Annotated in this window: 38 protein-coding genes, 21 pseudogenes and 1 other annotated feature (1 of these 60 only partly in view); of the genes and pseudogenes, 29 read left to right on the forward strand and 30 right to left on the reverse strand. The window is 39.8% G+C overall.

From position 1 onward, the window contains the following. Positions 1-631: 631 nt before the first annotated feature. The 6 genes and pseudogenes from I6L24_RS15580 to I6L24_RS16840 form a co-directional block, all read right to left on the reverse strand. The gene (locus I6L24_RS15580) at positions 632-5,680 is read right to left on the reverse strand and encodes a tyrosine-type recombinase/integrase (protein WP_005100797.1); all 5,049 of its coding nucleotides are present in this window, start codon (positions 5,678-5,680) and stop codon (positions 632-634) included. Beyond that, the gene (locus tag I6L24_RS15585) at positions 5,677-6,348 is read right to left on the reverse strand and encodes a hypothetical protein (RefSeq protein WP_034439774.1); all 672 of its coding nucleotides are present in this window, start codon (positions 6,346-6,348) and stop codon (positions 5,677-5,679) included. Before I6L24_RS15585 ends, I6L24_RS15580 begins: the two co-directional genes overlap by 4 nt. 146 nt (positions 6,349-6,494) lie before the next feature. Next, positions 6,495-6,827 (reverse strand): annotated as a pseudogene (locus I6L24_RS15590) (IS66 family transposase); the annotation flags it as partial. Between the two features lie 74 nt (positions 6,828-6,901). After that, on the reverse strand, positions 6,902-7,078 hold the full coding sequence (tnpB, locus tag I6L24_RS15595; protein ID WP_157799964.1) for an IS66 family insertion sequence element accessory protein TnpB: 177 nt from the start codon (positions 7,076-7,078) through the stop codon (positions 6,902-6,904). An 8-nt stretch (positions 7,079-7,086) separates the two neighbouring features. Further along, complete coding sequence (locus I6L24_RS15600; protein ID WP_004647769.1) at positions 7,087-7,239, reverse strand: IS66 family insertion sequence element accessory protein TnpB; 153 nt, start codon at positions 7,237-7,239, stop codon at positions 7,087-7,089. Further along, positions 7,236-7,620, reverse strand: a pseudogene (locus tag I6L24_RS16840) (transposase). Before I6L24_RS16840 ends, I6L24_RS15600 begins: the two are co-directional and overlap by 4 nt. 64 nt (positions 7,621-7,684) lie before the next feature. On the opposite strand from I6L24_RS16840, the pseudogene I6L24_RS15610 reads away from it, so the two are divergent. Further along, a pseudogene (locus I6L24_RS15610) lies at positions 7,685-8,450 on the forward strand (IS5-like element ISAba31 family transposase). Between the two features lie 301 nt (positions 8,451-8,751). On the opposite strand, the gene I6L24_RS15615 reads toward I6L24_RS15610, so the two are convergent. Then, positions 8,752-9,924: a replication initiation protein gene (locus I6L24_RS15615; protein WP_004281973.1), complete on the reverse strand. Its 1,173-nt coding sequence runs from the start codon at positions 9,922-9,924 to the stop codon at positions 8,752-8,754. An 857-nt stretch (positions 9,925-10,781) separates the two neighbouring features. Between I6L24_RS15615 and I6L24_RS15620 the strand changes: the two genes are divergently transcribed. Together I6L24_RS15620 and I6L24_RS15625 are read left to right on the forward strand one after the other, a co-directional pair. Then, positions 10,782-11,555 (forward strand): ParA family protein, encoded by a 774-nt coding sequence (locus I6L24_RS15620; protein ID WP_004281972.1) that lies wholly within the window; start codon positions 10,782-10,784, stop codon positions 11,553-11,555. A 13-nt stretch (positions 11,556-11,568) separates the two neighbouring features. Next, on the forward strand, positions 11,569-12,480 hold the full coding sequence (locus I6L24_RS15625; RefSeq protein ID WP_004281971.1) for a ParB/RepB/Spo0J family partition protein: 912 nt from the start codon (positions 11,569-11,571) through the stop codon (positions 12,478-12,480). A 49-nt stretch (positions 12,481-12,529) separates the two neighbouring features. Here I6L24_RS15625 and I6L24_RS15630 read toward each other — a convergent pair. Then, a pseudogene (locus I6L24_RS15630) lies at positions 12,530-13,244 on the reverse strand (IS5 family transposase). Between the two features lie 892 nt (positions 13,245-14,136). Between I6L24_RS15630 and I6L24_RS15635 the strand changes: the two are divergent. After that, positions 14,137-14,826, forward strand: a complete 690-nt coding sequence (locus tag I6L24_RS15635; protein WP_004281969.1) for a GntR family transcriptional regulator — start codon at positions 14,137-14,139, stop codon at positions 14,824-14,826. Positions 14,827-15,051: 225 nt separating this feature from the next. On the opposite strand, the gene I6L24_RS15640 is transcribed toward I6L24_RS15635, so the two are convergent. Next, the gene (locus I6L24_RS15640) at positions 15,052-15,264 is read right to left on the reverse strand and encodes a hypothetical protein (protein WP_004281968.1); all 213 of its coding nucleotides are present in this window, start codon (positions 15,262-15,264) and stop codon (positions 15,052-15,054) included. Between I6L24_RS15640 and I6L24_RS16845 the strand changes: the two are divergent. Further along, positions 15,235-15,820: pseudogene (locus I6L24_RS16845) on the forward strand (IS4 family transposase); the annotation flags it as partial. The gene I6L24_RS15640 and the pseudogene I6L24_RS16845 sit on opposite strands and share 30 nt — an antisense overlap. Before the next feature lie 19 nt (positions 15,821-15,839). Here the strand turns inward: I6L24_RS16845 and I6L24_RS15650 are convergent. Next, positions 15,840-16,013 carry a hypothetical protein gene (locus I6L24_RS15650; protein ID WP_004281965.1) on the reverse strand — a complete coding sequence of 58 codons (174 nt, stop codon included), beginning with the start codon at positions 16,011-16,013 and terminating at the stop codon, positions 15,840-15,842. A 1,448-nt stretch (positions 16,014-17,461) separates the two neighbouring features. On the opposite strand from I6L24_RS15650, the gene I6L24_RS15655 reads away from it, so the two are divergent. The 5 genes and pseudogenes from I6L24_RS15655 (at position 17,462) to pnuC (ending at position 22,772) form a co-directional block, all read left to right on the forward strand. Further along, positions 17,462-18,667, forward strand: a complete 1,206-nt coding sequence (locus I6L24_RS15655; protein WP_004281964.1) for a phosphotransferase enzyme family protein — start codon at positions 17,462-17,464, stop codon at positions 18,665-18,667. 40 nt (positions 18,668-18,707) lie between these two features. Next, positions 18,708-20,324: pseudogene (locus tag I6L24_RS15660) on the forward strand (TonB-dependent siderophore receptor); the annotation flags it as partial. Positions 20,325-20,409: 85 nt separating this feature from the next. Continuing rightward, positions 20,410-21,542 (forward strand): IS3 family transposase gene (locus I6L24_RS15665; RefSeq protein WP_223235881.1). Its coding sequence is split into 2 segments (ribosomal slippage): positions 20,410-20,662 and positions 20,662-21,542, totalling 1,134 coding nucleotides; the frame shifts between segments, so codons are not numbered across the junction. A 62-nt stretch (positions 21,543-21,604) separates the two neighbouring features. After that, positions 21,605-22,174: pseudogene (locus I6L24_RS15670) on the forward strand (TonB-dependent receptor domain-containing protein); the annotation flags it as partial. Between the two features lie 28 nt (positions 22,175-22,202). Continuing rightward, a complete protein-coding gene (gene pnuC / locus I6L24_RS15675; RefSeq protein WP_004281962.1) occupies positions 22,203-22,772 on the forward strand; it encodes a nicotinamide riboside transporter PnuC in 570 nt (189 codons plus the stop codon). Positions 22,773-22,949: 177 nt separating this feature from the next. Here pnuC and exaC read toward each other — a convergent pair whose 3' ends face one another. Next, the gene (gene exaC / locus I6L24_RS15680) at positions 22,950-24,461 is read right to left on the reverse strand and encodes an acetaldehyde dehydrogenase ExaC (RefSeq protein WP_004281961.1); all 1,512 of its coding nucleotides are present in this window, start codon (positions 24,459-24,461) and stop codon (positions 22,950-22,952) included. Positions 24,462-24,662: 201 nt separating this feature from the next. Between exaC and I6L24_RS15685 the strand changes: the two genes are divergently transcribed. After that, positions 24,663-25,844 carry a helix-turn-helix domain-containing protein gene (locus tag I6L24_RS15685; RefSeq protein ID WP_004647792.1) on the forward strand — a complete coding sequence of 394 codons (1,182 nt, stop codon included), beginning with the start codon at positions 24,663-24,665 and terminating at the stop codon, positions 25,842-25,844. Between the two features lie 513 nt (positions 25,845-26,357). On the opposite strand, the gene mdh is transcribed toward I6L24_RS15685, so the two are convergent. From mdh to I6L24_RS15725, 8 genes and pseudogenes are all read right to left on the reverse strand, one after another. After that, positions 26,358-27,530 (reverse strand): iron-dependent methanol dehydrogenase, encoded by a 1,173-nt coding sequence (gene mdh, locus I6L24_RS15690; protein ID WP_004647793.1) that lies wholly within the window; start codon positions 27,528-27,530, stop codon positions 26,358-26,360. 255 nt (positions 27,531-27,785) lie between these two features. Next, on the reverse strand, positions 27,786-28,058 hold the full coding sequence (locus I6L24_RS15695) for a hypothetical protein (protein WP_216986638.1): 273 nt from the start codon (positions 28,056-28,058) through the stop codon (positions 27,786-27,788). Then, entirely contained in the window at positions 28,055-29,614 is a 1,560-nt protein-coding gene (locus I6L24_RS15700; RefSeq protein WP_216986639.1) for a PepSY-associated TM helix domain-containing protein, read from the reverse strand. Before I6L24_RS15700 ends, I6L24_RS15695 begins: the two co-directional genes overlap by 4 nt. A 3-nt stretch (positions 29,615-29,617) precedes the next feature. Next, complete coding sequence (locus I6L24_RS15705) at positions 29,618-29,899, reverse strand: hypothetical protein (protein ID WP_004647796.1); 282 nt, start codon at positions 29,897-29,899, stop codon at positions 29,618-29,620. Positions 29,900-29,941: 42 nt separating this feature from the next. Next, positions 29,942-30,553, reverse strand: a complete 612-nt coding sequence (locus I6L24_RS15710; protein ID WP_004647798.1) for a DUF4198 domain-containing protein — start codon at positions 30,551-30,553, stop codon at positions 29,942-29,944. A 71-nt stretch (positions 30,554-30,624) separates the two neighbouring features. Beyond that, positions 30,625-32,781 (reverse strand): TonB-dependent siderophore receptor, encoded by a 2,157-nt coding sequence (locus I6L24_RS15715; protein ID WP_216986640.1) that lies wholly within the window; start codon positions 32,779-32,781, stop codon positions 30,625-30,627. A 306-nt stretch (positions 32,782-33,087) separates the two neighbouring features. Next, positions 33,088-33,498: pseudogene (locus tag I6L24_RS15720) on the reverse strand (transposase); the annotation flags it as partial. Beyond that, positions 33,488-34,018, reverse strand: a pseudogene (locus tag I6L24_RS15725) (TolC family protein); the annotation flags it as partial. The pseudogenes I6L24_RS15725 and I6L24_RS15720, both read right to left, overlap by 11 nt. On the opposite strand from I6L24_RS15725, the pseudogene I6L24_RS15730 reads away from it, so the two are divergent. Beyond that, a pseudogene (locus I6L24_RS15730) lies at positions 34,007-34,615 on the forward strand (IS982 family transposase); the annotation flags it as partial. The pseudogenes I6L24_RS15725 and I6L24_RS15730 overlap by 12 nt on opposite strands. A gap of 148 nt (positions 34,616-34,763) precedes the next feature. After that, positions 34,764-35,324: pseudogene (bioB, locus tag I6L24_RS15735) on the forward strand (biotin synthase BioB); the annotation flags it as partial. Between the two features lie 4 nt (positions 35,325-35,328). On the opposite strand, the gene I6L24_RS15740 reads toward bioB, so the two are convergent. Beyond that, on the reverse strand, positions 35,329-35,823 hold the full coding sequence (locus I6L24_RS15740) for an IS630 family transposase (protein ID WP_004781677.1): 495 nt from the start codon (positions 35,821-35,823) through the stop codon (positions 35,329-35,331). Between the two features lie 47 nt (positions 35,824-35,870). Beyond that, positions 35,871-36,176, reverse strand: coding sequence for an IS630 transposase-related protein (locus I6L24_RS15745; protein WP_000122230.1), 306 nt, complete (start codon positions 36,174-36,176; stop codon positions 35,871-35,873). A 36-nt stretch (positions 36,177-36,212) separates the two neighbouring features. On the opposite strand from I6L24_RS15745, the pseudogene I6L24_RS15750 reads away from it, so the two are divergent. The 6 genes and pseudogenes from I6L24_RS15750 to bioD form a co-directional block, all read left to right on the forward strand. Beyond that, a pseudogene (locus I6L24_RS15750) lies at positions 36,213-36,641 on the forward strand (biotin synthase BioB); the annotation flags it as partial. Between the two features lie 66 nt (positions 36,642-36,707). After that, positions 36,708-37,418, forward strand: coding sequence for an alpha/beta hydrolase family protein (locus I6L24_RS15755; RefSeq protein ID WP_004647803.1), 711 nt, complete (start codon positions 36,708-36,710; stop codon positions 37,416-37,418). A gap of 88 nt (positions 37,419-37,506) precedes the next feature. Beyond that, complete coding sequence (gene bioA, locus I6L24_RS15760; RefSeq protein WP_044112459.1) at positions 37,507-38,787, forward strand: adenosylmethionine--8-amino-7-oxononanoate transaminase; 1,281 nt, start codon at positions 37,507-37,509, stop codon at positions 38,785-38,787. Further along, positions 38,784-39,953 (forward strand): 8-amino-7-oxononanoate synthase, encoded by a 1,170-nt coding sequence (locus tag I6L24_RS15765; RefSeq protein ID WP_216986641.1) that lies wholly within the window; start codon positions 38,784-38,786, stop codon positions 39,951-39,953. The genes bioA and I6L24_RS15765 overlap by 4 nt, the downstream gene beginning before the upstream one ends. After that, complete coding sequence (bioC, locus tag I6L24_RS15770; RefSeq protein ID WP_216986642.1) at positions 39,920-40,705, forward strand: malonyl-ACP O-methyltransferase BioC; 786 nt, start codon at positions 39,920-39,922, stop codon at positions 40,703-40,705. The genes I6L24_RS15765 and bioC overlap by 34 nt, the downstream gene beginning before the upstream one ends. Then, complete coding sequence (gene bioD, locus I6L24_RS15775; protein WP_004733123.1) at positions 40,702-41,367, forward strand: dethiobiotin synthase; 666 nt, start codon at positions 40,702-40,704, stop codon at positions 41,365-41,367. Before bioC ends, bioD begins: the two co-directional genes overlap by 4 nt. 421 nt (positions 41,368-41,788) lie before the next feature. On the opposite strand, the gene I6L24_RS15780 is transcribed toward bioD, so the two are convergent. Continuing rightward, positions 41,789-42,130 (reverse strand): histidine kinase dimerization/phospho-acceptor domain-containing protein, encoded by a 342-nt coding sequence (locus tag I6L24_RS15780; RefSeq protein ID WP_004282152.1) that lies wholly within the window; start codon positions 42,128-42,130, stop codon positions 41,789-41,791. A 189-nt stretch (positions 42,131-42,319) separates the two neighbouring features. Continuing rightward, on the reverse strand, positions 42,320-42,565 hold the full coding sequence (locus I6L24_RS15785; RefSeq protein ID WP_216986643.1) for a hypothetical protein: 246 nt from the start codon (positions 42,563-42,565) through the stop codon (positions 42,320-42,322). A gap of 276 nt (positions 42,566-42,841) precedes the next feature. Between I6L24_RS15785 and I6L24_RS16655 the strand changes: the two genes are divergently transcribed. The 4 genes and pseudogenes from I6L24_RS16655 to lldD all read left to right on the forward strand — a co-directional run bounded on the left by I6L24_RS16655 (position 42,842) and on the right by lldD (position 46,788). Continuing rightward, the gene (locus tag I6L24_RS16655; protein WP_370940781.1) at positions 42,842-42,994 is read left to right on the forward strand and encodes a hypothetical protein; all 153 of its coding nucleotides are present in this window, start codon (positions 42,842-42,844) and stop codon (positions 42,992-42,994) included. Positions 42,995-43,218: 224 nt separating this feature from the next. Further along, positions 43,219-44,878: pseudogene (lldP, locus tag I6L24_RS15790) on the forward strand (L-lactate permease). Positions 44,879-44,895: 17 nt separating this feature from the next. Next, on the forward strand, positions 44,896-45,639 hold the full coding sequence (gene lldR / locus I6L24_RS15795) for a transcriptional regulator LldR (RefSeq protein ID WP_004282146.1): 744 nt from the start codon (positions 44,896-44,898) through the stop codon (positions 45,637-45,639). A gap of 3 nt (positions 45,640-45,642) precedes the next feature. After that, the gene (gene lldD / locus I6L24_RS15800) at positions 45,643-46,788 is read left to right on the forward strand and encodes an FMN-dependent L-lactate dehydrogenase LldD (RefSeq protein ID WP_004282143.1); all 1,146 of its coding nucleotides are present in this window, start codon (positions 45,643-45,645) and stop codon (positions 46,786-46,788) included. Positions 46,789-47,141: 353 nt separating this feature from the next. On the opposite strand, the gene I6L24_RS15805 is transcribed toward lldD, so the two are convergent. The 4 genes and pseudogenes from I6L24_RS15805 to I6L24_RS15820 form a co-directional block, all read right to left on the reverse strand. Continuing rightward, a complete protein-coding gene (locus I6L24_RS15805; RefSeq protein ID WP_216986644.1) occupies positions 47,142-47,378 on the reverse strand; it encodes a VF530 family protein in 237 nt (78 codons plus the stop codon). 115 nt (positions 47,379-47,493) lie between these two features. Then, positions 47,494-47,685: pseudogene (locus tag I6L24_RS15810) on the reverse strand (type II toxin-antitoxin system HipA family toxin); the annotation flags it as partial. A 291-nt stretch (positions 47,686-47,976) separates the two neighbouring features. After that, positions 47,977-48,126 (reverse strand): annotated as a pseudogene (locus tag I6L24_RS15815) (VF530 family DNA-binding protein); the annotation flags it as partial. 41 nt (positions 48,127-48,167) lie between these two features. Further along, positions 48,168-49,386: pseudogene (locus I6L24_RS15820) on the reverse strand (IS3 family transposase). Then, positions 48,995-49,111, reverse strand: a sequence feature (AL1L pseudoknot). Its footprint overlaps the pseudogene before it by 117 nt. A gap of 80 nt (positions 49,387-49,466) precedes the next feature. Here I6L24_RS15820 and I6L24_RS15825 point away from each other — a divergent pair. The 6 genes and pseudogenes from I6L24_RS15825 to I6L24_RS15850 form a co-directional block, all read left to right on the forward strand. Then, a pseudogene (locus I6L24_RS15825) lies at positions 49,467-49,613 on the forward strand (IS256 family transposase); the annotation flags it as partial. Positions 49,614-49,655: 42 nt separating this feature from the next. After that, positions 49,656-52,322, forward strand: coding sequence for an excinuclease ABC subunit UvrA (locus I6L24_RS15830; protein WP_216986654.1), 2,667 nt, complete (start codon positions 49,656-49,658; stop codon positions 52,320-52,322). 165 nt (positions 52,323-52,487) lie between these two features. Next, positions 52,488-53,427, forward strand: a pseudogene (locus I6L24_RS15835) (IS5 family transposase). Positions 53,428-53,864: 437 nt separating this feature from the next. Continuing rightward, a pseudogene (locus I6L24_RS15840) lies at positions 53,865-55,198 on the forward strand (ISNCY family transposase). A gap of 129 nt (positions 55,199-55,327) precedes the next feature. After that, a pseudogene (locus I6L24_RS15845) lies at positions 55,328-55,625 on the forward strand (type II toxin-antitoxin system RelE/ParE family toxin). Position 55,626: 1 nt separating this feature from the next. Next, the gene (locus tag I6L24_RS15850) at positions 55,627-55,917 is read left to right on the forward strand and encodes an addiction module antidote protein (protein ID WP_180039173.1); all 291 of its coding nucleotides are present in this window, start codon (positions 55,627-55,629) and stop codon (positions 55,915-55,917) included. Positions 55,918-56,027: 110 nt separating this feature from the next. On the opposite strand, the gene I6L24_RS15855 is transcribed toward I6L24_RS15850, so the two are convergent. The 3 genes and pseudogenes from I6L24_RS15855 to I6L24_RS15865 all read right to left on the reverse strand — a co-directional run. After that, a complete protein-coding gene (locus I6L24_RS15855; protein WP_004281786.1) occupies positions 56,028-56,342 on the reverse strand; it encodes a putative quinol monooxygenase in 315 nt (104 codons plus the stop codon). Between the two features lie 9 nt (positions 56,343-56,351). Then, a complete protein-coding gene (locus I6L24_RS15860; protein ID WP_005100727.1) occupies positions 56,352-56,945 on the reverse strand; it encodes an NAD(P)H-dependent oxidoreductase in 594 nt (197 codons plus the stop codon). Between the two features lie 148 nt (positions 56,946-57,093). After that, positions 57,094-57,671 (reverse strand): annotated as a pseudogene (locus I6L24_RS15865) (IS5-like element ISAba31 family transposase); it runs 188 nt beyond the window's last position.

The following is a 57,671-nucleotide window of genomic DNA, read 5'->3' on the forward strand; positions in this document are numbered from 1 at the left end:
AAAATGATATTTTTCATATTGTAATCTCGTTGATCAATGTGAAATTTGCCAACATCTTTTCCACGAGATGGTGGCAAACCAAATAGGGGTGGAAATACCGCTCAACGAAACGGCCAGTCATAGACTGCCCTACTTGGCCTGCCATAAAGCATTGCCATGCAGACACAAAAGAGCCACTAAAAGTGACTCTTTAGCACGTTGAGATGCGGGTTTCCACGCCCGATTACAGATTTTGCTGTAATGTAATTATCATATGGGTATCTTTTTCTTTGGTCAAACCGAATTAGAATTTTTTTATTCATTTTTAAATAAAAAAATATAAATCGATAACATATGGATCAAATTGAAAGCAAAGAACAAATCAAAGTCGCTGATTCCTAGGCCCCTTAGGTTGAACGATATATGCTTAGGCTATTTGCACAAGGAAGGATGCTATACGGCTTCTAGCAGCATATTAAATGCAAGGTATGATGTAGTCAGGTAAATGATATTTATGCACACGTAGCTGTCTTGAACAAATTCACAGAATTTGGCTGCACTTATACCCAAATTGTCACTTGAATTTAGCTCAATTAGGGTAGCGCTGTCTTTCAAAACTTTATGTAATAAAGCGTGCGTAAGTCATATTTACTTAAATTCTGATATGATCTCTAATCACCAAATATCGTACACTCAACCATGCTAGTACCCATCGCACGGCGCTTAATGACGCTTGTTGAGACATAATTCTAAAATAATCATATTTATTATGTTTCATCACTATCGGAAAAAACTGATGTTCTGTAAGGATTGAAAGCATAGGTTCATCCTCTGCCGTAAAATGCATCAATACTTTTGTTACATTACTTTCATACAACCATTTTTTTATTAACCAATTATAAGTTTCTGATTGGTTTTGTTCTAAATAATCAAATCGCTCTAAAATCTCTTGTGCAGAATTAAAATCTACAGCACTGAGTAATTCAGGCAAACGTGCTAACTTTCCTTGTGTCGATAATGGATGTCTTCCTATATTTGAACCACGTTTACCTGACGGAATGTTTGCCATCATAATTAAAGCTTTCTTCCAGGACTCAATATCTAATCGTGGCTGCCCCTGCCCAGAAATAAGATACCGCTCAATATCTTCAAACTTTTGAAATAATTCGTGTTTAATTACTTTTCCAGTCGAATTCCCTCTTTTTTGAGCATAGATGACCCACCTCTGACTTTGTCTTTTTTTGAGTACATATTTTTCGATGGTGTCTCTCAACTCATATTTTAGATTACCATTCTGTTGATGAATCGCTTGGAAATGCCTGAATAAATTACTCCGACTCATGACTCGCTTAAAAAATGCAGTATGTAAATTGGGTTGCTGTTGTTGCATGCTATAGGCATAAGTAGCTAGAAATAAGATATGAATATAATGCTTTAATGTTGTTGATTCATGTAAATGTCCAAGCACTCGACTAATCGCCTTAATCCCTTGCCCAACCTGTCCTTCATTGCCTACTAGCGTATTAAATTGCTCATTCGATGGCATCCAAGTTTGTAGCCATGGCAGTTCTATTGTCAGCGCTTTAAAATCAACCACTGTTTGCAAACACTTTAAAGTATATGCACTTGCAAACGTATGTCTTAAATGATGTAAGCTGAGATCAATATCTCCAGTGGCTTTCTTTAATATTTGAGATATTTGATCAAAAAAAGGCCTATGCTCACTGTTCTCATCGGACATTAATATTGAATCTTTTTTATTCTGATAAATATCATCTAATCCCTTTTGAATCGTCTGACTTAATAAATTCATCGGAACAACACGTTCTGATCCAAGTGTTTTTAACTGATGCTCACCATAAGGACGAATTCGGAGCATATCCTCATCAATATCTAAGGGCCGTAAATGAAGTGTCTCTGAACGGCGTACACCCATCGCCGCAGATAAACGAAAATGACGCTGAATCTCTAGACGTAAAGCAGTATCATTCACCCCAGATTCTACAGATTGTAATATTTGAACGATCTGCCGCACTTCATTTTTTGAAAAAACCTTAGCACTTGCTTGATGCGCTGTACGCTTGTGTAACTTTATACGATCATCATTTAATTGAATTAAAAAATCTCTAAAGCGATTCCACGCAGCGAGATGCTTGCGGTGTGGAAAATGCTCTTGCGTCAACTCCATCCATTTTTGAAATACATCTTCATCAATCTGGCTATCTTTTGTTAAATCTTCTGAAAACCCCAATATACCTGCACTGACGATGGCCAAATGTAGATGAATCATATTTCGATTCTGTAGACTTAACTCTTCTGCATCACAGCGTAAAATCAGCCATCGCACAAAGCACGTTAATAAATTGACTGAGTAGTGATTCGTTTCATTATTGGCAAGCTGTTTAAGCCAAATGCTTGATCTAGATTCACCTTTTAGTTGCTGAATCATCGCTAAAATATCAGACAAATGTAGTTGCTCATCGTCTATTTCTATTTCACTTTCTGGCTCAGTGCTATCTAAATTTGTGGTTAATTTTTCATATTCGAATAAGCGTAATAATTCATTTATTGAAAGATCTTCAGTCAGGACTTGGCCTGATATATAACCTGCAATCAACGGAGTGCTATTTAACATCACATTTTGCTGTAAAGCTTTCAACCATTGAGCTAACGATAGAGTTGACTTAACCCCTATTTGTTTTAAATATGTATTAAAACACTTTTGCCAAGCCGTTCTTTGTTGATTTCTTGGCTGTGCTAAAATCTCTTTTAATCGGGGCTGTAGATACTGTCGGTCTACTAAAATTAACGTCGAGACATAAGGACTTAACATTACTGTACGGCGTATCTTTGTCACAGATCTATCATTATTCACTGTCAGTTCAACGAGCCGACTATTCCCCATAGCGACTATAGGCTGATCAGAAGCAATAAACTCTAACATTGCTTGTAAATGGCTTACTCTGCACAATTGTGAATACATCGAGAGTACAACCAGCAAACGTCCTATTTCAACATCACAATTTTGATGTTCAGGTAATTTTTTTAAATCCTCCTGAATAACATCAAGTAAGTTTTGTTCTATATAACACCATGTACTAAAACTATTTTCAGATGTCAGCCATGTACGATGAGCCTTTTGAGGTAGCTGAACGAATAAAGGAATTTTCGTTTTATCGCGAATATAAGCACAATATGCCTTGATCGCTTCTGGCAAATCAATGTTTGTATTTTTAGCTAAATGTGAAGCTAATACATGTCCAAGCTCTAAAGCTACTTGTGGCTCAGGATTTTCCTCAAAAATCAACGGACAATAGGACTCATACTCTGAGTTTTTCAGCCATTCTTTTACATCATTTTCTGAATATTGTATTCTCAGCTTCGTCTCTACTTGAGCTGTTTTAGTCTCTTGGGTTAAAACAAATATTGGAATATGCTTGATTTTTAAAAAATCAAAACCTTCAAGACATTCGAAACCTAATTGTTTTTGCAAGTTTTCTTGTACATCAAGCCACTGTTGTTGAAAAGCTGATACAGGAAATACAGATAACATATCCCATGGATGACGACCCCGTATCCAGTGCCCAAGTCCAGCGTCCTTGAACCGTCCAGGTAACTGATTATAATCAGAGCGAACCAACTTCCGTGCCCAATTTCTAACTAAACCTTCAATCTGATGAGGATCACAAAGTTGCACAGCATAAGATGATAAATCAACACGTGGTTCAACTTGCTCCCCTAGCATTCCCATCAAACCACGTAAACCTTGAATCTGTTTGATCAATGCTTGCGTCAATGGCACATAACGATCGGTTGATTCATCTTGATGATGTTTATCTTGAATCAATGCCCAGCCTTGCTGACTGATCCACTTTGGAAAGGGCTGCTTAATTCCTCGTCCTGCAGTTGCAAGATTCATCCATAATGCTGTATACAATGTTAAGTTATCAAAGAGCGTCTGCCAATCTTTCTGTTCGGCAGCATGATTTATGCTCTTTTTTATTCGTGTAATTTCATTTTGTATTTCAATAATCTTTATTCCAATTGGGCTACCCACCCGCTTATTGGAAGAGTATTTATATTCAGGAATATTAATTTTTATCGTGCTTAAACAAGCAGCCCAGAGTTGCTCAAGTTGCCTCTGTTCAAAAGAGGCATAATGAATCAAGTTATCATAATTTCGACCTGATGCATTCGTCACTGCTTTAACGACAGCTAAATCACCTTGGCTATGCTCATATAACAACCGTGGAAGAATATCTCGAATGCTTTTGAGGCTGATTTCTAGCTCTTGAGGTAAACGGTTAATCAGTTCACTCACGTCACGTTCAACTGCCATATGACGTCTTGTAATCCCAAGATTTTTGACTTGACTCACCAAATCATTGAGTTCACTTGGTAAAACCAAATGTAATTCATTGGTCCATGGCACATGAAATTTAGAATGTTCTGGTTTTTTTTTGAGTGTCGGTGTCCCTGCAAACACACTTAATACATATGCAGATAAAGTATGATTATACTGAATAGCAATATTATTCTGATCTGCATTTCGACTAAAACGAGGCGCTGTTAATTCAGTAACCGAACGTCCTGTGAGTAAACTCAATATTAAAGCTAATTTTGCGCGTAAGATTAAGCTGGCATCAGTATGAGATGGTTGACAGAGCCTAAATACTTCTTGAATTGAATTTAAGGACAATCGCGATTTGGTCCAAACTAAACCAACATTTGCAGCTTCAATATGTTGAGAAGTAGACTTAGATGCATAAAGCCCTCGAATTAAATCGGATTGTTCTGCCAAAAAAAATCTAAACAAGGGCTCCAATGGTGTTTCATCTTCTTCAATCTCATCATGCTCAAATACATCAGAGACTAGACCACGATGAATTTCATCTACATCCTCTAAAGGTTGGATAGCAATACTTAATGAACCATATCGTTGCAGGATCAATTTTTTGTGCTTTAACCCTATACAGTGTACAAACTTTGGACGTTTCTTCTTATTTTTTAGAGGATTGTTTTCCCAAATTTGGGATAAAAATAGCTTTAATGGATAAAAAACTTCTTTAAATCGTTTATCTTCAGAACGATCGGACATTGAACGAATCCATTGTTCCGGTCCGTTTTGAGTGATTAAGTCTTTGACTCGTTCTAAAATATCCTCATGACTTGGATCACCCAACAGCCTAATCGCTAAAAAGGCGTTATACACACGAGATCCTTTTTGACCTTTCAGCTTTATGCTTCCATCACCCTTTAAATAACTACTATAAAGCCCTAGGGTATGTACTTTTTTTTGAAAGTGAAAGATTTGGTCTAAAAACCACCTTATTACCGTATTAAAACTCTCATTATTTTGACTTATTCCTGCTTGAATCAATAGCAAGTCACAAATACCACTGTCTCCAGTGTAGGGGCGTAATGGCGTAAGTATATTATTTCTATCTGTTGTTTCTGAGAAGAAATGTGAATATTTCTCAGCATCCTGTAATCTACTAATGATCTTTAACGTATTAAGCTCATCACGAAATTCTGATAATTCATCATCCCCAATCAATGTGAAGATTCGCTGACAAATGACAACAATGCCAGCTAAGCTATAGTGTGCACGCAACAAAAATAATGCTTGGATCAGTTCTTTTTCTTCTATATTTTCATTCTGATTAATACATTCTAGGAGCTTCTTGAAATAACTTTTCATGAACTACTCCGAATACGATAGACTCTTGCCTTCTTCAAGTCTGTTAAAGCCAAAGCAACTTCTGCCATTGGTGCCACACGAACAATTTGCTGCTGATATTTTTGATAAAGTTCCTCCAGTCGAGGTAAAAATACAGAAAAGTTAGCTAAATGAAAATATGGTTGCACAGACTTGCCCAGCTCTTTCACTTTAATTCTTTCTAATGGCAAAAGCTTCTGGGCGATATAACCAGCTAAAACATTTTCGATTAAAAAATTACCACTCACCACCGGTGATGCCCAATTAACCAATTCTTGAACAAAGGAAATCGGCAGCTTTTTCAAAAAATGCTGTGTATTTAAAAATAAAATCATTTCTTCTGGATCTAAACTCTTTAGTCGAAGTTGGCCTGCAACCACCATCTTGTCCTGTGCTTTATCCACTTTAGCCCAGTGTCTTCTTTTCACACTATCCTTTAGAGTTTTTACCTTACATAAGTCCCTATCGACAGCAAGCAGTAACTTACGATATATCGCGAGCAGTAGTAATGCTTGATTTTTAATTTTTTCTGAAAACTCCCCGCTCATTTCCTCATTGAGTAACATCATTTTCAAAACTAAAACTGGGCATGGTTTTTCAAACCTGCCTTCAGAAATTGTTAATGCATCAATGAGCAATGGTGTCATCATTTTTTTCTGCACAGGGAAGTTATTTTTAGCGTCACAATAGTAGAATAACACAGTCCCAAAATTAACAAAATTAAATCAAATAAATTTTATATTTAATAAAAAAGTATTTGATTTATATAATTTATTTACTAACTTTATTTTTATACTAATTCATCAGCGGCGATATCTTCTTCGACCGCTTCGTCCCAAAGATGGATTTGTTTGGCCGTTAAGTGTTCATTCTTCTGGGCGAACTTATGCCGTTTAAACTGCGCAAGTTCATGCTCGTATTTTTGATTGAGAATAGAGAGAGATTTAACTTTAGAATCTAATTGCTGATTGGTGACTTCAAGATGTTTAACTCTGGCATCTAATTGCTGATTTGATTGTTCCAGTTGTTGTTTTGATTATGCTAAAGACTGATGCTGCATCGCCAATTGCCGGGTAAATTCCAGCAGTTGTTCATGGGGCAGTTGGCTTAAATCAGGCAGCGTATTCATGGCCGCAGTATGCTTGAGGTCATGACGCAGAGGAAATAGAATGTTTGGAGAATAGCAGAATGGCCGAGCTTGGTTTAGAGCATTGTTACCACTTGCTGCAGACCGATTCTTTGCCAAGCTAAACCTTGGATCAGTGCTTGTAAGTGCTCCGGGCTGAGGGCCACGGTTTCACCCTGGTGAACTTTAGCCCAGTGGAATTTTCCCTGTTCCAGCCGCCGGGCACACAGCCAGATGCCCAGTCCATAATGCACCAGCACTTTCATGCGATGGTCACGTTTGTATTACAGAATAGGTAAGCACAATGCGGTTTGATATAGCCAAAGGCTCTCAGCACCTGAGCCATGACAGTATCCATACCTGCTCGCATATCCAGAGGTTGGGTAGACAGCCAAATTTCATCGATACGGATCATGTTGCAAGTGCCTTGAGTAATTCTCCTAAAGCAGATATTTCTGATACTTGCCATTTCAAGCCAATTTCTGATTTTGAGTGGGGTAAAGTAATTTGAACCGTTAACATGTCAGTAGGAGTAGGATCTAATGGTGCAGAGCAAGATAAAGCAATAAATGCAGGTTTATTCGGTAGTGGTGAGCGATCATTTCTCTAGCTTACCATCAATTAAGCGAATCCAGTTGGATAGGGGATTTGTATTCAATCCATGTTGCAAAGCGACTGAAGCAATTGAAACGTCCGGTGCTTTACAAGCCTGAACGATCTGCTGTTTAAATTCAGCACTGCATGTTCTTCGTTTTTTCTCAAGAGATGTGATGGATGTCCTAGGGTGTGTTGACACTTTTAGCTTAAAAAAATAGCGAAGTAGTAAAATCAAATCGCCAAACCCAATTTTACTATTCGCTATGCCTCGTACCATGCTGACAGATCAACACTGGCAAAAGTTGAAAGTTATTCTGCGTAATTTATCCATTCACCACAACTCAAATTTACGCAATTTTATTGAAGCTATTCTCTATAGAATTAGAACAGGCTGTCCGTGGCGAGATATTCCTTGTTGTTTTGGTCATTCAAACTCTATTTTCAAACGTTTTAATCGTTGGTCAAGCAGCGGTAAGTTACTTAGATTATTCAAATTAATAGCCTCATGCCCCGATATGGAGTGGATTTTTATTGATGGCTCTCATGTACGTGCTCATCAACATTCTGCCGGCATAGCGAATCAATCTATTTCTAAAAGTGTAGGAGGAAACTCCTCAAAAATACATTTGATTGTTGATGCACATGGCAATCCTATTGATTTCATGATTACCGATGGAACCACACATGATGTTAAAGTTGCGCCTGATTTAATATCAACATTAGATTTAAAAGAGACAAAAGTGGTATGTGCAGATAAAGGCTATGATTCAGAACCACTGCGTGAACAGATCAGGAAAACAGGGACTAAAGCGAATATACCAAAGAAAACAAATAGCCAATCAAACAATGACCATATGGACTGGTATTTATATAAAATCAGGCATTTAGTTGAAAATATGTTTTGTAGATTAAAGCAATTTAGAGGAATAGCTACTCGATATGACAAGCTCAAAAGAAATTATCAAAGTTCTGTTGCTTTAGCCTGTATATTTTTATGGCTACCTTTATAGGGTTAATTATGAACAGTAAATGTCAACAGACCCTAGTTATTTGTAGTCATAAATTTAGTCCCCACTTGTTTTTAAGTGGGGACTAAATTAAGGCTTATAGGATGAATTCATAAGGTGTGTTCAGCGAACACTTACGTTTTGAATAGATTTAAGGAATTAGGCAGACCTCATACCCAAGTTGTCACTTGAATTTGGATAACTTAGGGAAGATCTATATCTAAAGCCTTTATCCAACAGAGTCGTTTTTATCCTAGGGTCCTTACCACTTGTATTCTTTACAAACATATATCTAAAAAAGTGTAGCAAGTTGCTACACTTTTTTAGATAAGCTCTTTACCAAAAATATCATTCAGTCTTTCACGAATACTTTGAACGAATTCCGGATTATTTTTAAGTTTATGCTTCATATTTCGTTTAAAGTCATTCAGGCCCATACCAATTTCAGCAAAATCCATTTGGAATAAAGTGTCATTAATGACAATATTTGCTTGAGAGTCAGTGAGACATCCTACTTTTTTGAACCACTTCTTGAATTGCTGATAATTTTCATCATTATTAAAAATATACCAAGAACGTATATTCGTATCGAATTTCGCCCCCAATTCTTTTACGAATGCATTGTCTTCAAATGGAACATCAAGATAGATTTTTTCAATTACTGCAATTTCATCCGGTGCTTTATCAGCAACCCGATGATGCAGTTTAAAATTCACACCCACAATTGGACGGCCTTTCTTAACGGTTTCATATTCCAATTGTAGATCTGTATTTTCGTTAATTTCTGCCACTATTTTGTCTAATACATAGCGTCTAAAATCTACCCAGCGATCATATTTGGTTTCATTAATATCAATCAGTGCTTTCAAGTTTTCCAAAAGTAATGGCACTTCATAACTCTTTTGGTTGGCGTACTTGAATTCGTTTTTAATGAAATACGTATAAAGACTCATACTGGCAACAGAATCCAGGGCAAAAAGATGTTTTAGCTGGTAGGTAGTAAAATTCCCCCCAGCCAGTTGAGTGAAATACGGTAACACCTCACTGGTAAAACGAATCTGAATCGCATTTTTAGAGTCATCTTCCCATCTTAACTCACGGATAATGGGAACGACAGAATGTACTTTTTTAGTCTTTCTCTTACCATCATCAGCAGGCTCCTCAATAATAAAATGAGCCACCCGAGATGAAAGTTCTTTATAGATCCGGTCTATTGCAACATTAATTGAATTGCGTTTATTCAATCCTAGTAAATCTGCCAGATCATCCTTATACAAATAAATATAGGTTTGTTCAGTGATTTCACCATTTACCCTATTTTTCTCACTATAATTCGCAACTGCCATTGCATATAGAAGCGCCTTGTATTCATTGGCTGATAACTCGATTGGGCGAATTAAACGGTTACTGGTACTGACAACGCCATTATGGCGAATGTTGCCTATACAGTAAGGAATATAATTCGATTCTTCTTGCAATGGTTCAGATTCTGTCATAACCGTGATATTTATAATTTGACTTAGTTTTTATATACAAAAGTGGAAAAACTTTCAAGACTTTCACCACAAGATTCTAAAAGTGGAAGGCTTGTCATCAAAAAAAAGCGTTTTAGCCGGTTTTTTGCCTTTAAAGTGGAATTAAATATAATATTTCCACCCTATAGTGACAGACCTTCCACCTTTAGCCCCGAAATTACAGTTCAGAATGCCTATTTTTAGTTTTTTTCATCCGCATTCAGGTTGGTTAAGTCAGATAGAAACCCTGATGTGACGAGGCTTCCACCTTTCCGTTAGATTTGAAAGGTATAACTGCACATATAATCATCAGGAAATATCCAATAAAAATAGATTATCCACAGGTCAAGAATATACAGTGACAACCTTTCCACCTTTAAAGCTTGGTTACAAGACTTTATTAACAGCTTAAATCATTGTTTTTTAAATTACTTTTAAATAAAAATAGCAGTTTAAAAAATAGCAGTGACAAACCTTCCACCCTAGTGACAGACCTTCCACTTTACAGTGACAGACCTTCCACTTTACGGTGACAAACCTTCCACCTTACAGTGACAGACCTTCCACTTTACGGTGACAAACCTTCCACTTTACGGTGACAAACCTTCCACCTTTAAAATTCCAAGCATTTGTTTTATATGATAAAAATATGCTCCTAATTATTAATTAGCTAAATAACTAATTATTCTAATTATTAATTAAGCTAGCTTAGTTAAAGATTTATTTTTTAAGCTGTTTTACATCTGAACAAATAGGATTTATAAATTTAAAAACTATAGTAAGATGAGTGAAAGTTATTTATATTACTAGACATTCAAATACGGAAGCATCTGACACGCATGTCTGCAAAAATTATTACTGTTGCTAACCATAAAGGCGGATGTGGTAAAACAACGACTGTTGTGCACCTAGCCTCAGAACTTGCCAATCTGGGCAACAAAGTTTTAGTCATTGATTTAGATCCTCAAGCAAACGCAAGTTTACACATTGGGATCCAACATCCAAGCGAAATTGTTGTGACTACAGCAGAATTACTGGTGGGCGATATTTCGTTGTTGGCAGATGCATTACAAGAAGAAACGAACTTTGAAAAAGTATCATTAATTTATGGTTCCTTGAATTTAGGAAAAACAGAAGACCAACTAAAAGAAGAAGCTCCCCGTCCTTCTGAAGAGTTAAATATCAAGCTAGAACTGTTAAAAGATCTTTATGACTTCATATTGATTGATTGTCCACCTAGTCTTAAATTATTAACCAGCAATGCGCTGGCATCTTCAACCCATGTCATTATCCCTATCGAATCCGGATCACAATATGGACTGTATGGGGTAACAGATCTTTTAAACCATCTTGAAAAGATCAAACGTATTAATCCAAATTTAGAGCTTTTAGGCGCTTTACTGATTAAGCATGATGAACGTCAGAATGTTTGTAAATTGATTCGGGATGAAGCCTTGAAACAGGTGGGCAAAATTTTAGAAACTACCATTCCTCAAAGTACTAAAGTCAATCAAGCAGCGATTCTGCAACAATCACTTTTGAAAGTAGAAAAAAATTCAAAAGTACGTAAGGCTTTTGAAAGCCTTGCCAATGAAATTGTAGCGAAAGTTTAAACCTGAGAGCATTATGGCAAGCACCAAAGAGCTTTTAGCTCAGAAACTGAAACAGAATACAGAAAAACACCAGCAAGCACAGAAAGACAATATTAAAGAGCTGAAAGAGTTTAGACGTAATGTCCCTATTGAGGATATCAGCCGCAGTCCAAACCAGCCACGTAAAGTCTTTGAAGAGTCACTGTTAAAAGAACTGGCGGATTCCATTGATGAAATCGGCCTTTTGCAGCCCATTACAGTGCGTAAACTGGATAATCTGAAATATGAACTAATTGCAGGCGAGCGACGCTTACGGGCGCATCAGTTACTCGGCAAGTCTGTGATTGAAGCCATTATCATTGATGCAAATAATGTAGAAGCGTCTTTGTTAACCCTAGCAGAGAATTTAAAGCGTCAGGATCTGACAGATTATGAGATTTTTATTGGCCTGAACTCACTTGATGAGAAATTAAAGAAAAACAAGCAACGTTTAGCCAATTCACTGGGTTTAAATCGCGAAGATATGTACAAGTATTTAGCGTACGAAAAACTGCCTCAAGCAATTTTAAATGACCTTGATGTGGAACCAGGCCTGCTAGGTCGTACTGCTGCAACTGCATTCAAAAAATTTCTGTCGGATCATATAGAGCAACTTTCTGAGGCCGAAAAGGCTTTGCTAGGGGCTTGGGAAAAAGTAAAAGACAAAAAACTAGAGCAAAGTAAAGTTACTGCCTATGCTGAAAAAATATTGAGTCAGGATCCAGGAAAACTGACCACAACATCTGTGGTTAGAAAAATTGAATATGCAGGTAAGATTGCGGGGAATATCAAACTCAATCAAAAACAGCTTAAGGTTTCTCTGAATATCTCGGAAATTGACGAAGCTAGTCTCTTACAACTAGAAGATTTTTTAAAACAGCTTATTCAGAAAAGTGAAAAAGTGTAGCAAGTTGCTACACTTTTTTTGACAATCTCAAACTAGGGCGTGTTATCAATTAAGCCAGAAAGATCGCTGATAAGAAGTTTTGAGCCAATTTATCATAGCGTGTGGCAATAGCACGATATTGTTTGAGCTTGGCAAAAAAATTCTCGATCAGATGTCTTGCCTTGTAGATATGTCAATCATAATCACGCTGATCAATAGAATTACTTTTCGCTGGCATCACAACTTGACCCTTCGCCTCTAAAATTGGATCAATGACCCGATCCCTAGAGTTGTAGGCTTTATCCATAAACCAGGTCTGGCTCAACGATAAGTCCAGCAACACATCTGAACCGTTTAAGTCATGGACCTGCCCATTCGTGAGATAAAATCCTGTCGGGTTGCCTAAAGCATCAGTACGGGCATGAATTTTGGTGCTTAAGCCCCCTTTACTGCGCCTAGTCGCCTGATTTCCCCCCAGCGCTGTGTTGGTAAGCACATACAATGGGGTGGAGTCTAACATGACATATTCATTGTCAAGGTCATGTGACAGCACTTCAAAGACTCTCTGCCACACACCTGTTTTAGCCCAACGACTAAAACGAGTATGCACTACTCTAAAATCACCAAAGCGTTCGATTAAGTCTCGCCACGGGATACCTGAACGATACCGCTTCAACAAATAGTCGGTTATCTTTGGCCGTTACTCCAACAGTACCCATTCGTCCATGTAACAGATCTTTAATCTGTTCCCACTGATCATCTTTTAATGCATAGCGTTTAGTCATGAAAAAATTATGAGGACCGGTAAGATTTTCTCAAGCTAATTGATGACACCTTAATTCAAAATAAAAAACGGTTTTAAATATTATTTCTATAAATTTCAATGTTACACTGACTTATAACAGGTTTTAATTGATTCCGCTTAGATGATATATGGGACCTAAAAAATTAACTAATTAACTTATGTCCATGACAAAATTATAAATAAATGGACATATATCAATGATGTATGGTTGTTTTTTTATAATAAATAGCCTAAGTGCTCGTTAGTGAATAGATGTTTTTTTGGTGCGGTATAATTACCTGAAAATCCAGACATCAGTTATAAAATGAGATAAATTTTGAAGGACGCCAGCTTTAAACCGCAGCTTTCATTTTTTGTCTACATACAGCAGTCCAAGACGTTACCCAGTGTCAAGTTACGGAACCGCACTCAGTGCGCTTGCCGGATTCAACAGTCTGGAGATCTTAGTATATTGCCCTATAAAGCTCATTTTATTAAAGATAATCTTTAATAGTCAAAGGCATTCAAATGTATAGATAGGGACTGTGTCAGGAAATGTGCTAGTAGAGGTGGGCAATAATGTCTAGAATCAAGGTACGTGATTTTCTCAGTCGACTATTACGAATAGCCGCCGATTTTGTAGATGCCTTTTAATTAGATTAGACTGTCACCACTCTCCTAGACAAATTTAGTCTATTCTTTTTGCATAAATGAGAATATTATGAGTGGACAACGATATTCTCTCAGAATCACGTATCAATCATGCTGCTAAACATTCTCATTAAAACAAGGGAATGCATCTTTTTACTGATCTGTACCTTGTTTTCAATTTTCCTCTGTTCTTTAATTTAGTACTATCTTTATCACTTATGAGCACTCACTGGATTCACTGAATGAAGTATATGGAAATCAGAGATTTGATTGAGGCTGAATTGAAAAATTACAGTTCTAATCAAATAATTCCATCCGAACGGTACTTGGCATTAAAGTTTGACTGTTCAAGGGAAACAGTGCGTAAGGCCTATGAACAGCTTCGTGCCGAAGATAAAATTTTCAAACGGCAAAATCTCGGCTGGTTCGTGAGTAATAAAAAAATTCAATATTATCCAAACTCAATTGAAAATTTTCGTTCTTATATGAAGGCACAGGGTTTTAATGCCAGAACTGAACTGATCTCGACCAGACAGCTGCAGCGATTGGATCACAGTAATCTTTTTAGCGAAGAAAATCGTAAATTGGGCTTTATTGAAATTATCCGTTTACGTTATGCTGATGATGTACCAGTACTTCTAGAATATAATTATTTACCTGTTGCGCTGTTTCCAGATGTGCTGAATTATAATGTGATTACTTCGGTCCAAGATGTCATTAAAAATCACTTTCATTATAATTACACGAGTAGTCAGTTAAAAATTAAAAATACCGGTGTGTCTCATTTTGAGAGCCAGCACTTAGGTATTCCTTTAAGTCAAACCGCCACTTATATTGAACGTATTTCAAAATCAGATGATCTAGTGATTGAATATGACATCGAAATCTGGTCACAGGACAAAATTGAAATGACCTTAGATATTCAAGCATAAGCTTATATTTATATCCTGCCCATTCAAATCCTAAGAAGTTAAATGGTTTTAGGATTTTTTTTATTTTCTTAGATTAGACCTCCTTCATAAATCATTCTTACTCAGTTGCAAATTATAAATTCCAGCAACTAGATTGAATCTCAAAAGGGGGGCTTTTAGCTCTACTGCGATAACGTTCTGAAAGTATTTTGAAAGTTTTTAGACTGCCAAATACATACTTAATTTCTATTCTTCTTTATTGATTTCCTGATTATAGATTTTTAGTTCAGGATCCAGTTTACAGCGGCTTTTGGCCTCTAATGGCAACAGGGTATTGGGATACAAAGTATAAATCCTTTGATAACCTCTATCTGTAAGAACAAAGGTTCCTGAAGGGATCTGGTTTAAATTGTGTTTGAACAATTCTAAATCAAGCGTAATTCTCAGCATGACTTTCATATCAGGATGCCAATATCAGCAAATGCCAAGAAACTTAATCCAACATTAGGGGGTATTGGGAAGTGCGTTTGATTGAAGTTGAGCAGAAAGGGAAAATTAGACGTTATATCACTTTATTAATGAACCCAAAGACACAGCCACTGATAGGCTTGGCGAAGCTTTATGCTCAGCGCTGGGAAATAGAAATGTGTTACCCAGAAATCAAAAGTGATTTACAGGAGGGCAAGCATTTGAGGAACAAGCAACCTGATTTAGTTTGTCAATAATTATGGGGGGCTTTATTGCCTACAATATTCTAAGAAGACAAATGAAACATATGGCTCAACGTGCAAAAGTCAGTCCTTTGAGAATCAGCTTTCATATTGCATCTATTGGCATTCTGAATATATTAAGATTCGACTCTTTAGACTCCGCAGGTAATTTACCTAAACATTTAGAAAGTTTACTGGAAAAATCTAAGAGATATGTTTTGCCTGAGAGGGGAGTGAGGAGTTGCCCACGAGTTGTGAAAGGAACACCACAGAAATACTCAAGAAAATGCCAGTCAATTTCTTAACTGACCGGCATCACTTTAATTAAGGGCTTTCAGATGATTCAGATTTTTTGTCTTTCTCATTTCCATAATCTAAAGCAACCTGTTGCGCTTCGGCGGCGGCAGTTGCTTCTATTGGGATGGATTCATCTGCAATAGCTACTGTTCCAGTAAATCCAAATAAGCTCAGGATTAGAATCTTTGAATACTTTTCCATCTGAATTTCCTCTGCGTTTCTAAAACTTAATTTCAGTGTAGAGGGTAAGTTTAAATTCCGATGTATGAGCTATGTCTGCATATGTAAGATATTCAGGATCCAAGTTATAGAACCTCGGGTTTATGTAAGAATACTTATCGGATGAGTTTTTTTGTAGCGTTGACTGGCCAAATACAGACCGATTTTCTTGAAAATCTTTTATAGGGAAGATAATTTAATGGCAAATTATAAAAAGAGCATAGCAATGGTCAACTGCGGTAATCCCCCTATAATAAAATCCAAGAAGACATAAACAATATGAAACCAGGTACGATGAAATAGATCAGCAATAATATTGAGTTAAATGACATGCAGGGTTTCCATACTTTCTTATTAAGTTTAGAAGAAGAAGGTGGTGTTGATATGATCGCAGTAGGTCATGAGTCTTATACAGGACATCGCCTAGTACATAAGGTTAAGTTTGAAAAGAATTAGCACCTCCTCTGAGAGATTTTTCTTTACCAGCCCTGTTTTTGTAACATCTAGTAATTTTTTTGTAACCTTATTGTTATTTATTGTTCACTTTGTTTATTATATAAAAGATGAAAGGTGGAGAATTTAAGATGCTCACTAAGGTCGAAGCCATTGTGATTTTACTAATGGTAATTGCATTAATACTCATTATTTATGAAATGGGACAAGGACTTAATTGGACTTTATAAACGCTTTCTCAGTTTAAAAAAAGTCCTCAATTGATGGCATTAATTTATTTATCAGAAGTTTCAGAATTTTGATCTTATACTTGGCTGACTAAAGATGAATAATATCTATATTGGTGATATTGTTTACCTAGTTTACGGTAGTCATCCAATGATGGTTGAAAAATTGCAGGATAATTTAGCTACTTGTATATGGTTCAGTGATAAAAAACATTTTTTCCGTGAGAATTTTCCCTTAAATATCTTAATAAAAAAAACGTAATTCAACAAAATATACCTGGGCGAATTCAAAGCTCATAGTGTACAGGTCATTTCGACCATGGCATGTGTTACTGATCTAAACAATGAATCACTGGTAGAATTTGCTGCTGAGGAACATGGATTTAAAGAGCTACTTAGTGAAGTCATGAAAATGAATTACGGTGCATTTCAAAACTATGTTATAGCTTGAACTGAGGATCAGAAAGCTTGTTTGAATTGATGTATTTCATCCGCAGATTATGCGCGAATGCTAAGAAATCTGGAGTTCGAATATTAACCAAAAAGAAGATCATTTTTTGATTTATGCGAGAGATCTATTTTATTTTTATATTTATAAGGCTAAACTTGCCTCCAATTTAATACTGGTATGTACCACTTAATTTTAGGGCGTGTCTTCAATATTAAATGTATTTAAAAATACTGTTTGCATGTTCGCCTAAACAATGATTTTCCATTATTACATAATGATCTGGCTCAGGAATATTGATAATGACCACAATGACTGATGATTTAGGTCATGGTATGGGCAATGCCTGGGAACATAAAGACTGGGCACATATTTCTGATCCAGAATTACAAAGCCTGCAGCAGCACTATTCCTGTTTACAAGGTCATTTTGAGATTTTGTGGTGTAGTCCCCGGCCATTTTCATCTGCGGCTCTGGTCAAGGTGGAGCAAGATTTTGTGAGCAGGGATGAAGCAGTCGCGCATCAGTATTTGATTAAGCGCAGCCATTGTTCCTTTCGTCGTGCCCGCGATATTTTACAGGAGCATGCCGTTCTTCAGCATTTAGCTAGCAAAGAAATTCCTGTTGCAGCATTGATTAGCTCAAATCAAGGTCTGACCGCTTTAGAGCTAGGTGACTGGACCTATGAAGTCTATGCAAAAGCAGCCGGCTTAGATCTGTATGCAGATCAGCAATCCTGGAAACCTTTTTTCTATGCTGAACATGCTGCGAAAGCGGGGCAATTACTGGCAAGCTTACATATGGCCATGCAGGATTTTCCTGAGCGGCAAGGCCGATCAGCATCTTATTTATTGTCCAATCAGCAGCTTTTAAACAGTGAAAATATCGTTACAGCCATTCAACGGCGCATTGTAAACAGTCCAGAATTAAGCCGTTACTGTGCCGACAAAAATTTAGATCCTTACTTTTTAGATCAAATCTTACAGGTTCACCAGCGTATTCAGCCTGTATTGCAACAGGCAAGCAGAATTTGGACCCATAACGATTTACACGCTTCTAATCTATTTTGGTCAGCACCGGATGCCAAAGCGGAGATTACTGCCGTAATTGATTTTGGTTTATCTGACCGAAATTCGGCACTTTATGATCTGGCTGTGACGATTGAACGTAATTTCATTGATTGGTTGGAATTAAAGCAGAACCCACATATTCCGATTGATGAAGCCGGTTTAACCGCTTTTCTCCATGCTTATTTTTCCGAGATACATCCACAAGAAGATTTTAGTATTTTGCCAGAACTGCTGAAAATCGTGCATCTGGATTTCGCTTTTTCAGAGCTGGAGTATTTTGTGGGCATTACCCACAACCTCAACCATGCAGATGCTGCTTATTACGACTGGATTATCGGTCATGTGGACTGGTTCTTTGGCGAACAAGGTCAACAATTTACCCAGACCTTAACCCGGCTCATTCAAGATGAATTGCAATCTTCTCAATGCTCTCTCTAAACCCAGCATCATCACCCACTTCACAGACATAAGGTTTCGTATGAACACTCGTCAACTCAAACAGAATGTATTAACTCGATCTTTAAATATGATCATTCTGTCGCAGCTGTGTTTAGCCCCGCTGACTTATGCTGAAGATGATGTTCGACAGCTTGACACGATTGTCATCAAAGCCGATCAAAGCATCCCTTACTCAAGTACCAAAGTGAATGTTGAGGGTTTTGCTACGGACAGTCTTCAAAAAATCCCTGCATCTGTCTCTGTCATCACAGCAGATCTCATCGCGGAACAGCATGCACGTGTACTGAGTGATGTTATAAAAAATGATGCAGCCATCGGTGATGGCTATGCCGCAATTGGCTATTATCCAAACTTTGTCTCTCGTGGCTTTGCACTCGATTTGGCATCTAGCTACCTCATTAATGGCAATGTGATTCGTGGTGAACAAAACGTCGCACTTGAAAATAAAGAACGTGTGGAAATTTTAAAAGGCATGTCCGCGATTCAAAGTGGGATGTCGACCCCGGGTGGGGTTGTGAATTATGTCACCAAGCGACCGAAAGATATTCAGGCACTGACATTCTCGGCCGATCAACACGGCCAGTTTTCAGTGGCAACTGATCTCGGTGGTTTTTTGGGTGATGAGCAACAATTCGGATATCGCATCAATCTGGTGAATGAACAGATGGAGTCTTATGTCGATCATGTCGATGGTGAACGCTATCTAGCGGCATTGGCCTTAGATTGGAAAACATCTGAGCAATCCAAATTAGAATTTGATCTTGAAGCACAGCGTTCCGAACAAAAATCAGTGCCAGGTTATCAATTACTGGATGGTAAAGTCCCAGAAAATGTGAAATGGGACCGATTGCTGGGTTATCAGACTTGGGGCAAACCGGTCACGATCGATAGTCTGAATAGCAGTTTAAAATATAGCTATGCATTGAATGATGACTGGAACTTGGGACTCGTCGCAGCCCACAGTAAATCCAAGGTTGATGATTATTCGACATTTGCTTACGGTTATTATCGAGAGGGATGTCTAGAAGCATATTCCTGTAACACGTTTGGTGAACAGGGAGAATATGATATTTACGATTATCAAAATCCTGATGATACCTATCAGACTAACCAATTTAAAATCAAGTTAGATGGTCTATTACATACTGATCGGGCGTTACATTACCTTAACTTTGATTTGACTTACACAGATAAATCTAGAAATCGTTACAACGGTATAAACCAGTACATAAATTCAGAAGACTATGTTGGTAATATTTACCAAGATACCTACGACAGGATCCCAGAAGAAGGAAATCTAGGTCCTTATTTTAAAGCTTTAGACAGTAAACAAACTGCATTGACGTTTCTTGATCGTATTGAATGGAATGAACATTGGACCACTTTGATTGGCGGAAAATGGATCGAGCTGGATGAACAAGCATATGATGCAGATCGGGTAAAAGTCCGCGATACTGATTTAGGCAAATTTTTACCGCAATTTGCGATCAGCTATAGCCCCTTGGAATCGACTACCGTCTATGCCTCGTATGCTAAAGGCCTGTCAGATGGAAAAACAGCGCCTTGGTTTGCAGAGAATGCGGCTGAAACTCTAGCACCGATCTATTCAGAGCAATATGAAATTGGTTTCAAAAGAGGTGGATCAGGAAATTTGAACAACACTTATAAGTGATATTTTGCTCCCCAAATGATGTTATAAACATCAATATATGGAGTATTTTATGGCACGTAGACCAAGAAGAAATCATTCAAATGATTTTAAAGCTAAGGTAGCACTTGCTGCGATTAAAGCAGAAAAAACACTTGCTGAATTGAGTGCTGAATTTGATGTTCATCAAAACCAAATTATCGACTGGAAAAATCAACTGATTTCAGCTTCCTCGCAAGCTTTCGATCAATCAAAAGCTCCAACAGAACCACCCATCGATCTAAAAAAACTACATGCAAAAATCGGTGAGCAGGCATTAGAAATTGATTTTTTAGAAGGTGTGTTGAAGAAACTGGGCCGCTTCAACCACAAAAGTTAATCGATGACTCACTTCAGATTTCAGTATCTAAGCAAGCTCAGCTGCTGAAAGTCTCCCGTGGTTGTTATTACTATCGCCCAAAACCTGTGAGTGCATCAGATCTGAAGCTAATGCGGTGTATGGATGAGTTACATATGCAATACCCTTTTGCAGGTAGCCGGATGATGCGTGATTTGTTGAATCGTCAAGGACATCATATAGGACGACGTCATACACGTACTTTAATGAAGAAAATGGGCATTAATGCGTTATATTGCAAACCAAATTTAAGCCAGGCTAATCAAGCTCACCGCAAATATCCATATCTGCTCAAAGGATTGGCTATTCAGCGCAGTAATCAAGTGTGGTCTACGGATATAACGTATATCCCTATGGCAAAAGGCTTTGTTTATTTATGTGCTGTGATTGATTGGCATAGCCGCAAGGTACTTGCGCATAGAGTATCGATTAGTATGGAGGTTACATTTTGCATAGAAACATTAAATGAAGCTATTGAAAAATATGGTCGACCTGAAATATTTAATACAGACCAAGGCAGTCAGTTTACCAGTGATGCATTTATTGATGTATTGAAATCAAATGGCATTCAAATCAGTATGGATGGTAAAGGTCGATGGGTTGATAATGTGATGGTTGAACGATTATGGCGGAGCGTTAAATATGAAGAGGTGTATCTCAAAGCCTACAGCAATGTTTTGGATGCGAAGAAGCAATTAAACGCATATTTTGAATTTTATAATTTGAAACGACCTCATTCGAGTCTGGACAAAATGACTCCAGATGAGTTTTACTATGACCAGCTACCACAACAAAATAAGGTAGCTTAACTAGAGCAGAGTATCACTTATAAATAAGCTTTTAGTTGTTCAAACATGTGGGACCACCTCTCAAACAACAGATCCATGATTTCCTGTTGACTGCAGCCGTTTTTGATTTACGTCAGGATAATCAATATAGCAAGCCGATTTCAGGACTTCGCTATTTTATTGCGGAAGGCGAACAGCATAGTCAGGGCCTGGAATTAGGACTGAATGGTGCATTAACCGACCATCTGGCCTTAACTTCATCTTTAGCCTTGACCAAAGCCCGTTTAGAAAATGTGGAAGCGGTTCAATATGGTAATCATCAGGCGCAAAACGTGCCAAAAGCTCGTTTCGCAACACATCTTCGCTATAACGTACCGAGCATTGCAGGTTTCACTGTTCTGGCAGGTGGTCAATACAGTTCCAGCAAATATGCCAACAAAGAGGGTGCTGCGAAAGTTGCAGGTTATAGTGTGGTTGATTTAGGCGCTGCTTATCAATTTAAGCTAAATACGACCGATGCATTGCTGCGCTTGAATATTAATAATCTGTTCAACAAGAAATACTGGCGTGATGCAGGTGAATTTTTGGGTGATGATTATTTATTCTTGGGTTCGCCGCGTACAGCAACCTTGTCATTCAATCTGAACTTCTAAATTGGCTGCTTAATCAGGTTATATTGCTATGGAAAATATAGAAATTGCAGCGTTCATTTTAAACGTTTTAGGTGTCTGGCTGACCTCCAAACAATATAAAGTCTGCTGGTTGGTGAATATTGTCGCTGTATTTTTATATATGATTATTTTTTATCGTGTCAATTTATTTGCAGACGCAGCATTACAAGCCGTATTTATCTTGATGCAACTGTATGGCTGGTATAGCTGGTCGAAGAAAAATCATGACCAGGCTATCACCGTGCAGATTGGCTATTTGAATAAAAAAATCTGGGTATATAGCCTGATTGTGGGTATTGTCGCCGGTCTGGTGATTGGCGCCTTATTTGCTCATTTCACCACAGCATCACTCCCTTGGTTGGATTCCATGTTGGCTTCTTTTAGCTTGGTGGCAAGTTATTGGGCGGCAAAAAAATATATTGAAAGCTGGGGATTATGGTGTGTGTTAGATGTGATTTATGTCGGCATGTATAGCTATAAGTCATTGTATTTAACCGCCGTGCTTTATTTTATTTTTATTCTTCTGGCACTCAATGGCTGGAGAATGTGGCGAAATCTTTATAGAGTGAAATTATCTTAAAATGACACTATTGCAAATAGAAATTTGAGGTGATGCTCTTTCCTTTAAAAAAAGTATTTATAGACTAAAAACTTTATTTGAATTGGCCGCAGCTTGAAGATGTTGCTGATATTTTGTGAAAGCTAGCTACCATACATTCAAAGCGAACCGAAGTTCGCTTTGAATGTATTTCACTTCTTAAAAGAACCCGGCTGGTTTGGTCGAATAGCTGACTAGCAAGTTTTTAGTCTGCTGATAATGATCCAGCATCATTCTGTGATTCTCACGCCCAATCCCTGATTTTTTATAACCACCGAAAGCCGCATGCGCAGGGTAGATGTGATAACAGTTAGTCCAGACCCGACCTGCCTGAATAGCACGGCCTGCACGGTAAGAGGTATGCGCTGAGCGTGACCAGACACCGGCACCGAGTCCATAAATCGTATCATTGGCGATCTTGATCGCATCATCGAAGTCTTTGAAGGTGGTCACAGCCAGTACAGGCCCGAAGATTTCTTCCTGGAAGGTCTTCATGTCATTGGTGCCTTTAAAGATAGTCGGCTCAATATAGAAACCTTGCCCCACTTCCTGACGTGCTTCACCACCAGTCAGGATCTGTGCGCCTTCTTCACGACCAGTGGCAATACAGCCCAGAATCTTGTCCTGCTGTTCCTGTGAGGCTTGCGCGCCAATCATGGTGTCAGTATCCAGCGGATGCCCGGTTTTAATCCGTTTCACCCGTTCAACGGCACGCGCCAGAAATTCGTCAGCAATACTTTCCTGGATCAGCGCACGCGATGGACAGGTGCAGATTTCACCCTGGTTCAGGGCAAACATGGCAAAACCTTCCAGCGCTTTGTCCAGATAATCGTCTTCCTGATCCATGATGTCAGCAAAGAACAGATTTGGTGATTTACCCCCCAGTTCCAGCGTCACCGGAATAATATTTTCGGTGGCATATTGCATGATCATCTGACCGACGGCGGTGGAACCGGTAAAGGCAATCTTGGCAATGCGTGGGTTGGTGGCTAGCGGGCGACCGACTTCAACCCCATAACCATTGACGATATTCAGGACACCCGGTGGCAAAATATCCTGAATCAGTTCAGCCAGCACCAGAATGCTGACCGGAGTCTGTTCTGCAGGTTTCAACACAATGCAGTTGCCCGCAGCCAGGGCAGGTGCCAGTTTCCAGACAGCCATCAGAATCGGAAAGTTCCACGGGATAATCTGACCCACGACGCCCAACGGCTCATGAAAATGATAAGCAATCGTATCTTCATCAATTTCGGAAATGCCGCCTTCCTGCGCACGAATACAGCCGGCAAAATAACGGAAATGGTCAATAGCCAGCGGAATATCGGCAGCCAGCGTTTCACGGATCGGTTTGCCGTTATCCCAGGTTTCTGCCACTGCCAGCAGTTCCAGATTTTGTTCCAGACGATCGGCAATTTTCAACAGAATATTGGAGCGGGTGGTCGGCGATGCTCTGTTCCATTGTTCTTTGGCTTTGTGCGCTGCATCCAGGGCCAATTCAATGTCTTCTACAGAAGAACGCGGAACCTTGGTAAAGACTTTGCCATCTACCGGAGAGATGTTGTCAAAGTATTCACCTTTGACCGGAGCGACCCATTCGCCGCCAATAAAATTCTCGTATTGTGCTTTAAAATGAACTTTTGAATCAGGTTGATTAGGATCGACGTAACGCATATTTATTTCCTTTGCTTATTTTCGTATGGCAAAACCGCTTCTACAGCTTTGGTATAAGGTACTTCTGCACCTTATTTGATTAATATAACTGGTATAAGGTTGGAAAAAGGTTGGAGCTAGCATGTTCACGATATTTTCATCCATTTTAAAAAAATAACGATTACAGCGGATGTAAATCATGAATTGTTGTGAGAATAAGGAATGATGACAAAACAAGATTTGATGGAAAAAAGGCACAATACTGATCAGCTTCGGCAAAACAGCAGTTTGTCTCCCTTACATGCAGAACAGCTGGGACAGAGTATTGCCAGCTCCTGGCAACGTTCATCCTCGGCTGAAATCCCGAAGAATCGTTTAGCAGCACCGCTGACGGATTTAAAAAAGACCACTTCTTCCTCAACTTTAGCCCAAGCCCTGCAACATTGTGCTCAGGATTTAAAACATATTGCCGAGCAATCTTCTATGGTGCTGGCGGTCGGAGATATCGGCAGCACCATCATTTGGGCAGCTTCTAGCCCACAAATGCAAAGTGCCGCAGAAAGTGTACATTTTATTGAAGGTGGGCAATGGCGCGAAGAGCTAGTCGGAACCAATGCATTGGCATTATCCTTAAAAACTCAACAATCCAGCTGTGTCTTTTCCAGTGAACATTACATGTCCTCCATTCATGATTGGGTTTGTTACGCTGCCCCGATTATTGATCCCTATTCAAAACAGGTCTTAGGTGTCATTGATCTGTCGACTACCTGGCCAAAGCATAACAGTTTAGCACTACTAGCTGCGGAGCGCTGTGCTACGATCATCCAGTCGGCTCTACTAGAATGCCAGAAGCAGCGCCTGTTTATTCGAGCTTTTTCAGTACCTCAAGTGCTGTTTAATGGCAAGATGCTGGTTCTGACTCCTCGACAGATTGAAATTCTGACCATTCTAGCCTTATGTCCGCAGGGTCTGAGTCTAGATACATTGCATCAAGCCTTATATGGCGAGCGCAAGGTCAGTATGGGGACTTTAAAAGCAGAAATGTCACAATTACGCGATTTATTAGGTGGTATGCTGGGTTCCAGACCCTATCGTTTATTGGCGCATGTAGAGGCTGATTTTTTAATGACAGAGCAATCTTTAGATGCTGGGTATATCGATTCAGCCTTGAAATTATGTACCGGCGTATTTCTGGCCAAAACAGAAAGTCCATTTCTATGCGCTTGGAGAGATTGTCTGGAATCACGCCTGAGCGATGCCATTTTCAAGGCTAATGAAACCGATGTCTTGCTGAAACATGTGGCACATTTTCCTGAAGCGATTGATGCTGTAGAACGCCTGATTGAACTGATGCCCAAAAACCATCCCGTTCATCAGACTCTGTTAAAATATAAAAATCTTTAAAGCTGATGTAACTATCGGTACAAAGCTAAACAGTTAAAATAGGAAAATTCTGGAATATTAAGTATTATTCTTGCTTACTGTGGGTTTGCTTATTAATTTAGACTGAACCTGATCCTAAAATTTTTATCAGTGGCTACCCAGTTTGCCTAGCTGCTTGATGGGATGCTCTTCATTAAAATCAGCTACGCTTACCTTCATGTCATTTGAAGGACGCGCAGTTTATTCCTCAGAGATTAAATATGATATTAAGATCATACGACGGGAAATTTTTTCTGGCTGGAACGGGCTAAAAAAATCGTGGCATTTTTCTACCATGGGATTAATGTCGATATTCATAATGAAGGGGACTTCATAAAAAAGAAACACCCCCCGCTTTTATCCTCTTATGAAGGCAAAAGGATCAGCCAGGAACAGGAAAATGCATGTCTGCTCTTGGCACACTTCCTCAGGAAGTGAAACAGGGGCTGTTAAAAATGTAGTCAGATGCTTGGAGAGAAGACTTACATTGAGGCACTACATCGCCGCTTTAAAAATATCTACCACTTGGGCATGACTGGCTTTACGTGGATTGGTCAGCATGCAGGCATCTTTTTGTGCATTTTCCGCCATGATGGCCAAGTCAGCTTCTTTTACATTCAATTCCGTCAGCCCAGATGGAATACCAATTGAAGCCGAAAGCTGACGAATGGCGCCAATCGCTTCATAAGCTGCTTCAGTTACGGTTAAGCCTTCTGTATTCACCCCCATCAATTGGGCAATTTTGGCATAACGTTCAGGACAAGCAATCAGGTTAAATTCACAAACATGGGGGAGCAAAATTGCATTACAAACACCATGCGGCAAGTTGTAGAAGCCTCCGAGCTGATGTGCCATCGCATGCACATATCCTAAAGAGGCGTTATTAAAGGCCATTCCGGCAAGATATTGAGCATAGCTCATGGCATCCCGTGCTTCTAGATTATCCCCATTCGCCACTGCGGGACTGAGCCATTCACTGATCATGGTGATCGCCTTTTCTGCGCAGGCATCAGTGATTGGATTTGCTGCCGTAGACACATAAGCTTCTACTGCATGCGTCAAGGCATCCATACCTGTTGCCGCAGTCAGCCCTGCAGGTTTGGCCAACATAAGTTTAGGGTCATCAATCGCAATGAGTGGTGTACAACGCCAATCTACAATCGCCATTTTCACATGGGTATCGGTATTGGTAATGATACAGAAACGTGTCATCTCCGAAGCTGTCCCTGCCGTAGTATTGATTGCAATCAGTGGTGTCATCGGGACGGTACTTTTATCAATCCCTTCATAATCACGGATATGTCCGCCACCTGCAGTGACCAGACCAATGCCTTTGGCACAGTCATGTGAGGAACCCCCACCTAACGATACAATAAAATCACAGGCATTTTCATTATAAGCTGTAACTCCATGATGCACGTTAATATCAGTTGGATTGGGTTCCGCGCCTGGGAAAATATAACTGTCAACACCCGCCTCTTTCAAATAATTTGCAATATCATCTGCAACACCAAATTTAAACAGCCCCGCATCAGTTACAATCAGCGCTTTCTTGGCACCTAAATTTTGTGCTTTTATCCCGATTTCTTTAGCACAGCCCGGACCAAAAAGTGAAACACAGGGAATATAAAAACCGTTAGTTTGATCTGAAATATTTTTAAAAGCCATGGCGTGATTCCTTCTACCATTAATTGATTATTTTATCGGTGACCCTCACCGTAATATAAGTATTGGATGAAGTTAAAAAGAATCCTACCTACCAAATACCTACCAATTTAAATTTCTGATTCTAGCCAAAATAATGAATCTGAAATATTTAAAAGTAGGTTGGCAAGGTTTAGCAGATACTGAGTAGATTGGTTCAATAGAGGGCATGTAAGTAGCGCACTAGGCTGTTTACTACTTTCTGATTTTAAATAAATACTAAAATGCTTTATTCATTTTTAAGATAAAGATAAACAGTACAGGGCTTAGAAATACCCATAAAGCCACAAAGCTAATACTGGAGCTAAACTGGGTACGTAATAAAAACATCGCGACGAATAAGAAAATACCCGCAGTGAATTTAGTGTGCGTAGGAAAATTAGCTAAAAAAGCGTAACGAGATTTTCGGTTTTTTAGGATCTGCTTTGCACTTACCGCATAAAAACCAAAACAGCTCAGCCAAAGCAGACCGATCACTGCAATCCATATCATGTTGATGATTCCTGTTGCGTAACTTTTAGTTTGGCGTGAATTTTATTGACCGCCTTTTGCTGAATAGGGGTAATTTTCTGGTGTAACAATAGGGCGAGAAGTGCCAAGTTCCACAGCATCAGATCGATTCGCAGAAATGGCCAGTAAGTTGTAAAAGAATCAATATAATCATGGAAAATGAGATAATAAATATTGATCAGCGGCAGCATAAAAGCAGTACCAATCAGGATTTTAAGCTGAATTTTCCATAAATATTGCTGCGGTGTTAAACATGCCAGAATGAAACTGCCGAGCCAAATACTGAAAAAACTATAAATCTCATAATTTGGTGCACCTACAGGGATGCTGATAAAACGATTCGCATAGAGATAAGCCAGCATGGCAATCGGCAAGCCAAGTATCATGGTGATATTCAAGCGGTTCACCAAATAATGTCCGAGATGAAACCGCGCTGATTTTTTCTGAATCTGGCGTTTCAGACTCCACAGCAGCAGACCGGAGGCAATCATGGCGCAGCCCAATATGCCAGAGAAAAACAATCCTAAACGTAAAGCAGGTTCAGCAAAACGTGCCATATGCAAACCATACATGCCGGCATTGAGTGTGGCAATTGCACTTTCATTGCGTGTATTTTCAAGCAATTTTCCGGTAGCTGCATTTAAAATAAGCTGTGCCTGATTTCTGGTAATGGAATGATCTTTGAGTTGGGTTAATGTTATTTGTGCCAGCTGGGTATTGGGCTGCTTGACCGTGATATTGTCAAATTCCGCATCTCCCCAGTGTTGCTGTGCCGTGGTGATAAAATGTTGAATTGGCAGCATCTGCGTTTTCACAGGAACTGAGGGGGTGGCTGATGTATTGATTGTGCGAATTTCTTCAAAATACTGAAAGGGATTGTCTGGATAGAGTTCTTTCATACCGGAAGGCAGCACGATATAAAAGAAAATCGCCAGCCCGGTAAATGTCATGGTCAAAAAGAACGGCAGGGCAATCACTGAACTGACATTATGAAAATCCAGATAGGAGCGCTGCCCCTTAAATGCTCTTAAGGTAAAAAAGTCTGTCAGGATTTTTTTATGGGTAATGATTCCTGAAATCAGAGTCAATAACATGATAAAGGCAGCAATCGTCACAATCAGCCGACCAATGGTGTAGGGCATACCATAGAGCTGAAAATGAAAATTATAGAAAAAATCTCCCCCTTGGGTGGCCGAGAGGTTTAATTCTTTTCCTGTCGAAGCATCCAGGGTTTTGACTTCATAGCCACCATCCACTTTTTGCCAGTAGACTTTATTCACAGGTGAATCTTGATTGGCGACTCCGATATACCAGTTTTGGGCGTCCGGTGCATGCTGCTGTAAATAGCTGTAAGCAGATTTTAAGGCAGTTTCCTGATTGACTTGTATTGAGGCAAATTCAGGCTGCATCCATAGACTGATTTCATGCCGGTAATAAGTGACCGCGCCTGTTAAAAAGATCGCGAAGAGCAGCCAGCCAAAACTTAAACCTAACCATGAATGTAGCCATGCCATGGATTGACGGACAGATTTATGCATGGTTTAACCTATGAAGCGGGAGATGGTAAATAAGCTAAGGAAAGGAAGCAGGCTATAGACCGAAAGCTTTTTTAAACTCTGGATACAGAAGATGCCAATCACAAAACAGACATAAAAAATCAGGGCAATAACGGCGGCCAAATAGACGGATTCTGCTTTGGGCAGAAAAGCCTGTAGAAAGTAAGCCAGATCGAGTGCGATCAAATAACTGCACAAGTAGCCCATCCCAAAGCTCATGCCTAAGCGATAGAAAATGGCGAGTGGCTGCACTACAACAGACATCATATTTGGCCTTGAATAAATCTATACTGATGAAAATCTAAAAACTTAATAAACAAAACTTAAAGTCGTTACCAGATACTGTTTTTTATAGGCCTGCTGATTCAATTTTCCGGCCTTGTCTGCTTCTTTGCCAACTTCAATGACATATTGACCTTTCCATGGCGTGGCGATCGTAATCTGGCCTTGGCCGTTGGTGGTGTATTTTTTTAGCCAAAATTGCGGGGAAAAGACTGTGACTTCAACATCCGCAGCAGCTTTACCCTGATACAGTACCGTAAATGTATTGCTGTTGATCTGGGTCGGGACAATATCCAGTTCGGACTCTGCTTTCAAGTTTTGTCTGCCGGATTTGGCATGATAGCTCAGCAATGATTCTCCATAGATCAATTCATGAGTGAGCTGGACATCGGTCTGGCCTTGGGTTGCATAGAGCAAATGATCCTGTTGCATTTGAGGACTAAATGTTTTTTTGGCCTGAACGGCCTTTGCCTGATTGAAAGACTTGAGGGCACCTTGCTGCGTTTCTTTGAGCTGTTCACTATATTCACCAAAGAACGCATGAGTCTGCTGATTTGTGCCACGTTCTAGCCAAAGCATATGCGCCTGAGCTGAAAGTGTCATAGACAGTCCAAGGGTCAAAGCGATCATTTTTTTCATTTGTTTTACCTATTTTTGTGTATGTAGTGATGATTTAGCCCTGAACATGTCGTCAAGGCTCAGCTTGAAAATCAGTATTTAAATTTCACGGCAACGCTGTAATTCGCTGGTGCACCATAAAAACCTTGCTGATTGGGGAAATTGAACAGATATTTTTCATTGGTCAGGTTATTACCATTGGCTTGCAAGGTCATATGCTCATTCAGCTCATAGCTGGCCATTAAGTTCACGAGCGCATAAGCATCCTGCTCAATGATTCCAGCTTTCTGGGTAATCACTCCATTGGCGGTTGCTTCAGGCACATCTAGATAGGTCTGATCTTGCCACTGCACACCAAGGCCCAGTTTCAGTTTTGGAAGTTGCGGCACCTGATAGGTAGTTAAAAGATTAAAAGACTGGGTTGGATTGAAGGTACGCGCATCACCGCCATTGATCAGATCTTTCAGGCTAAACTGGGTATAACCAAAGCTTAAGTTTAAATGGTCGCTCAGTTGTCCCGCCAAGCCGAACTCGTAGCCTTGGGAACGCAAGTCACTAACCTGAGTCTTGCGTAAAGTCGGAATACCATCAGAATCACGAAGCGGATAATTACTTTGCTCCGTTCTAAACACGGCCATGGTGGCGGTAAGCTTGTCATCTAGCCAAGAACCTTTGACTCCGACTTCATAGCTTTCACCTTCGATCGGCTTGTTAATGCTGCCATCATCTGCTTTGGTGGTTTGCGGACGGAAAATCGAGGTATAACTCAGGTAACCTGTATATTCAGGGCTAAAGTTATAGGTCAAACCGGCATAGGGTAAAACTTTATCTTCATCATAAATGGTGTCGGTCCCATAACTGCTACCACTGCTTTCAGCCTGAACATAGTTCGCACCTAAAAGCAGTTTCAGATCATCATTCAGATGCAGTCGGGTCGCAGCATAAAGGCTCTGGTTCTTCTGCCGGATATGCATTTCCCCACTGGTTTTCGATAGATCCCAGCTTGGTTCTTCTGGTGTAAAGCTGGCTAAATCTGTGGTCAGCGGATTGACAAAGCTGCCAGCATAACCCAATTCATCCAGACGATTTTTGGCCCAGACATAGCCCAATGAGGCTTCATGGCGTTGTCCCCAAAGCGGATAGGTGCCGCTAAAACTCAGGCTGGCTTGTTGTTCTGTATTGTCATCAATATACATGCCTGGGTAGAGGAAGATACCTGAAGTGCCATTTGCGCCAGGTTTTCCAGACAGAAACAAGAGTTTTGAATCACGTTGTGTGCGTTTTTCATCATAAGTCAGTTTGGCTGTCCAGTCGCCTGCCAGTTTTTGTTCAAGCTCGGCAAAGTAACTTTTAATATTGCTATCCCAGTGGGCCCAGCTTGGACTGTAATTATAATTCCGTGAGTAACTGAGCTGCTCGCCTTCAGTATTGATCAGTGGATTAGAACCCCAATTGACACCATTCGGCTTGTGATTGGTTTCGGTATAGCCAGCAGTCAATAGAGTTGTGTCAGTAATATCTGCCTCCACAACAGCACCTATGCCGTTTTTTTCCAGTTCATAACGATCCAGATAACTGTCGCCTGTTTGTTGATAGCCAAATACACGACCTCTGACTTTTCCATCTTGGGTGAGAGGAGAGGATACATCTACTTCATAGCGCTGCGTATTCCATGAGCCATAACTGGCATTAAAGGCTGTTTGAAGGTCGGATGTCGGGCGTTTGCGAATCATATTAATAGTTGCGCCGGGATCGCCAATTCCATTATTTAAGGCATTCGCGCCTTTGACCACTTCTACACGGTCAAACAAAAAACTGTCTGGATTATCATTGTTATAATTATAGCCTTCTAGTGGAATACCAACGCCATCGACTAAAACATTTGAAATCTCGAAACCTCGGGCAAGGTAGGAGGTCCGTTCCGTTTCCTGATTGCTGACGATAATGCCAGGGGTATTGCGCAGTACGTCCCGGGTATTATCTAAGGCAAAGTCATCCAGTTGCTGGCGAGTGATGACATTGACTGTTTGCGGCGTTTCCTTGAGTGGAATATTCAGTTTTGAGGCGGTTGACGAATTTTGGATGATATAAGCCTTACTCTGTTCGGAGCTGAGCTCACTCTGTTCTGATTCCGCTGTAACTGTAATCGTCGGTAATTGCTGAGTATCATCGGCAAAACTTTGCTGGGACACTAAAATTGCAAGACTAAGAAGAGAAAGCTTAAATGATGGAGGAACGGTATAAAACATTTTAGTTAATGTAAATGATAATAATTATCAGTAATATTATTGTTTAATATCTCTTAAAGCAATCTCAATATAATAGGAAATCCAAATGAAAAATGAGTTAATGATAGGTAAATCTACAAATAAAAGTTTAATGTAAGGAGTAGGGAACAATAAAATATCACTGTTAAAAAAAGATGTTATTACCTTACTTTTGTGCTCCTGAACCAATTTGTTTATATACTGCACTATAAATTTTCAAATCCTCAATCTGGAGTGACTTTGTTGCATAAAGGCTTCAGAGATAGATCTTTTCTAAGTTACTCGAATTCAAGTGACAACTTGGGTATGAGGTCGACCTAATTCCGTTAATTTATCGCCTAATAATTTAATGCAATACATTTTGGTTTTGACCAAACTTCGCCGATGATAGCCTGACCATTTCTTCCATAGTGTCCTGCCTAAACATTTAACGGTTCGAAGTAATTCATTTCGCTCTTGCGAATGAACTTTTGTAATTTTCTAAGGCTTTGCATTTTTTCTGGAGGGAACTACCGCATATGCTTACCGGTCTGCAATGACTTGACGGCATTGCTTGGTGTTATAAGCCTCGTCTGTATAAACTGAATCAATCTGTTCATCCAACGGAATTTGATCAAGTAACTCCCCAAGGATTCGTGAATCACTCACATTATTCGTTGTGAGCTGAACTGCTCGTATTTGAAGAGTTTTAGCATCTATAGTGGGTATTGGTATGTTGAATGTAGTTCGGAAATTCTGTAATCGAGCCATGGCTTTGTAATAGGGTGGCCAGTGACATCACATATTTGTAGGCATTCAAGGCAGTTTCAGCTCGTAGTCCGCTCAGCATATTTTGTGCATCGATGACCTGTGTGGCGGTGCCCATATCTTCTTTAAAAGACAATTCTTGGATGCGTAAATTTTCCTGTGCGGCTTTCAAGTTTTGTGCCAGAAGTGCATCACTTTGCTGTGCACTGAGTGCTTCGCTATAAGATTTATAAATCAGATTTTCAATTTCTTGCTGGGTGCGTGCAGTGAGTAATTCTGTAACAGAGCGTTTGAGTTCGGCAGCCTGAATATTCTTGTTTTTATCGATCCCGGAAAACAGGTTATAGCGTGCGGCAACTCCGACAATCCAGTTTTCATTTTGATCCAGACTATATTCGCCAAAAGCAAAAACATTCGGTTTTTTTGCCGCTTGCTGGGCTTTCACATTGGCTTGAGCCAATTGGGTATGCATGAATTAGCTCTACATGCTTTACATGTGGCACTGATGAAAGGCCAAGGTACACAATATTTATGGATTGATTCAACAACTCTGCCAATTTGTAAAAATCAACGTATTTAGCGTCATAAATCATTAATCCAAATTGCATCACATGGTAGAAGCTCAATGGGCTGGTTTTATGGCTGTAAATTACGTATTGCGATGAATCAATTTGGTGAAATTGCCTGTTCTGCTTTATCGAATGGACATGTTGCTAATATAAAAATGGTTGAGCAATTGGTTGCTGGTATAGAAGCAAAACTTTACGGGGATCGAGGTTACATCAGCCAAGAATTAAAAATTAGATTGAAAGATCAAGGTATTGATTTAATTACTTATCATCGGAAGAATATGCAGGCTATTCAACTCTGTGCATCAGATAAATATCACTTAAGACAACGCAATAAAATAGAAATATTATTCGGCTTATTGAAGGGGCAATACAATTTATTGACGAGTAAAGCACGTAGTCTTCATGGATTTCTGCGTGGAATTTACGCCTCACTATGTGGATATCAATTAACCCATCGAAATAAGCCAACAATTCAAATTAAGGACTCATCGGCTTAAGCAGGATTCGGGTTAAATAAGCTTTCAAAAATAGCTTGACACACTAAAGCTATTTTAAGCAGGCAATGAATATGAAAGAAAACGCTAAAGAAAAATAAAAAAAACAGCGTATGATTTACTCAATGGAATTTTAGATGATGCAGACAAGATGATCCGTAATGATTGGTCACGTGCCGAAATACAAGAAATTTATGACTTGCCTTTAATGGATTTACTGTTTCAGGCACAGCAAATTCATCGCCAAAACTTTGAACCGAATACTGTTCAGGTCAGTACTCTGCTTTCAATTAAAACGGGCCGTTGTCCGGAAGATTGTAAATACTGTTCGCAATCTGCACATTACGATACTGATCTGGAAATTGAAAAACGCGTAGAAGTACAAAAGGCGATTGCTGAAGCCAAACAGGCCAAAGCTTCCGGTTCGACCCGTTTCTGCATGGGCGCAGCATGGCGTAATCCGCATGAACGCGATATGCCGTATGTGCTGGAACTGGTGCAGGAAGTCAAGAAACTGGGCATGGAAACCTGTATGACTCTAGGAATGCTGAATGCCTCACAAGCGGAACGTCTGAAAGATGCAGGGCTAGATTATTACAACCACAACCTTGATACCTCACGTGAATATTATGCCAATGTCATCAGTACACGTAGCTTTGATGACCGCTTAAATACGCTTGATCATGTGCGTAATGCCGGAATTAATGTCTGTATAGTCAAACTACTTTATTATTCATACAAGATTCGAAAAAAACTCGAAATAACTCATCGACTGAGTCGATCAACCATTCTTTACGCTTACGTTTAACCCATGCCCACATGTGTTCTATAGGATTTAAATCAGGGCTGTATGCAGGAAGCCAAAGAATTTTATGCCCTTGTTGTTCCAATAACTCCTGAATATCTGCTCTTTTATGAAATGCTGCATTATCCATAACCACTACACTATTTTCTGGTAATGCTGGTATGAGGAATTGCTCAATCCAAAAATGAAAAACATCTGAATTGATTTTGCAGTCAAATAAACCGACTGAAAATAACTTACCCTCATGGATTGCTCCAATGGCATTGGTCTGATTCTTTAATTGCCAATTATATTGCCCTAAACAGGGTACTCCTTTTCGTGAGTAGCCATGAGGTCTATAATCATGTGACTTAAAACCACTTTCATCCAGATAAATAATCGGATGGTTTTTTTCTAATTCATTCACTTGCAGAATAAATTTATCCCTAAGCTTTGTATCTGCTTTAGGATGGCTTAACGTCTTTTTTTAACTGTAATATTTAAGCGCTTTAATGCAGCACCAATAGATGAAACACCACAATTAAAACGTGCAGCACGTTCATATTGATAAGCATCAGGATACTTTTCAACATCTTCACGTAAAGCATCATCGTTAATTTTAGAAGGTTTACGTACACGAGTTTTTTTAATCTCTATACGTTTCTTCCATTCAACAATGGTATTTTTATTAATTTCAAATTGTGCAGCTACCGCTCGAATAGAATAACCTTCCTCAAGCTTAGCTAAAATTTTACGTCTAAAATGTTCTGAATAACTCATTGCACCATTGTATTGGTTTTATAATGATTTGACTATAGTGGCGGTATTGTCGGCTTGGGCGAAGGCGTACAAGACCGAGTCGGTTTGTTATTTGAACTAGCGACTATGCCGATTCACCCGGGTTCGGTGCCCATAAATATGCTGGTTCCTATTGAAGGCACACCACTGGCCGATGTTGAAAAACTGGATGTGATTGACTGGATTCGTACTATTGCGGTAGCACGGATTATTATGCCGAAGAGTTATATCCGCTTGTCGGCAGGTCGTGAATCTCTCTCTGACTCTGATCAGGCACTGGCATTTATGGCTGGAGCTAACTCATTATTTTCAGGTGATAAATTGCTTACTGCCCCGAACAGTGGTGAAGGTAAAGACAAAGCCTTGTTTGCTAAATTAGGCTTAAAAGCTGAAGCTGCCAAGAAAACAGCTAAAGAATTGGCTGTAGATGCGATGCAACCTGCTTAATTAATCGTGTAACAAACAGGGATCATTTCAACTTGAATTGGTCCCTTTTTTATTGGAACAGACAAAATGAAGATACTGATGATTACGGGTTGGGGGCTAGGAACAGCGGTCTTAACCCCGTTTGTAGAACAGTTACGGCAGCAGCATCAAGTTGAAGTATGGGATATTTTTGATCCTAACGTGGAAAGTATTTTGGCCGAAAAAGTTAGGCAGGCGAGTTCTTTTGATGTCTTGATGGGATGGTCTTTGGGTGGACAGTTGGCACTTTTGCTGGCTAATGAAATCCAGCAACAATTGAAAATTGCCAAGCCAGTGATTTGCTGTATGTCAAATCCCTGTTTCGTGGCCAACGAAGCATGGCCACAGGCAATGCCAGTTGAACAATATACACAATTTAAATCCTCCATACTGGCTGATCCAAAACGCGGGATGCAGCGCTTCTGTACCTTGGTCACTTTAGCTGGCGCAGCAGCGCGTGAACGTGCAAAATTATTGCACCAACAGTTAAATAGTATTGATTTAAACTATCAGGTTAAGCATCTTTATCTATTGCAGCAATTAAATCTAGTGGATATCTTAAAAAATCATTCAGTCAAGATGCTATTTATATTTTCCGAGAATGATATGTTGGTTCCTTACAAAGTTAGTCAAGAATCCGTGTTTTTAACAACCCAAAATCTGAATTTGGTAAAAATACAGGGCACGCACGATGCCATCCTTTTTGATGCCAAGTTACTCGTTGAGCCAATTTTAAAATTTTTAGCCGATCTAGCTTAAGCAAAAAGAGATTGGTAGCTCTTGACGTTTCATTTTCAGATTTAACGCGCTAAGATCAGTTTTAGTTTTAATAATTGGGGTAAATTCTGTGCAGGACGCTTTTGATCAACAGCATATTTGGCATCCTTATACCTCCATGACACAACCCTTGCCATGTTACAAAGTTAAAGCTGCAAATGGTGCAGTCATTGAACTTGAAGATGGTACCGAGCTGATTGATGGCATGTCGTCCTGGTGGTGCACAATTCACGGTTATAATCATTCTGAACTCAATCAGGCCGTAACAAAACAATTAGAGTCGATGTCACATATCATGTTTGGTGGTTTGACTCATCAGCCTGCGATTGATGTGTCTAAACTGCTACTTGAGATCACGGCGCCTGAACTGGATAAAATTTTCTTTGCCGATTCCGGCTCGGTCGCGGTTGAGGTGGCGTTGAAAATGGCTGTGCAATATTGGAATGCACGTCAGCAACCACAAAAAACTAACTTTGTTACCACACGCTCTGGCTATCATGGCGACACCTGGAATGCCATGTCGGTTTGTGATCCTGTAACTGGTATGCATCAAATTTTTGGTTCGAGTTTGCCGAACCGTTTATTTGTTCCGGCACCTCAAAGCCGTTTTGATGGGGCATGGCAACCCGAAGATATACAGCCACTTGAGCACCTGCTGGTACAGCAGCATCAACAGATTGCTGCCATGATCATTGAGCCGATTGTGCAAGGTGCAGGCGGGATGCGTTTCTATCATCCAGAATATTTAAAGCAAGCTAAGTTGTTGTGTGAAAAGTACGATGTACTGCTGATTTTAGATGAAATTGCCACCGGTTTTGGCCGCACTGGAAAACTATTTGCTTATGAACACGCTCAGGTCACACCAGACATTATGTGTATCGGTAAGGCATTGACTGGTGGTTATATGACCTTGTCAGCGACCTTAACCACTCGCCATGTAGCAGAGACGATTTCAAGTGGTGAAGCGGGTGTGTTCATGCATGGCCCAACTTTTATGGCTAATCCGTTGGCCTGTGCGGTCGCATTAAAAAGTACCCAGCTGTTACTGGCTCAAGACTGGCAGACGCGTATTCAACAGATTGAAAGGACACTAGAACAATATTTACTGGATTTAAAATCCTTGGCACAAGTCAAAGATGTGCGTGTCCTCGGCGCAATTGGCGTAGTTGAGCTACATCAAACTATTGATTTGGCGCGTTTTCAGGCTGAATGTGTATGCCGTGGCGTCTGGATTCGTCCTTTTGGCCGTCTGGTCTATGTCATGCCGCCATATGTAATTTCAACACAGCAACTTGAAACTTTATTAAAGCATATGCGGGAGATGATTCAGCAGATAGAGGCAGTAGCATGAACCATCTTGAGCATTTCCAGCAGCAGCTAGATGACTTGAAACAGCAAGGGCAATATCGCCAGTTTAAGTCCAATATTTCTAGCCAGCCAAGATTGCAACTCAATGGCCAAGAGATGCTGAATCTGGCATCCAATGACTATTTAGGTCTGGCATCCAACTTAACGCTACGTGAAGAATTTTTTGACCTCACGCCGATGTCTGAGCGATATATGAGTTCAAGCTCTTCACGTTTACTGACAGGAAACTTTCCCAATTTTGAACAACTTGAAGCACAGATGTCACAGGATTTTGGACGTTCAGTACTGCTGTTTAATAGTGGTTATCACATGAATATCGGGATTCTTCCTGCGCTCAGTAATGCTAAAACCATGATCATTGCTGACAAACTGGTACATGCCAGTATTATCGACGGGATTCGTTTATCTAAAGCTGGCTATGTGCGTTACCGCCATAATGACCTGCAGCATTTGACTCAGTTTTTAGAAAAATATCAGTCAGATGAATCTATCCAGCGCATTATTGTGGTAACTGAATCAATTTTCAGTATGGATGGGGATGAAACAGATTTAGCTGCTTTGGTGGCATTAAAACAGCAGTTTGCAAAAGTCATGCTTTATGTCGATGAGGCACATGCAATTGGTGTGCGCGGTGAACGTGGATTGGGCTGCGCAGAACAGTATCAAGTATTGGATCAGATTGACTTCCTGGTCGGTACCTTTGGCAAGGCTTTGGCTTCAGTTGGTGGTTATCTGGTCTGTGCGCCAGTGATTCGTGACTATCTGATTAATAGCATGCGACCTTTAATTTTTAGTACCGCCCAGCCGCCACTATGTATGGCCTGGACTAGATTTATTTTTCAGAAGGTACAGCAGCTTCAGGCGGGACGAGTACATTTGGCAGCATTGGCTGTACGCTGTCAGCAGGGCATTCAAGACTTGGGATATCACTGTCCGTCAACTTCGCAAATTGTGCCGGTACTGATTGGTGAGGCAAAACGCACCATTCAGGCGGCTGAAATTATGCAACAGCAGGGATTTTATGTGCTACCAGTACGTCCGCCAACGGTTCCTGCCAATACCTCCAGACTCAGAATCTGCCTGAATCAGAACATTTCTGCGGATGAGCTGGATGCATGTCTGCAGGTGCTGAGGAATTTGCCGCGATGAACAGCAAACAAATTGCCCAACGTTTTGCTCAGGCAAATCTCAGTTATGAACAGCATGCGCTGGTACAAAGTGCCGTAGCGGCAGAGTTGATGCATTTCATGCAGCAGCATGTGGCACAACCACATTTGCAAAGGGTATTGGAAATTGGCTGCGGTTCAGGATTGTTTACCCGGCTTTTTATGCAGTATTACAGCTTTGATCATTTATTTTTAAATGACCTATATGTCGAAGTGAAGCAGCACTTCCCGGAAGCTGATCGGCTTTTGTGGGGAATTGGTAATATTGAAACCTTGCCACTGCCGCAGTCTCTGGACATGGTGTTGTCTTGTTCTGCATTGCAATGGATCTCGGATTTAAAAGCATTGTTGCTCAACATTGCGCAGGCCTTAAATCCCTCTGGGCATCTGTGTTTTGCCAGTTATACTGACAATAATTTAAAGGAAATTAAGGCACTGACCGGACAGGGCTTGGATTATCTGCCTTTAGCAAAGGTCTGTGAACTGCTTGAATCCTTAGGCTTTGACATTCTGCTGCAGACAGAAGAACAGATGACCTTGCATTTTGAGCATCCGAAACAGGTGTTACAGCATATCAAAGCCACTGGTGTACAGGCGACGGCACAGGGGTTTCGGTGGACAAAATCGTCCTTACAGGATTTTTATACCGGCTATCAACAATTCCAAGACCCTGAAAGCAAACAGTATGCACTGACCTATCATCCGGTTTATGTCATTGCACGGAAGACAGCATGAGCGCACAGATTTATTTTGTCAGCGGCATTGATACCGCAATTGGTAAAACCTTTACTACTGGTTTTCTGGCCAAAAATTGGAATGAGCAGGGCATTCGTACCATAACCCAAAAGCTGATCCAGACCGGAAATGTCGATATATCAGAAGATATCGAACAGCATCGTGCAATTATGGGTTGTGGATTGTTACAGGAAGACCAGCAAAAACTGACCATGCCGGAAATTTTTACGTATCCGGCTTCACCGCATCTTGCTGCGCGACTGGATGGGCGAGCCATTAACTTTGAACAGATTCATCAGGCTACCGAACAGCTGGCTGCGGCCTACGACTGTATTTTGCTGGAAGGTGCCGGTGGTCTGATGGTGCCCTTAACCGAAGAGTTCCTGACTATTGATTATATTCAGACACATAATTATCCGGTGATTCTCGTCACTTCAGGGCGTTTAGGCAGTATTAATCATACCTTACTGAGTCTTGAGTTGTTAAAACTCCGCGGGGTTCAATTATATGCCATTGCTTTTAATCATGCAGATAACTCCAAAGATCCCTTGATCGCTGAAGATACCATTGCTTATTTAAAACAGTATTTGCAGCGTGATTTTGCTGATACGACATGGGTTGATATTCCAGCTTTAAATTTAGCCCTGTCTTCTCATAAGTAAGTGATCCGCTTGCAGCGAGGCTGATGTGAATGCTTAAATATTGAGGTTGCGCCACTGTAAATTGAATCTGATAGCCATATTTGTTTAACACCATTTTCATCAAATATAAGTCTAGCCCATGCCCATTTTGCTAGGGAGATTTATGCCAGAAACGCTGTCCCAATTATGCATATCTTCAACCTTTGATTATCATTATGAATGATCAGCACACATGCAGCATAGCAATTGAAATGGTGTTTGCCTGTGCATGCAATAGAGCATTGTTAAGTAGGTTTTTAAAGACGGTATCTAGTTCAAAATCGGGTAGGGCAACTCGGGTCAGGCTCGGTCAGTCAATTGTTAAACTGAGTTCAATTTCCGGATAAAGCGACTGTAAATCGGCAATCACCTGAGTCAGGAGCCGTGCAATTTCAATACTGCACTAGATATCACTCAGTACTTGATCGGTAGAGGAAAGTGCTAGAAGCTGTTCCAGTAGCTGGGTACATCGGCGGATACCAAGGTGTACCTGCTGCAAGCTCTGTTGCAATTTGGGCGAGCTTGCCTGTTGTTCTGCCATCAGTTGTGCAAGCTGAATATGAGTTTTGATCGCGGTTAAAGGACTACGCAATTCATGGGCGGCGTATGAACTAAATACTTTTTCATTTTCCGGATTTTGATGCAGTTTATGTATTAAGTGCTTAGAGTTTTGGGCAAAGGACTGTACCTTGGAAGGCATTACTTTGGCATCTAAGGTTTTTAAATAGTGAGTAGCATCATTCACTGATAAATTTGGCTGACTTAAAAGGTTGAAACTTCATCTAAGGCTTTAAGCTCTCGACGAATAATCAAAACGATTAAGTCTATACATAGCAATAAAGACAAAATTATTGGTATTAATACCGATTATAAAATCTTTTTGAGCAATTATCCACGTAGGAACATCCGCTCTGCTACCACCACTTGAATATCCTCACGACCTAACACATAACTGAGCCTCACCTTGTTGCTTTGTACTAAAGCCAACTACTTGGTGGCTTAAATCTTTCGGTGCACCTCGGGTTTTTGCTACCACATGCTGAACGACACTGACGTCAGAGCCAAATAAAGACACTTTATAGGCAATCAACTGCTCTTGATTGGTGGAATGAAGTTGTTGGGCTAGTACATTTTCATCCAAGTTTTGCATCGGCAGTTGTTGAGTCAATCGAGCGACCATTGGATGGCTGAATCAAACCAAATTGATATATTTCCTTGACTGAGCAAGGCTTTATTGTAGGTAGATCAACTGGTTGTACGATAGATCTTGGGTGCAGACCTCTTCATTTAGAAATTATATTCCCCAAGAAGCTTTCAGTGGTAGGTTTGTGCAACAAAGCCTCTTGCAAATAAAGGCTATCAAGGGATTTATACATTGTATCCAAATAGTTTATGGCCATTAAAAGCAAAAAAGCACTAAAAACCAGATCTCGAGCTAAAACTTTATAACCAAGAAATCAATAAAAGAAGAATTGGAATTGAACAGGTATTTGGAACTTTGAAAACCTTCAAAATCCTTGCCGAGCGATATCGCAACCCTGGCAAAAGACTAGGATTAAGATTTAATTTAATTGTGGGAATCTATAATTTTGAGCTGAGTAAAAAGTGAATTATGAAAGAAATCTAATGTATAAAATTTTAAGAGATTATAAAAATTGGTCATACCAAAAAATAAATTAAATCTTTTATATTGTGTTTTTGGGTTAATATTACTAATATTGCTAATACAAAATGCACATTTTATCTCTTAAACACCAAATTGGTCATACCAATTTGGTGTTTAAGTACAATAAACTGTTCAATCTAGTAGTTAAGCATTTCAAGGAGTAGACAATGCTTCAACAGTGGCAACAAATTTATGATCCTATAGGCAATATCTGGATTTCGAGTGCTATTGCGCTAGTTCCAATTATTTTCTTTTTTTTAGCGTTAGCTATTTTTCGCATGAAGGGTAGTGTAGCCGCTACAATTACCGTTTTTTTAGCCTTTCTGGTCTCATTATTTTTATACAAAATGCCAATTGGAATGGCATTAGCATCAATGGTCTATGGATTCTTCTACGGCCTGTGGCCAATTGCATGGATTATTATCGGTGCAGTTTTTATATATAAGATTTCAGTAAAAACTGGACAGTTTGATGTTATTCGTTCGTCTATTCTGTCAATTACAGAAGATCAACGTCTGCAAATGCTATTAGTTGGGTTTGCTTTTGGTACGTTTTTAGAAGGTGCGGCAGGTTTTGGTGCGCCCGTCGCAATTACTGCGGCACTGTTGGTGGGACTCGGCTTTAAGCCTTTATATGCGGCTGGGCTATGCCTGATAGTTAATACTGCACCTGTTGCTTTTGGTGCAATGGGAATTCCGATCATTGTCGCTGGGCAGGTTTCAGGTGTTGACACCATGGAAATCAGTCAAATGGTTGGTCGTCAGTTACCCTTTATGGTGCCAATTGTATTGATCTGGATCATGGCAATCATGGATGGTTGGCGTGGGGTTAAAGAAACTTGGCCTGCTATTTTAGTTGCCAGCTTATCTTTTTCTTTAGCGCAATATCTAACATCAAATTTTGTTGGGCCTGAGTTACCCGATATCACTGCTGCAATTGCATCATTAATCAGTTTAACTATCTTACTTAAGTATTGGAAACCAAAACATATTTTTCGTTTTGAGGATAAAAATATACAGGTAGATGAAACTATTATCAAGCAAGCTCGTAAACAATATAGTGTGGCACAGATAGCCAAAGCCTGGTCTCCATTTCTGATACTTACAGCAATGGTGACGATCTGGAGCATCAAACCTTTTAAAGATTTATTTGTTAAGGACGGCCCATTAAGTGATTTAGTAGTTTCAATTAAAGTGCCGTATTTGCATCAATTGATTCAAAAGCTACCACCTGTCGTGCCTGAAATTAAAGATTATGATGCGATTTATAAGTTTGATTGGTTATCAGCAACGGGTACGGCGATTATATTGGCGGCATTGATCACGATTATTTATTTAAACATGAAACCTAAAGAGGCAGTTTCGACATTCTTTGAAACCGTGAATGAACTAAAAACCCCAATTTATTCGATTGGTATGGTACTGGCTTTTGCGTTCATTGCAAACTATTCAGGTCTGTCAGCAACGCTTGCTTTAGCACTGGCACATACGGGTCAGGCTTTCACCTTCTTCTCACCATTCTTGGGTTGGAGTGTTTCTTACAGGTTCAGATACTTCAGCTAACGCATTGTTTTCAGCGTTACAAGCAACTACAGCACAGCAAATCGGTGTGCCTGAAGTCTTGTTAGTTGCTGCCAATACCAGTGGTGGAGTAACAGGTAAGATGATTTCCCCTCAATCAATCGCGATTGCTTGTGCAGCAGTGGGTTTAGTTGGTAAAGAATCTGATTTATTTAGATTTACAGTAAAACACAGCATTATCTTTACGGTGATGATTGGTATTATTGTGACCTTACAAGCTTATGTTTTCCCGTGGATGATTCCGTAAACGGGTCAAGGAAAAAAATGAAAGTCTCCGACAAAGTGGTACAGCGTTTACGTCTGTTGATTGAAAAAAATAATGTGCAAGTCGGAGAGCGATTGCCTGCTGAACGCCAACTCTGTGAACAGTTAGGTGTGTCTCGTAGCTCTTTACGTGAGGCGATTCAACAACTGATTACCGCAGGGATTATTCAGAGCAAAGCGGGTGCAGGCACCTATTTAAAGCAGTTGCCTGCACATTGGTCACAGTATCAAATCGTTGAGCCATTATCCGGTTTGATGGATCAGGATCCTGAATATCGTTTTGATGTACAAGAAGCTCGTATGGTGCTTGAAGGTGGTACAGCATGGTATGCCGCACAACGTGCCACACCCAGTGATTTGATCAATATTCGTCAATGTTTTGAGCAGATTAGCCATTTTCAGGCTTTAGGTGATGATGCCCACGCAGCAATAGCGGATGCGAATTTTCATCTGGCGATTGCAGAAGCATCCCACAATCTAGTGCTGATCCAAATGATGCGTAGTTTGTTTGATTTATTGCAAGACAACGTGATGTTAGGGCGACGTAAAGTTTACACCACACCACAACATTTTGAACAATTGCATGACCAGCATTTTGAGGTGATGGACGCAATTGAACGTCAAGACTCAGAGACTGCACGTAAGGCAGCTTGTGGGCATATTGAATTTGTTGTTCAACGCGTACGTATGATCGATGAAGAAGAAGCTCGTCGTCAACGTTCGAGTCGATTAAATAGGACATAAGTTATGATTATTTCTTCTGCAAATGACTATCGTGAAGCTGCGAAACGTCGTTTACCGCCATTTTTATTTGAATACATCGATGGTGGTGCCTATGCGGAATATACTTTAAAGCGTAATGTAGACGATTTATCAAAAATCGCTTTACGTCAACGTGTGTTAAATGACATGTCTGAGCTGAGCTTAGAAACGCAATTGTTTGGTGAAAATTTGGCGTTGCCAGTGGCATTGTCACCTGTAGGTCTAACGGGTATGTATGCGCGTCGTGGTGAAGTTCAAGCCGCGGTTGCCGCAGATAAAAAGGGCATTCCATTTACCTTATCAACAGTTTCAGTTTGTCCAATTGAAGAAGTGGCACCTGCGATTCAACGTCCGATGTGGTTTCAACTGTATGTACTACGTGACCGTGGTTTTATGAAAAATGCCTTGGAACGTGCTAAAGCCGCAGGCTGTTCTACCTTAGTATTCACAGTCGATATGCCTGTTCCAGGTGCGCGTTATCGTGATGCACATTCAGGAATGAGTGGTAAAAATGCTGCAATACGTCGTTATATGCAATCGTGTATGCACCCACACTGGGCTTGGAATGTCGGTTTATTGGGTCGTCCGCATGATTTGGGTAACATTTCGAAATATTTAGGTAAGCCGACAGGTCTGGAAGATTATATCGGTTGGCTGGGAAATAACTTTGACCCTTCAATTTCTTGGAAAGATCTTGAGTGGATTCGTGATTATTGGGAGGGTCCCATGGTTATTAAGGGGATTTTAGATCCTGAGGATGCCAAGGATGCGGTACGTTTCGGAGCAGATGGAATTGTGGTCTCCAATCACGGTGGTCGTCAGCTTGATGGTGTTTTGTCTTCTGCTCGTGCGCTTCCTTCAATTGCAAGTGCGGTCAAAGGTGACATCAAAATTTTAGCAGATTCAGGGATTCGTAACGGTCTTGATGTGGTACGTATGTTGGCTATGGGTGCAGATATTTGCATGCTTGGTCGTGCATTTGTATACGCACTTGGTGCTGCCGGCGGTTCTGGGGTAAGTAATTTACTAGATTTGATTGAGAAAGAAATGCGTGTGGCAATGACATTGACTGGTGCAAGAACCATTGCAGATATTACATCGGATTGCCTGGTCAAGCTAGAGAAAGAGTAAGCGATTTAATTACTCACATTACTAAGGCTTTGCCAACTTTCCTTTGAAAAAAGAGATTTTTATCTGAATAATTTGGGTAAACAAAGCTTCCTTTTGAAAAAAACCAACCTTGGCAAGAGTCACCGACATAAAATACACTAAATAACATAATTGGTACGTTAATAAACTCTATATATAACAGTTATATAGAGTTTTTATTTTGTGTGACGTAATTTAAGGTGGGGTCGGATACTTTGATTTTTGGTCACTAATTTATTGTGATAATCAACAATAATAACCAACATACATATGCTTAATCTAAGGGTATTTTACTGACTGGTATAATTTTATGATGAGAGGGGTGTTGCCTGAGGTTACGGTTTCTGTTTGGCCTTTTGGCGTAAGACGTACAAATATAAGCTTTCTACTTTTTCACGTGCCCATGGTGTGGTACGCAAGAATCGCAATGATGATTTAACACTTGGATCTATGCAAAAACATCTAACTTCAATTTTACGACTTAAACCTTCAAAGCCACCGTAGTAATCCAATAATTCATCCAAAATGTCAGCAAGTTTTTTGCCGTGTAAAGGGTCATTGGAGGTGTTCATAATAGATCAATCGTATTTTGGGTGGTCATTATTATAACCTGGGCTAGTTGGAAAACTAGAGAGTTGGAATGTAGGTAATGATGGACTGAATAACCACCAAAATTCTGGAGCACACCCAACCATAGGGTGATGCATCATATATATGACTTGGTAATCCCATTTGTTGTGTAGGAAAGTTTTTTCTTAATGGGTCACCTTTTAACGGAAGTAGGTAAGAGGAAAGCTCTAAACCTTTACGGATCGCTTCAGCACTGTATTCAAAGGCAATTAATAGTTGACCTGTGATTGCTGTTGAGGAGACCAGTATACCCTAAAGCCAATATTCACCCCATCCATTGTAGTAAAACCCCAACCTTGGCAAGAGTCACCAACATAAGATACACTAAATAACATAATTGGTATGTTAGTAAACTCTATATATAACAGTTATATAGAGTTTTTATTTTGTGTGGTGTAATTTAATGTAGGGTGGGGTAATTTGATTTTTGGTCACTAATTTATTGTGATAATCAACAATAATAACCAACATACATATGCTTAATCTAAAGGTATTTTACTGACTGGTATAATTTTATGATGAGAGGGGTGTTGCCTGGGGCTACGGTTTCTGTTTTGCTTTTTGACGTAACACGTACAAATATAAGCTTTCTACTTTTTCACGTGCCTAGGGTGTGGTACGCAAGAATCGCAATGATGATTTAACACTTGGATCTATGCAAAAACATCTAACTTCAATTTTACGACTTAAACTGAACCGTACCGGGTTTGTCGGAGACTTTTTTATTTAAGTTAGGCCACCTGACCTAACGGGTTAATCTTGTCATAGTACATTGCTTCAAACTCAAAAGGTGATACAACCCAGTGCACTGTGTACACGCTTTTTATTGAACCAATCTACCCAGTTTAGTGTTGCAAGTTGTACATCTGCTAAACCTTGCCAATCTGCTTTTAGATATTCAATCACCTCTGTTTTGTATAAGCCATTCACCGTTTCAGCCAAAGCATTATCGTATGAATCACCAGTCGTACCGACTGATGCTCGTAAATTTGCTGCTTCTAAACGATTGGTATAGCGAATGGAAAGATATTGCACACCTCTGTCGGAATGATGAATCACATTCTTTGGCATGCCTCGATCGTGCAATGCATTGCTCCAATGCATCGAGCACCATATCTGTATTCATTCGTGTAGATACTTTCCATCCAACTATTGCTCGTGAGAACACATCAATAACAAATGCGGTATATACCCAGCCTGAATGAGTTTGAATATAGGTAAAGTCACCCACCCATAGTTGGTTTGGATGATCAGCATTAAAATTACGTTTCACTAAATCATCTGCCCGTTTTTGGTCATCTCGGTTACGGGTGGTTTGTTTATTCTTACCACGCCAAACACCTTGTATACCTAGCTTTTGCATCAATCGAGCAACAGTACAGCGTGCAATAATATAGCCTTCACGTTTCAGTTTTTGCCAGACTTTACGTACACCATACCGACCTGAACTTTCCTTCCAAATTCGTTTAATCTCCTCAGCATGATGCAAGTCATGTAAATCTCGCTTTGCTCGATGTTCTGGATTTTCGCAGAGATCTAGAGTCCGGTAATAGGTTGAAGCTGCGATCGGTAAAATCCTACAAATCGCATCAACACCATATAAGTCTTTATTGTTATGGATGAAATCCACCATTATTTGTGTGGGCGGTCGAGCTCCGCCTGGGCGAGAAAAGCGGCTGCTTTACGTAGAATTTCATTGGCACGCTTTAATTCTTTAATTTCACGTTCCATTTGCTTCATTTTTTCTTGATCAGATATCTGTTGTACTTTAATAGGATTTTGCTGATCTAAATGCTTTTGATGCCAGGCACGAAGTGTTTCAGGAGTACAACCAATCTTAGGCGCAATTGCTGTGATTGCAGCCCAAGTAGAAGGATAATCTTTTTCAGATTCAATCAATAATTGAACCGCTCTTTCTCTGATTTCAGGGGTATATTTTAATTTTGTCATCGGGACACTACGCTTCGCTACGTCTTGCGAAGCAATGCTTCTCATCTCAGAATATTGACTCTCCGACAAACCCGGTACGGTTCTCTTCTGATGATTCAGTGAAAAGGGTCATTTATTTAGCAACTTCAAATGCTGCTAAAAAATGGACCATGCCAATTCAAAATTGGCGTTTAGCAATGAATTGGTTTACGATTCAGTTCGATGATCGATTAAAAGATCATTTATAAAAAATGAGACTCACACAAAATAATTTACAGGCTCGTAGAAACATGAAAATACATTCTTTTGGTGAACACAATAACATTACTTTATCTAATAATTGTATTGAAGTTCGAGGTGCACGTGAGCATAACCTTAAGGATGTAGATGTTTCTATCCCAAGAAATGCACTTGTTGTTTTCTCAGGTGTATCGGGTTCAGGAAAATCATCACTTGCTTTTGGAACTATTTTTGCTGAAGCACAAAGAAGATATTTCGAATCTGTTGCACCTTATGCAAGACGCTTAATAGATCAGGCCGGAGTACCAGATGTTGATGCTATTGATGGTCTACCACCAGCAGTAGCATTGCAACAACAACGTGGTGCAAGTAATACCCGTTCTTCTGTTGGAAGTGTAACAACTTTATCAAGTCTCGTGCGAATGATTTATTCGCGTGCTGGTGCATATCCTGCCGATCAGCCAATGTTATATGCCGAGGACTTTTCACCGAACACTCCTCAAGGTGCTTGTCCTACCTGTCATGGTTTAGGTCACATTTATGAAGTTACAGAATCGACAATGGTTCCTGACCCAACACTCAGTATTCGTGAGAGAGCTATCGCATCATGGCCACCTGCTTGGCACGGGCAAAACTTACGCGATATCCTAGTAACCCTAGGGTATGATGTTGATCGACCATGGAAAGATTTACCGCAATCGGATAGAGACTGGATTTTATTTACTGAAGAAACCCCAACAGTTCCTGTCTATGCTGGTTTAAGCCCCGCTGAGACTCAATCTGCACTTAAACGTAAACTAGAACCCAGCTATATGGGCACTTTCACTGGTGCTCGTCGCTATGTCCTTCATACTTTTGCTAATACGCAAAGCACGTTGATGAAAAAACGTGTTTCACGTTTTATGGAAGGAAAAATATGCCCTTCCTGTCATGGTAAACGCCTTAAACCAGAAGCCTTATCTATTACCTTTGCTGGAGTAGATATTGGTGAGTTTATGCAACTTTCTTTGGATAAGTTAACTTGCCTGCTTGAGCCCATTGTTCTTGGCAATTTCGACGCTCATGATGCTGGAGAAAAGACTAATAATAAAGTAACCCAACTTGATAGATCTGAACGAGCAACAACAGGTAGAGCAGTGCATTCTGTATCTCCAGATGTAAGACGTACGTCAGCACTTTCAGATGAAAAGAAAATTGCTGCCCAGCGTTTAGCAAATGGTGTGGTGGGGCGTTTAAATCAATTACGCCAGTTAGGTCTTGGTTATCTAACATTAGATAGAGCCACACCGACTCTTTCAGCGGGAGAGTTACAACGTTTGCGTTTAGCAACACAATTAAGTTCTATGCTATTTGGTGTAGTTTATGTACTGGATGAACCGTCTGCTGGATTACATCCTTCAGATAGTCAGTCATTATATGATTCTCTCGATAAATTAAGAGACGCTGGAAACTCCGTATTTGTTGTAGAGCATGATTTAGAGCTCATGCGTCGTGCTCAATGGTTAGTGGATGTTGGACCAGATGCAGGAGAGCAAGGTGGTAATATTTTATATAGTGGAGTACCTCAGGGTTTAAGTGAGATTTCAGCTTCACGTACTGCAAGTTATTTATTTAATAAAATCCCAGTTACTCAAAGTTATGGACGTACACCCTCTGGTTGGCTTGAACTTAACAATATTTACCGACATAACCTGCATAATATTGATGCTCGTATACCTCTTGGTGTACTTACAGCAGTTACAGGTATTTCAGGTTCAGGTAAATCTAGTCTCGTTTCTCAAGCTTTACCCGAGTTAGTACTTTCATATTTAGGCAATGAATCTGAAACTGAAAACAATAATGAAAATAATCCTTTAAATGAAGGAATGTTGGTTACCGAGGTTACACTGGGTTCTCTGGCTGGTGATGTGGAGGCTATACAGCGTCTGGTACAGGTTGATCAAAAACCAATTGGCCGTACTCCACGTTCTAATCTGGCAACTTATACGGGTTTATTTGATCATGTTAGAAAGTTATTTGCTGGGACTCCTGAAGCTCGCCAAGCTCATTATGATGCTGGACGTTTTTCGTTTAATGTGGCTAAAGGGCGATGTGAAACTTGTGAAGGTGAAGGCTTTGTCAGTGTAGAGTTATTGTTTATGCCAAGTGTATATGCCCCTTGTCCGACATGTCATGGTGCTCGATATAATGATAACACTCTGAAAATTCGCTGGAATGGACGTAATATTGCTGAAGTATTAGGAATGACCGTCAATGAAGCACGTGATTTTTTTGATGGAGAGGTCTCGATTGCTCGTTCACTACAATTATTAAAGGAAATTGGCCTTGGTTATTTACGTTTAGGGCAACCAGCGACTGAACTATCTGGTGGAGAAGCGCAACGTATTAAATTGGCGACCGAGCTGCAACGCAATCAGCGTGGAAATACACTGTATATACTTGATGAGCCAACTACAGGTTTGCATCCATCAGATGTAGATCGATTGTTAGTTCAATTGCAGCGATTAGTCGATGCGGGTAATACCGTGGTTATGATTGAGCATGATATGCGTGCCGTTGCACAAGCAGATTGGGTGATTGATGTGGGACCAGGTGCTGGAAATGCTGGTGGGAATATTGTTGTGGCAGGAACACCAAAACAAATAACAGAAAATCAAGATAGCCGTACTGCTCCATATTTAGTTAATGAGTTAGTGAGTCGTGATACTAAACGTTGATATTGCGAGTGGGTAGAATAAAACCTTAAATTAAAAGCCTGTAAAATCAATCAGATATTTTTTGTTTTAGGTGGTGTGTGAGCATGAAATCTAAAAGTTTTTTCAACTAAGGGCTTTGTTGCACAAACCTATCTGTAAAGGCTTTTTCAGCGATATAATTTTCAAATGAAGAAGCCTACACACAAAATCTACCGCACAACCAATTGGCCCGCATATAACCGAGCACTCATGAGTCGCGGAAATATTGCCATTTGGTTTGATCCTGCTACGCAATGGTATGCGCCATCAAAAGGCAAACAAGGGCGAAATCAAACCTACTCCGACGCAGCCATCCAATGCGGCTTAATGATTAAATCCTTATTCCGTCTGTCTTTACGTATGGTTACTGGCTTTGTGCAAAGTCTGATTAAACTTTGCGGCTGAGCAGCCCCGAATATCAGTGATATTCGTACAGTACGCTTTGTAGAAGACAAAAGCATATTGATATTGTAATCAGCTACCAAAAAAGTAGAGATGGGCTGCATCTACTCATGGACTCTACAGGCATGAAGTTTCTAGGTGAGGGCGAATGGAAACGCAAGAAACATGGACCTGAATATCGTCGCCAATGGCGTAAACTTCATATTGGTATAGATGCTAAAACCCTACAAATACGAGCAGTTCAGCTTACAACCAATAATGTCAGTGATTCACAGGTGCTTGGTGATTTACTTAATCAGATTCCACAAGATGAGCAGATTGACTCTGTTTATACCGATGGAGCTTATGACACCAAGCAATGCCGTCAGGTCATTGCAGATCGGCAAGCGCATGCGGTGATTCCACCTAGAAAAAATGCGAAACCATGGAAAGATACAAAGAGTAGCTCGCTAGAACGAAATGAATTACTTCGAACAGTTAAACGTTTAGGCAGGACATTATGGAAAAAATGGTCAGGCTATCATCGGCGAAGTTGGTTGAAACTAAGATGCACTGCATTAAATTATTAGGAGATAAACTCAGCGCAAGGAGTTTTGATAGCCAAGTGAATGAAATTCATGCACGTGTAGCAGTCCTCAACAGATTTACGGAATCAGGTCGACCACTTACCCAAGTTACGTCTTAAATTTGGCTCAATTAGGGGCGCTTTGCATTTCAAATCTTTGTGCAACAAAGCCCTTTGAAAGCGTAAAACTTTCATTGAGAACAATAATGGGTATAGACAGGGACAGTACGAGTTGAGGTGAAACAATAATATTAGTTGTTTTTTAGTTGAACCTTTTTTTGTCAATCGAATTGTTTTTAGTTCAAACATGATGAAGTTTATGAATTAAAATTTAATTCAACATATCATATTTATCTAAATAAAGGATAGTACTTTAACTTATTGAAATCAGGTAAGTGTAAGGGATATATGAAGTTATTGTTTGGTATACTTCGCTTAACATAATCAATATTATACGAAATCAGTGTTAGAACCCATTTAAAGTGTCTATATTCTCACCAATAAAAATGTCTGGTTTATGATGGTTTTCACCATCATGGACTGGATATGAAATATAGATGCTGATCACTATGTCTGACAAAGAAATTCAACGTCTTGCAGTTCTGCAAGACGTTCGAGATCATCGTATTACACAAGTCCGTGCTGCTGAAATCCTTAATCTTTCAACCCGTCAAATTACCCGGTTATTACAGAAGCTCAATCAAGATGGTGTTTCAAGTATGTCGCATGCCAGTCGTGGTCAACCGGGCCATCATCGCCATGACGATTTATTAAAATCAAAATTTCTTTCCATTATTTCTGAACATCTGCTGGGATTTGGACCTGCCTTGGCCCATGAGAAGCTCAGCAGCATGTTTGACCTGAATATCCCGGTAGAAACGCTTCGGCGCTGGATGACTGCAAATGACCTCTGGATTCCACGATCCAAGCGCCTTAAACGTCCATATCAGCCACGTTATAACCGGGATTGCTTCGGTGAGCTGATCCAGATCGATGGCTCATATCATGACTGGTTCGAAGGACGCGCTGCTAAGTGCTGCTTGCTGGTTTATATCGATGATGCCACTGGAAAGCTGTTGCATCTGCGCTTCTGTGAGGCGGAAACGACCTTCGACTATATGCTTTCAACCCGAGCCTACATTGAACAATACGGTAAGCCTCTGGCCTTTTATAGCGATAAACATTCGGTCTTCCGAGTGAACCAGAAATCGAGCCAGGACAGCAAAATCACGCAATTTGGCCGGATTCTGAATGAGTTAAAGATTGATATTATCTTTGCCAACTCACCACAGGCTAAAGGTCGCGTAGAACGCGCGAATAGAACCCTTCAAGACCGTTTGATCAAGGAGATGCGTCTGGAAGGCATCAGTTCAATTGCCAAAGCCAATGCCTGGCTACCCTGCTTTATTGAGCAGTTCAACCAGAAGTTTGCCAAGTGTGCGCGAAATTCAAAGAACTTACATCGTCCTCTAACTGAATCTGATGCTGAGCTGGAGGATATATTCACCTGGCAGGAACCGCGTAAGGTCACGAAGAACCTCACCATCACGTATGACAAGTGTATTTATCTGCTTGAACCGACAGAGCTAAATCATAAGCTTGTTGAGCAATACATTTCATTTCTGGAGTACCCGGATGGCACTGTGGCGATCATGCATGAAGGACGGAAGATCAACTATAGCGTCTTCAATAAACTGGCTGGACTACAGCAGAATGAAGTGGTTGAGAATAAAAAATTAGGCTCGATTCTGGCGCATATTCAACAGCAACATGAAGAATTGGAAAAAAAAATAAACGTTCCCGGGCCAAGAAAAGTATGCCGAGTCGTAAAGCTCAGAAAGCTGTTATTGAACAAAGAAATTTAAATCCTGTGCTTGACTCTTGCAGTTAAAAACAGGAGATTTTAAATGGTTTATCGCATAGACACTTTAAATGGGTTCTAACATAATGGATGTTCGTATAGATTAATTGCATATTGTATTCGATCAAATACAATATAGTGAGAAGATAAGGAATCCTCATGCTTGAAATTATACGTCTTCCAGAATTTGATGAATGGTTGGATGGCATTAAAGACAATATGACTCGTATTCGCTTGAATCGTGGATTGGATAAGGTTCAACGTGGAAATTGGGGGAGACATCAAACCTCTCCAAGATGGCGTTTGGGAAATGAGAGAATTCTTCGGTTCTGGGTGGAGGATGTATTACATTCAACATGGTGACGTAGTGATTGTAATGCTTGGTGGAGGAGATAAATCAACTCAGCAACAAGACATCGATCGTGCAGTCAAACTATCGAAAACATTGGAGGATTAAAATGGTTAGAGTCGCTGATTTACCAAGTTTTGATATGGCTGAGTCACTCAAAACTGAAGAAGATATTGTGATGTATCTCAACATGGTTCTTGAAGAGAATGATCCAGCTGAATTAGCTCATGCTCTTGGTGTTATTGCTAAAGCTCGTGGCATGACTCAAATCGCTAAAGAAGCAGGAATTGGGCGTGAGGCACTCTACAAAGCCCTACGTCATGATTCAGCACCACGTTTTGATACGATTAATCGTGTAGTGAATGCTTTAGGCTTAAAACTCAAAGTACAACACGCCTAAGACTTTAAAAAATATAGTAAAAATGGGAGCTAAAGGCTCCCATTTTTAGATTCGTATAACGTGTATTATGTTAATTTTAGAGAAACTCATAAATGAATATAATAATTTGATTAAAATCCATTCTCTAAAATTCGGATATCAACACCAAGAACATCATCTTTTATCTTAAAGTGATGTTCTTGCATATGTACGGTTGCAAGGTGGGAATCTAAATGCTTGATACTTTTCCATTTTTCCAACATAACGACTGTATTTTTCAATGGCGCCTGATAAGACGCATGACTCTCATGATTAATAAGTAATTCGTAACCAAAACAACCATCTTCTTCAAGCACTGTTGGTGTGATCTCCTTGAATGAATTGATTACATGTTGCAGATGCTCTGAACCGGGTTCTATTTTAATTTCAGCAATAATTGTTAACATCATTTACCTCTATATCACTGATGCAGGAAAATTACGGATCAAATGTTGGCGATAGTCATCTTTTATTTGTGGTACGTTTGGTGCTTTGATGACGTCATGAGCAATAAATGTTGACATGCTTTGCATACCAAGAAACTCATTGGCTTTTCGAAAAGGCAAATAAACCCCATCTACACCTCTCCCCTCAAAAAATTGTTTTGGATCAGTGAATGCTTCAGCAGGTGCATTCCAAGTTAATGACAGCATAAATTTTTTGCCATGCATTAAACCTCCCGAACCATATTTTTTAGAAGTATCCGAACGTGAACGACCATCATTTGCGTATATATGACCATGACCTTCAGTAAATACATCATCAATATATTTTTTTACTGTCCATGGTGCACCCATCCACCAGCCTGGCATTTGATAAATAATAGCATCAGCCCAAAGATATTTTTTTACCTCCTCTTTTGGATCAAAAGCACTATCAGCACGCGTAACTTTAACTTTATGACCTAATTCGGTTAATACTTCTTCTGCTAAAATTGTCAAGGTATCATTCAATTCACCATTAGAATGGGCAAAAGTTTTAGCACCATTGATAATTAAAATATTATTCATCTTCATCCCAAATTAAATAGAGAAGTACAATATAAATTTAAGATCCATCAACATAAATGCAATTATTAACAAAACATTATTGATTAATTGTTAATAATTAAAATTGATATATAATTAAAAATTATTTTTTATTAGGGTCTGTTGACATTTACTGTTCATAATTAACCCTATAAAGGTAGCCATAAAAATATACAGGCTAAAGCAACAGAACTTTGATAATTTCTTTTGAGCTTGTCATATCGAGTAGCTATTCCTCTAAATTGCTTTAATCTACAAAACATATTTTCAACTAAATGCCTGATTTTATATAAATACCAGTCCATATGATCATTGTTCGATTGGCTATTTGTTTTCTTTGGTATATTCGCTTTAGTCCCTGTTTTCCTGATCTGTTCACGCAGTGGTTCTGAATCATAGCCTTTATCTGCACATACCACTTTTGTCTCTTTTAAATCTAATGTTGATATTAAATCAGGTGCAACTTTAACATCATGTGTGGTTCCATCGGTAATCATGAAATCAATAGGATTGCCATGTGCATCAACAATCAAATGTATTTTTGAGGAGTTTCCTCCTACACTTTTAGAAATAGATTGATTCGCTATGCCGGCAGAATGTTGATGAGCACGTACATGAGAGCCATCAATAAAAATCCACTCCATATCGGGGCATGAGGCTATTAATTTGAATAATCTAAGTAACTTACCGCTGCTTGACCAACGATTA

Source organism: Acinetobacter lwoffii (genome assembly GCF_019048525.1).
In the GTDB taxonomy this organism is placed as follows: domain Bacteria; phylum Pseudomonadota; class Gammaproteobacteria; order Pseudomonadales; family Moraxellaceae; genus Acinetobacter; species Acinetobacter lwoffii_K.

Excerpts from the sequence above, each read along its gene's own strand:
- I6L24_RS15685 (WP_004647792.1), top strand. The coding sequence starts at position 24,663 with ATGATGACAAAACAAGATTTGATGGAAAAAAGGCACAATACTGATCAG.
- I6L24_RS15785 (WP_216986643.1), bottom strand. The coding sequence starts at position 42,565 with ATGGTCGCTCGATTGACTCAACAACTGCCGATGCAAAACTTGGATGAA.
- bioC (WP_216986642.1), top strand. The coding sequence starts at position 39,920 with ATGTCTGCAGGTGCTGAGGAATTTGCCGCGATGAACAGCAAACAAATT.
- I6L24_RS15655 (WP_004281964.1), top strand. The coding sequence starts at position 17,462 with ATGACCACAATGACTGATGATTTAGGTCATGGTATGGGCAATGCCTGG.
- I6L24_RS15580 (WP_005100797.1), bottom strand. The coding sequence starts at position 5,680 with ATGAAAAGTTATTTCAAGAAGCTCCTAGAATGTATTAATCAGAATGAA.
- I6L24_RS15650 (WP_004281965.1), bottom strand. The coding sequence starts at position 16,013 with ATGGAAAAGTATTCAAAGATTCTAATCCTGAGCTTATTTGGATTTACT.
- I6L24_RS15805 (WP_216986644.1), bottom strand. The coding sequence starts at position 47,378 with ATGAACACCTCCAATGACCCTTTACACGGCAAAAAACTTGCTGACATT.
- I6L24_RS15620 (WP_004281972.1), top strand. The coding sequence starts at position 10,782 with ATGTCTGCAAAAATTATTACTGTTGCTAACCATAAAGGCGGATGTGGT.
- I6L24_RS15755 (WP_004647803.1), top strand. The coding sequence starts at position 36,708 with ATGAAGATACTGATGATTACGGGTTGGGGGCTAGGAACAGCGGTCTTA.
- I6L24_RS15585 (WP_034439774.1), bottom strand. The coding sequence starts at position 6,348 with ATGATGACACCATTGCTCATTGATGCATTAACAATTTCTGAAGGCAGG.
- I6L24_RS15600 (WP_004647769.1), bottom strand. The coding sequence starts at position 7,239 with ATGATCCGTATCGATGAAATTTGGCTGTCTACCCAACCTCTGGATATG.
- I6L24_RS15745 (WP_000122230.1), bottom strand. The coding sequence starts at position 36,176 with ATGAGTTATTCAGAACATTTTAGACGTAAAATTTTAGCTAAGCTTGAG.
- I6L24_RS15705 (WP_004647796.1), bottom strand. The coding sequence starts at position 29,899 with ATGATGTCTGTTGTAGTGCAGCCACTCGCCATTTTCTATCGCTTAGGC.
- I6L24_RS15615 (WP_004281973.1), bottom strand. The coding sequence starts at position 9,924 with ATGACAGAATCTGAACCATTGCAAGAAGAATCGAATTATATTCCTTAC.
- I6L24_RS15855 (WP_004281786.1), bottom strand. The coding sequence starts at position 56,342 with ATGTTAACAATTATTGCTGAAATTAAAATAGAACCCGGTTCAGAGCAT.
- lldD (WP_004282143.1), top strand. The coding sequence starts at position 45,643 with ATGATTATTTCTTCTGCAAATGACTATCGTGAAGCTGCGAAACGTCGT.
- I6L24_RS15765 (WP_216986641.1), top strand. The coding sequence starts at position 38,784 with ATGAACCATCTTGAGCATTTCCAGCAGCAGCTAGATGACTTGAAACAG.
- I6L24_RS15700 (WP_216986639.1), bottom strand. The coding sequence starts at position 29,614 with ATGCATAAATCTGTCCGTCAATCCATGGCATGGCTACATTCATGGTTA.
- I6L24_RS15850 (WP_180039173.1), top strand. The coding sequence starts at position 55,627 with ATGGTTAGAGTCGCTGATTTACCAAGTTTTGATATGGCTGAGTCACTC.
- I6L24_RS15640 (WP_004281968.1), bottom strand. The coding sequence starts at position 15,264 with ATGAAAGTCATGCTGAGAATTACGCTTGATTTAGAATTGTTCAAACAC.
- I6L24_RS15830 (WP_216986654.1), top strand. The coding sequence starts at position 49,656 with ATGAAAATACATTCTTTTGGTGAACACAATAACATTACTTTATCTAAT.
- pnuC (WP_004281962.1), top strand. The coding sequence starts at position 22,203 with ATGGAAAATATAGAAATTGCAGCGTTCATTTTAAACGTTTTAGGTGTC.
- bioD (WP_004733123.1), top strand. The coding sequence starts at position 40,702 with ATGAGCGCACAGATTTATTTTGTCAGCGGCATTGATACCGCAATTGGT.
- I6L24_RS15860 (WP_005100727.1), bottom strand. The coding sequence starts at position 56,945 with ATGAATAATATTTTAATTATCAATGGTGCTAAAACTTTTGCCCATTCT.
- I6L24_RS15715 (WP_216986640.1), bottom strand. The coding sequence starts at position 32,781 with ATGTTTTATACCGTTCCTCCATCATTTAAGCTTTCTCTTCTTAGTCTT.
- mdh (WP_004647793.1), bottom strand. The coding sequence starts at position 27,530 with ATGGCTTTTAAAAATATTTCAGATCAAACTAACGGTTTTTATATTCCC.
- I6L24_RS15710 (WP_004647798.1), bottom strand. The coding sequence starts at position 30,553 with ATGAAAAAAATGATCGCTTTGACCCTTGGACTGTCTATGACACTTTCA.
- lldR (WP_004282146.1), top strand. The coding sequence starts at position 44,896 with ATGAAAGTCTCCGACAAAGTGGTACAGCGTTTACGTCTGTTGATTGAA.
- exaC (WP_004281961.1), bottom strand. The coding sequence starts at position 24,461 with ATGCGTTACGTCGATCCTAATCAACCTGATTCAAAAGTTCATTTTAAA.
- I6L24_RS15625 (WP_004281971.1), top strand. The coding sequence starts at position 11,569 with ATGGCAAGCACCAAAGAGCTTTTAGCTCAGAAACTGAAACAGAATACA.
- I6L24_RS15635 (WP_004281969.1), top strand. The coding sequence starts at position 14,137 with ATGAAGTATATGGAAATCAGAGATTTGATTGAGGCTGAATTGAAAAAT.
- I6L24_RS15695 (WP_216986638.1), bottom strand. The coding sequence starts at position 28,058 with ATGATATGGATTGCAGTGATCGGTCTGCTTTGGCTGAGCTGTTTTGGT.